Below are 57,671 nucleotides of genomic sequence, written 5' to 3'. Positions count from 1 at the left end.
TGACGCCGCGGCTTTGGAAGGCCTTGGCGGTTTTCTCGCCGATTTCGCCCGCACCGAGTAGGAGCACTCGGGTGCGATTGAGCTGCCCAAAGATGTCGCGTGCCAGCTCGACGGCGACATTGGCGACGCTCACTTGCCCTTCAGTAATCGCGGTGTGCGTGCGGACGTGTTTGGCGGCTTGAAAGGCTTTTTGAAAAACGCGGTTGAGGATGGGGCCCGTGCTGCGGCGGGCGTGAGCGGCCGCGTAGGCGTCTTTGAGTTGCCCAAAAATCTCGGTTTCGCCGACGAGTTGTGAGTCGAGTCCCGAGGCGACTTCAAAGAGGTGTTGTAGTGCGCGCGGCCCTTCTAGCTGGAGCGCGTAGCGGGTGAATTCGGTTTCGGAAAAGTTTTGCCGCTCACAAAATGCGCGTCGCAGTCGGGGCACTGTGTCGGCACTCGAGGCCACGCCGTAAAACTCGGTGCGGTTGCAGGTGCTGAGCATGGTGAACTCGTCGAGCCCCTCAATCGTACTGAGCGTTTCGTGCAGCGCGGCGAGCGCGCCGGGATCCAGCGAGAGTTTTTCTCGCACTTGGATGGGGGTGCGGTGATGCGTCGCTCCTAGGACGAAGAGCGTTTGCTGCACTGTTGCGGCCAAAGAAGGCTGCGGGGGCGTTGCCACCAGAGTCATCGCGCAGAAGCTTCGGTTGTTGGCCCCTGTGGTTTGGGTGGGAGCGCGTGCCGACTGGAGTCGACTGGGCCGAGTGAGAGTAGCGCGATAACGAATACCACAATGCACGCCCAAGCAAAGCGGCGCGAGACCAGCAACCCCTTGGCACGTAATAAAGAAGTGACGCAATAGGCGGCCCAGACACCGACGGTCATCATTAGCTTAGCGAGATTGACCGTATGGGGCGCACTCACCCAGTAAACTGCGCCGACTGCGAGCGAGGCAGTCATGAGGGCAGTGCCGACTGCGAGTAGCCGCGTGCTGATTTGGTCGAGATCGGTCAGGGGGGGCAGAAAGGAAAACCAACCGCCGAGGTGCTTGTGTTTGAGCGAGTGGTCGCGCAGCAAGAGCATGAACGCGGTCAAGGTCAGCAGGGCGAAGGCGCCGTAGCTGAAGAGCGCGAGTGCGGCGTGAAACTCAATCCACGGGTTGCCGCCAAATAGGTTTGCGCGGCGCACCGCGTCCCAAGTGGGAATCGCCAGCGAGCTCAGCGTTAACACCGCTGCGAGGCAGGCGGTGAAGTAGCCGAGGATACTTGAGCGAAAGCTCACTCCCGTAATGAGGTAGAAGGTCGTCGCTGACCACGCGGTAAACTGGAAAAGCTCGAAGGTGTTTCCCAGTGGGCAACCGCCCACCGCGACGCCGCGCAAGTAGAGCCCGACGAGTTGCAAGACATAGCCCCCCGCGATCAGGCAATGGATGAGGACGGTGGATGGGCGGCCCCCACGCCACAGCGACCAAGTGCCCAGCAGGAAGCCGACGAGGTAAAGCTCGCCTGCGATCCACAGCCACTCGCGGTCACTCATATGCGCCCACATGCGAGCGAGTCTTGCTGGGCGGGATTCTCTCTGGCAACGGTCTTTGACGCGGAGGCACCCTTTTCCTTGAGTGCTGCTTCCGATCAGTTTTCCCCACACCCACAACGGTTCCTCCCCTCCCTTATGAAAGCGTTCGTCTCCCCTCTGTTTTCGCGTGGCCTGCTGGCTGCGCTTTGGCTCGGCTTGTCGCCCGCCCTGCTCGGCCAATCCGGGTATCCGCTTCCGAAACCTAGCGCGGGCTTGCAGGCTTACGCTCGGGTGGCGGCCATCCGTGTAGAGGTCGCACCCGAGCGTGCGGGGTGGACTTACCGCGTCGGCGAGCAGGTGAAGTTTCGCGTGAATGTGACTGCGGATGCGCAGCCACTCGCTGGCGTAACGATCCGCTACCAAGTCGGCCCCGAAATGCTGCCCGCCGAGGAAAAGTCGGCGACGACTCCCACAAACGCTGAGCCGCTCCTTATCGAGGGCGGCACGCTCAACGAGCCTGGCTTCATCCGCTGCGTGGTGACGCTTGATGTCGGTGGGCGCTCCTATCGTGCGGTGGGCACGGCGGGGCTTTCTCCGGGCGAGATCCTGCCGACCCAGACTGAGCCGGAGGACTTTGATGCGTTTTGGGCTGCCGCCAAAGCAGAGCTAGCGAAAGTGCCGATGGAGGCGCGGCGCACCCTACTCCCCGAACGCTGCACATCGACGGTTGACGTGTACCAAGTCAGTTTACGCGATGCGGGCGGACGCAACTCGCGAATCTACGGCATCCTCTGTGTGCCAAAAGGGGATGGCCCTTTCCCTGCGGTCTTACAGGTTCCGGGGGCCGGTATTCGGCCCTATGGTGGTGCCATAGAACTCGCCGCGCGCGGCGTGATTACCTTGGAGATCGGGATTCACGGGATTCCAGTAAACCTGTCGAACGAAGTGTATGACCAACTCGGCGCTGGAGCACTCGACTGGGGCAGTGGCGGGTATCCGCTAATCCAGCTCGATAGTCGTGAGAACTACTACTACCGCCGCGTCTACCTCGGCTGCGTGCGTGCCAACGACTATCTCGTCTCGCTGCCAGAGTTTGACGGGAAAAACCTACTCGTCATGGGCGGTAGCCAAGGCGGTCAGCTCTCAATCGTAACTGCGGCCCTCGACCCGCGAGTCACTGCGCTCTCAGCCTACTACCCGGCCTACTGCGATGTGACAGGCTACTTGCATGGCCGCGCCGGCGGCTGGCCGCACATGATGCGGGCCAACGAAGACGGCTCGCCCTCGCTTCACGCGACCGGCCCCAAACTGCGCACGACGAGCTACTACGACGTCGTCAACTTCGCGCGCCGCCTGAAGGTTCCCGGTCACTACGCTTGGGGCTACAACGACGAAATCTGCCCACCGACTTCGATGTATGCGGCCTACAACGTGATCACCGCACCCAAGCAACTCCTGCTCGCGTTGGAAACAGGCCATGTATTGCCGATCCCCGAACAGCTCGCGGTCGAGATGGCGTGGATTGCCGCTCAACTCGGATTGGGCGATCTTTGATCGCTCTTCCTGCGGATTAAGGCGGGAGGAGCTAGGGCCTGCTCGCGTTTGAAACGGGAAAAGACCCTAGGGCGGCAGCGGATTTCCCAATAACATTCCGTTTTGGCGGAATCGTCTATTTTTGCGCTTTCTAATAAAGCGCTCTGGGGATTGTGAAATCAGGGATTCTGGCTAGGCCCTTTGCCCATGTCGCTCTTTAAAACTCGCCGGACGATTAAGCCCGCTTTCATGGATGCTTCGCGCGAGGTGCCGCTTGCGCTCCTAGACACGATTTTGGAGGACGCGCACTGGGCACCGACGCATGGGCTTACGCAGCCGTGGCGCTTTCATGTGTTTCACGGTCGGCGCAAATTGCTGGACTTGAGCGAAGGACTCCAAGCGGTCTTTTGCGCTTCCGTGCCTGCTGAACAGCAAGACGAGGGCACTTTGAATAAGTTGGCCCAGTATCCGGCGGGCTCTGCGGCGGCAGTCGCGCTGCTCGTGCATGTGCCCGCTAAGTCACGCATCCCCGAATGGGAAGAGGTCGCGGCGGTGTGTTGTGCAGCGCAGAACTTGATGCTGAGCGCGCACACGCAGGGCCTAGGTGCGTTTTGGAGCACGACGCCGACGACTACGAGGCCCGAGTTTGTCCATTGGCTCGGGGCGGAGCCGGAGCTGCATCGCTCACTCGGGATTATTTATTTGGGTTGGCCGAAAGACGGAGCCCGCGAGAAACTCAGCTCAACGCGTGTCCCGCTCGCCGAGCGCATTATCTGGCACTGAGGCGAGTAGCGGGAGTAGTAGTTGCGCTTGATATATTTAATGAGTCAGCGGCTGTTTTGTTTTTAGAAAAAACATGCTCCCTGACTCATGGCTTTCCCACTCATCTGCAGAGTAGTCGACGAAGCGTGATGCAAATTCTTTTGCCGCTAGAATTTCCCTTTTAGGGAAGGCAATCACAACTAGAGGGGAGCGCCCATTAAATGATTTTGGCAAACTCAACGCTCTTTCCTCTCCATAGTTAGTTAGGATGCGAGTTGAATGCAGCGGGTATAAAGATAAATAAGCATCTAGGGATGGATACGGAATAACCAAGACAGAATCAGTTACTTCACTTAATAGGGCATGAATATCTTCAACTACTGAGTCGGGGACGAAGCTTGCGACGCCCATCTTATGATTAATAGGAATCCATTTTCTTGCAGTACGCCCTGTTAGGACGACATTTGCTGACCCGATTAAAATACTTACTCCAAGGAGGAGTCTAGCCGTGCGCATTTTCCAGCCACTTTGATATATATAGGTGGCAGCGACTGCTAAAAATAGGAACGCTGGGAATTGATAATACCTATCCCGAAGCTCAATCACTCCTCCCGAGTGATAGATATAGAAATGGATTAGGGCTGTGAGTAAAGCAGCTACGCCCGTTAGGGAAAGTAGCGGACTTTTCCTAACTGAGAGCCAAGTGTAAAATCCGATCGCCAAGGGCGAGAGAATAGATAGAACCGGTCCTATATGTTCCCATATCCTAATCCCGTTAAGTTCAAAAAGAAGTGGGGCGAATCCGTCCGCGAGTGAAGCGATTCCCCACGGGGCCATAAGTGGGGCCCATGCAGTATACCCCAGATAGGCTGTGACGCTAAATAAGGGCTCACCTAAACGCAGCGGAGTAACTGTCGTCTCGATAAAGTAGTGCCTGAGACCGAGATAGATCAATCCTACTGCGAATAGAGGGGCTACTATTTTTAGAGTCTTTTTAAGGGTTGTTATTTTTTTATCTGAGAGGCTTAATTCTTCTCTGCTCTTTTCTAGCCAAAGAAATGTGATTATGCAGATCGAGTGAATTGCAAAGGCGTGTTTGATAAAGGATCCTAGCAAAAAAAGAGGGGGGAGGCATAGAATTAAAGAGAGAGTGCGATGCCGTAGTTTATAAGCAGCAAGAACTATCCAAGGGAGCACGGCCATTAGCCCAGTTTCCCCTCCCCAAAAGTGATGGAAGTTTATCAGTGCATAATGAGAGGAGGTAAACGCAGCGGAAACCCAAGGCAGGGTACGTATATCCCCCCCCCTCCCCCCCCGGCTAAGTTCTTTTACTAATAATGCTCCCCCTATCCCCAGTGAGAGGGTAGAAAGAAAAGTTACGGTTATCGCGGCCATGCCGACCGATAGTCCCGCAGAGTGCAAAAGTCCCAGTGGTAGGTATTGCCCAGGAGGCCACCAAGTGAGACTTTCTTCGATACTGTTTGCGATATTTTCAGGATCGGCTCTTACTACAGTGTTCCAAGTGCCGCCGTTCTTATAATTACCCCAAGCCGTTAAGCCAACATCGGTATCAAAATCTATATATGGCGGTATAATAAATAACCCGCAGCATAGCCCGAGGAGTGCAGGAAATAGCGACGCGAGAAAGATGGCTCTTAAAGGAAGTCTCCCACTAGTGTTGGCAGGTGTTTTTGTTTGCATTTATCGGGACTAGGAAGCATCGGTTACTGAGGGTGTCCCGCTCGCCGAGCGCAGTATCTGGCACTGAGGCGAGTAGCGGGAGCAGTAGTCGCGCTTGGGCTATTTAGTGAGTCAGCGGCTGTTTTGTTTTTAGAAAAAGCCAGCCTCCTGACTCATGACTTTCCCACTCATCTGCAGAGTAGTCTGCGAAGCGTGATGCCGCGGATTTTGCCCCTAGAATGTCCCTTTTAGGGGAGGCAATCACAATTAGAGGGGAGCGCCCATGAAGTGATTTCGGCATAGGTAACTCTCTGCTTTCGCCATAGGTAGCTAGGATACGAGTTGAAGACAGCGGGTATAAAGATAAATTAACATCTAGGGATGGATGCGGAATAACCAAAACAGAATCTGGTGCTTCGCTTAATAGGGTATGAATATCTTCAATGACTGAGTCGGGAACAAAGCTTGCTACGCCCATCCTATAATTAATAGGAATCCATCTTTTTGAAGCAAATCCTGATTTGACGACATTTACTGACCCGATTAAAATACATAACCCAAGGAGAAGTCTAGCCGTGCGCATTTTCCAGCCAATTTGATATATGTAGGTGGCAACGACTGCTAAAAATAGGAATGCTGGGAATTGATAATACCTATCTCGAAGCTCAATTACTCCTCCCGAGTGATAGATATAAAGATGGATTAGAGCTGTGAGTAAAGCAGCTAATCCCGTTAGCGAAATTAGCGGACTTTTTCGAAATGAGAGCCAAGTGTAAAATCCGATCGCCAAGGGCGAGAGAATAGATAGAGCCAGTCCTATATGTTCCCATATCCTAGTCCCGTTAAGTTCAAAAAGGCGTGGAGCGAATCTGTCTGCGAGTGAGCCGATTCCCCACGGGGCCATAAGTGGGGCCCATGCACTATACCCCAGATAGGTGGTGAAGCCAAATAAGGGCTCACCTAAACGCAGCGGAGTAACTGTCGTCTCGATAAAATAGTGCCTGAGACCGAGATAGAGCAATCCTACTGCGAATAGAGGGGCTACTATTTTTAGAGTCTTTTTGAGGGTTGTTATTTTTTTATCTGAGAGGCTTAATTCCTCTCTGCTCTTTTCTAGCCAAAGAAATGCGAGTATACAAAAAGAGTGAATTGCAAAGGCGTGTTTGATAAAGGATCCTAGCAGAAAAAGCGGGGGGAGGAATAGGATTAAAGCGAGAGTGCGATGCCGTAATTTATAAGCAGCAAGAACTATCCAAGGGAGCACGGCCATTAGCCCAGTTTCCCCTCCCCAAAAGTGATGGAAGTTTATCAGTGCATAATGGGAGGAGGCAAGCGCAGCGGAAACCCAAGGCAGGATACATATATCGCTCTCCTGACTAAGTTCTTTTACTAACAATGCGCCACCGGCCCCCAGTGAGAGGGTAGAAAGAAAAGCTATAGCTATCGCGGCCATGCCGACCGATAGTCCCGCAGAGTATAAAAGTCCCAATGGTAGGTATTGTCCAGGAGGCCACCAAGTGAGACTTTGTTCGATACTGTTTGCGATATTTTCAGGATCGGCTCTTACCACAGTGTTCCAAGTGCCGCCGTTCTTATAATTACCCCAAGCCGTCAAGCCAACCTCGGTATCATGATCTATATATGGCGGCATAATAAATAGCCCGCAGCATAGCCCGAGGAGTGCAGGAAATAGCGACGCGAGAAAGATGGCTCTTAAAGGGAATCTCCCACTAGTGTTGGCAGGTATTTTTGTTTGCATTTATCGGGGACTAGGAAGCATCGGGTACTGAGGGTGTGATGATCGTTGGAATAGCGATTTCAACCTTAAGCGAGGCGCGGGCCGCAACCGGAAACCGGCGTGGCCGATCTATACGGGCCGGCAACAAGCAGCCCGAAAGGAAAACGAGCTATGATGTATCGCCATGATTAGCCGAAGTGACGCAGGGCTACCGCGCAGCCCTCAAAAATAATGAGGTCTGTGCCCCTTTAGTTGAGTTTGGCGCGGTTGTAGCCGCTGAAGGGCATCGGGTATTCGCGGCCCGCCTTTTCGATTTTCAGGTTCCCGCCTTCGGAGGCCCAGATGTAGACGGGGCCGGGGGCGCTGAGCGTGCGCCGGTCGCCGCGATTGAGAGTGATGTCGTCGAGGAGGACTTCGCCCGCCGAGTCATCGGCGTTTCGGCGGGTGACTTTTACGCGAACGGTGTTGGTCGCGATGAGCGAAAAAGTCGTATCGGCTACCGCGCCCAAGGTCGGCGTTCCAGCACCGGTGCCCGTGCTTTGGCCTTCACTTTTGCCCGAGCCAAAGAGTGCGCTACCTACCCAGTAGAGGAGGAGCAGGGCGACGAGCGAGCCGAGCGCGATGCCGCCGCGAAAAATCCACTGCGGGGGGATTGCGGGAAGCTTCGGAAGGTTTGTGCCGCTGCGAGAGGCTTCGGCTCGTTTACTTGGCGGCGCATTCGTTGATGCGCCGTCTCCCGCCGCGGGGTGCGGGGGGGCGGTGGTGGCGTCTTCCCCGGTCGTAGAGGAGGAAAGGTCCATCCGCACGAAGACTTCGCGGCTGAGCGAGCGGTTGCCGCGGCCATTATTGTTACTCGTGCCTTGGGTGCGGGCGAGCGCGGTGTAATCGCTTAAAATTTTCTCGGCGGGGAGTTGCAGGTAGAGCGCGTAAGTGCGCAGGAAGCCGCGTCGGTAAATCTCGGCTAGGCCGATGTCGAACTGGTTGCTCTCGAATTTGTGGAGGTAGTCGCTGCGAATCTTGGTGGCTTCGGCAGCGTCGCGGATGGAGATGCCTTTATTTTTGCGGGCTTCTTCGAGTCGTTCACCAATGGTCTGCATGAGGAGAGTGAGCTAGGGTGTTTACTGAGAGAGGGGAAGCGCAGAAGGGGCCTCAGCCCCTATTATTTTGCGGGCTGCTCGTTTGCGGCCCGGCGGTGAAGCGTTTTCAGCCCTCATATGAATCCAAATCGACCAGGATGTCGCGCGGAGAGGAGCCGTTTTCGGGGCCGATGATGCCTTTGTCTTCCATGAGGTCCATGATGCGGGCGGCGCGGTTGTAGCCGATGCGCAGGCGCCGCTGAATCATGGAGGTGGAGGCGCGTTTGGTGGATCGCAGGACGTCGAGTGCTTGGGCAAAGAGTTCGGAGTCTTCGCCGAGGTCGCCGTAATCGCTCTCGCCGTCGTCGTCGCCATCGCTGGCGGCGCGGTCGATTTGTTGCTGCACGGAGGTCGCGTAGCGCGGTGGCCCGTTGACCTTGAGGGCGTCGACAATGGCGATCACTTCGTCGTCGGAGACGAAGGCGCCTTGGGCGCGGACGAGGCGCGAGGAGCCGGGCGGCGAGAAGAGCATGTCGCCGCGACCGATGAGGTTGTCCGCTCCCTTGGTGTCGAGGATGGTGCGTGAGTCGACTTGCGAGGCGACTTGGAAGGCGATGCGCGAGGGCAGGTTGGCTTTGATGACGCCGGTGATGACGTTTACCGAGGGCCGCTGCGTGGCGATGATGAGGTGGATGCCTGCTGCGCGCGCGAGCTGTGCGAGGCGGGCGATCGAGGTCTCAATCTCGGCAGGGGCGACCATCATGAGGTCGGCCAATTCGTCGACGATCGCGACGATGTAGGGGAGTTTTTCTGGCAACTCTTCGCGGTTTTGTTCTTCAGCGGAGGGCTCGCGGGGGACGCTTATCTCGGCAGCTTCGTCTGCTCCGTTGCCGTTTTGAATCGCTTCCATTTGTGCGCGGGCGGCGGCTTCGACGGGGTCGAGCGGGGCGTCTTTTTTGCGGTTATTAAAGCCGAGGATGTTTCGCACGTTGCACTTGGCGAAGAGTTGGTAGCGTTGCTCCATCTCGCCCAAGAGCCACTTGAGTGCGGCGGGCACTTTCTTGGGCTCGGTGACGACGGGGATGAGCATGTGTGGGAGCGTGTTGAAGATTTTGAGCTCCACGACTTTGGGGTCGACCATGAGGAGCCGCACGTCGCGCGGGCTTTTCGAGTAGAGGATGGAGGCGACGATGGCGTTGATGCACACGGATTTTCCCGAGCCGGTCGCGCCGGCGATTAGGAGGTGGGGCATCTTGGTGAGGTCGGAGATGAGTGGCTTGCCGGAGACGTCTTTGCCGAGCGCGATGGGCAGCTCGGCTTTCACGCGTGCCCAGTCTTCGCTCTCGATGATTTCGCGAATGCCGACGGGCGTGGCGTGCTTATTGGGCACTTCGACGCCGACGGCGGCTTTGCCGGGGATGGGCGCGAGGATGCGCACGGATTGGGCGCGCATGCCGAGTGCGATGTTTTTGTCGAGGCCAGCGATTTTTTCGACGCGGACGCCGGTTCCCGGCTCGACTTCGTAGCGCGTGATAACGGGGCCGACGTGGATTTCGCCGAGGCGCACGGTTACGCCAAAATCGCCCAGAATACGTAGTAGGTTTTCGGCGTTTTGTTGGTGTTCTTCGCGGCTGTTGCCGGGGGTGTCGGTGACTTGCTCGCTGAGTAGCGCGATATCGGGGAAGCGGTAGTCGGCGTCGTCACTTTGGGGGATGGAGACGGGGACTTTTTTGATCTCCTCGGCTTGGACGATTTTTAGATCGAGGTTTGTCGCTGAGCTTGCGGCTGCGCCGTTTTCAAGGGCTGATTTTTTACCACGCGCCAGCGCGGGTGGGGCGTCGTTACCTTTCGTCTCCGGAGCGGAGGAGGTCTTGGTCGCGGCGGCGACGGCGGCACTGACTTGGTCGGCGATTCTGGCTTTTTGCTCGCTGTCGGCTTCGTCCGAATCAATCGCGGACGAGGCCGCGGCTTTGGGCTTGGTGCTGCCTTTTTTTAGCGCGGCGATTTGCGCTTTGAGTTCGGCTTTGGCCTCGGCCGCAGCGGCTTTTTCCTTGGCGCGGTCTTCTTTTAGGAGGCGGCGGGCTTCGGCTCGTTCGGCGCGGCGCAGCGCGGCAGTTTCGCGCCAGATTTGGAAAGCGGCGAGGTAGCGGTTTATCTCGGCTCCGACGTCTTTGGTGAAGATGAAGAGGAGGCCGCCGAGGTAGAGCGTGCCGAGGAGCAGGGCGGCGCCGAAGGGGCCGAGCGTGCCGTGGAGCGCACGCGTGTAGAGCAGTGCGCCGACCCAGCCGCCGGGGCCTTCGGGGAAGTAGTCGCTGGGCGAGATGGACTGGAGCATGGCGGCGAGGCCCGAGAGCGAGAGCAGGCACAGGGCGATCGCAGTGAGGCGTGTGGCGGCGAGGTGGCGGGCGTTGCGCAGTGACACGTAGAGCATCCAGAGCAGGAAGAGCGGGACGAGCCAAGTGCTCGCGCCGAGCGTGTAGAGGAGCACCCAGGTGGTGTTTGCGCCCCAGCGGCCCGCGAGGTTTGCGCCGATGGGGTCGGTGGTGGCGCAGCTGCTTTGCGCGGGCGCGTAGTCGAGGAGGGCGACGAGAAGCCACAGGCCCGCGACGAAGCAGGTCGCCGCTGCGATCCAATTTGGCCGGTAACGTGGGGTTTGCGTAAAGGCGGGTGAGGCGGAGCTGGCGGCGGCGCTGCGGGCGCGGGTTGAGTTGGGAATCGGCGGCTTGGACATTTGTGCGTGGGCCCTTCGGCGAAAAGCGTCGAAACTGGAGGCCATCGTTTCGGAGGGTCAACGGTCTTCCACTCGTTAAGCGAGGCCAAGCGAGCCTGGCCTTAGGCCTGTCGGCGCACGTGGGCCGCATGCGCAGGCTTGCCTGCTGCGCCCTTTCTAGGGTAGTGCTGCGTCTTTTTTTATGAAGGACATCCTGCGTTTTCACCCCGTGTACCAACAGCGCGTCTGGGGCGGGCGGGCGATTGAGACCGCGTTTGGCCGGCAGCTCCCGGCGGGCGAGGTGATTGGCGAGAGTTGGGAGATCGTTGACCGGCCTGAGGCGCAGTCGGTCGTCGCGAGTGGGCCGCAGGCAGGGCGCACTCTGGGCGAGCTGGTAAAAACGCAGGCCGCTGAGTTGCTCGGGCCGCAGTGGCCGAGCGATCGGGCCTTCCCGATTTTGGTAAAGTGGCTGGATTGTCGCGAGCGGTTGAGCCTGCAAGTGCATCCGCCTGCGGAGCAGGCGCGCGAGTTGGGCGGCGAGCCGAAGACGGAGAATTGGTATATCGCCGACACGGCAGAGGGCGGCGCGGAGTTGACCGTGGGGCTAAAAAAAGGCGTCACGCGCGAGGGCTTTGAGCGGGCGATTATCGAGCAGCGCGTTGAGGACTGCGTGCACACGTTTCGCGTGGCGGAGGGCGACTCGATACTCGTGCACAGCGGGCAGGTGCATGCGATTGGCCCCGGGAATCTGATTTTGGAAATTCAACAAAACTCGGACTCGACGTATCGGGTCTGCGACTGGGGGCGTGTGGGGCTCGATGGGCGGCCGCGCGAACTGCACGTCCACGAGTCGCTCAAATGCATCCAATGGGACGACTACGAACCCGCGCCCGTGCGTGCCGCGCCGACTTCGGAAGTGATTGCTGACTGCGACGAGTTTCGGATTCGGCGGCTCGTGCTCGGGCCGGGTGAGCGGCTTAGCTTCGCAGCAGGTGAACAGCCGCGCATCTTGAGCGTGGTGAGCGGACGGCTGCGCGTGGACGAGGGCGGCAGTCTTGGCGGCGAGCTCGTGCGTGGCGACCACGCGCTCGTGCCTTACAGCGCGGGCTTTGAGGCGGAGGCGGGCGAGTTCGGCATCGTGCTCGTAACGGAAAACTTCGTGTGAGCTGAGCCACCGCGGGCAAAATAAAACAGCCTGCGGCCGCCTCGCGGACAGGGTGAGGCGTGCGAGGGGCTCTCTCGTCTGCGCCGCGCCCGAGCGATTTTCGCGGACTATTGTGCCTATCATGGGTCGCCCCAAGGGGCGGCGCGCCACCGCGGGCGTCGCCAAATAAAAAACCCGCTGCGAGGGCCTTGAAGAAATGCGAAAGCCGTGAATGTAATGGCCGCTTACTATGAGCAGACCGAATCCTGACGACCTTAGGCAGACTACTCACACCCCACCCAGCACAGACTCGAGCGGCAGTGCCGCCGGGGACGCGGAGGCGGCGAGCGCTGCTGCCGCTGCGCCTGTCGATGAAACCGAGCACGCGGCGGCTTCCGCTGACCCGATTGCTGCGGCCAAGGCCGAGGCGGCGGCGATTCACGACCGTTATTTGCGGGCGGTCGCCGACCACGAAAACTTTCGTAAGCGCGTCGCCCGCGAGAAGGACGAACTGCGCCAATACGCGGCCTCGCGGGTCTTGGAGGATTTGCTGCCGGTGCTCGATAATTTGGGGCTCGGGCTCGCTGCGGCCGAGCAGCCCAACGCCAGCGTCAAGTCGCTGCGCGAGGGCGTGGCGATGGTGCAGACGCAGCTTAAGACTGCACTCGAACAGCACGGGCTGAAGGAGATTAACCCGGCGGGACAGCCTTTTGACGCGCATCAGCACGAAGCCCTTTCGCAGGCTCCGAGCACCGAGGTGGCCGAGGGCGACGTGCTGCAAGTCATCCGCGTCGGCTATTCGTTAAATGGGCGGCTCTTGCGCGCGGCGTCAGTCGTCGTGTCGAGTGGCGCGCCCAGCACCACCCATTCCGAGGGGGAGAAATAACACACGCGTATGGCTGCAAAGGAAGATTACTACGCGCTGCTCGGCGTCGGCAAAACCGCGACTGCCGATGAGTTAAAGAAGGCTTACCGTAAGAAAGCCGTCCAATACCACCCGGACAAAAACCCGGGGAATAAAGAGGCGGAGGAGATGTTTAAAAAAGTCTCCGAAGCCTACGACGTGCTCAGCGATGCCGATAAGCGCGCCGCCTACGACCGTTACGGCCATGCTGCGTTTCAAGGCGGGATGGGTGGCGCAGGCGCGGGTGGCTTTGGCGGAGCCGGTGGCGGCGGCTTTCATGATCCCTTTGATATTTTTAGGGAAGTCTTTGGCCGGCAGGCTGGCGGCTTTTCGCGCGCGGGCGGAGCCGGTGGCGGGGGATTTTTTGATGAGATGTTTGGCGGCGGTGGTGGCGGGCGCGCTTCGGCGGTCCGCGACGGAGCCGACCTGCGCTATGACCTAGAGATCACGCTCGAAGAGGCCGCGCGCGGCGTGGAGAAGGAGATCTCCTACCGGCGACTCGTGAGCTGCGAGCGTTGCAGCGGCAGTGGTGCGGAGCCGGGCTCTAAAACCGTGACCTGCCCGACTTGCGGCGGCGCGGGCCAAGTCCGCCGCTCGGGCGGGATTATTACCTTTACCCAAGTGTGCCCGACCTGCGGTGGCACGGGGCAAAAAATCGAAAAGCCCTGCACCAAGTGTCACGGCGAAGGCCGCGTGCAGCAGACCACGAAGCTCAAGGTCAACATCCCGGCGGGCGTGGATACGGGCTCGCGACTGCGCTCGGCGGGTAACGGCGAGGCAGGCGTGCAGGGCGGCCAAACGGGCGACCTCTACATCGTCCTTGCGGTCAAAGAGCACGAGCTGTTCGAGCGTCACGGCGACGATCTGTTTTGCGAGATTCCGATAAAATTCACACTGGCGACGCTCGGCGGCTCGATTGAGGCACCGACGCTCTTTGGCAAGGCCACGCTGAAAATCCCCGCAGGCACGCAGAGCGGTACGACCTTTCGGCTGCGCGAAAAGGGCATGCCCTCGCTGCGCGGACGCCGCCAAGGCGACCAACTCGTGCGCGTGCATGTGGAAGTGCCGACTTCGCTTTCGAACGAGCAGCGCAAGGTCTTGGAAGAGTTTGCAACGCTTAGCGGCGACGCCCCGACCGAACCCGCCTCAAAGAGCTTTTTCGAAAAAGCCAAAAAATTCTTTTGAGGGCGGCGGTCAGTGACCGCTTCCATTTAATTTGGGATTTCGCATCGCGCTATCGTGCGAAAGCGAAATCCCAAATTTGAAAGCACTCTCCCCTGTCGCGTTGCGACAGGGCGAGTAGTAAAAGGGAGCGTAGAGTGATAACCCATTTGGGCGAGGTGGGAAAAATCACCAGTAAACTCCCGCCTCCAAGTTTGGGACGTGGATTTATTCGTGATTCTTCCCGTCTCGGGAAGCCCGAGGGCTCTCCTCATTTCCTTCCCCCTCCCTTGTCGCAACGCGACAAGGGAAGGGACTTCAAATTTGGGGATTGGTTTCGTCGCGAAGCGACGGGGCCAATCCCCAAATTGAATGGGTGCAGCGACACGCTGCCGCTCCACGCGTAGTGGCACTCAGTGAGTGCAGCCATTTTGGCGAGCCGGTGCGAGGCGCACGGCCATTCGTTGGCGGCTCGTCTTGGTCGGCAGGTAAAAGTGCGGCCTAACGGGGATTGCGGACTTGGGCTGGACGGCTTGGGCTGTGTGTGGATGCAGCCTGAAAACCCGAAACTCCTTACGCTCGAAGACGCGGTTGAGGCGCGAGCTGCCCTTCGCAGGACTGGGCGGCGGCTCGTTTTGACCAATGGTGTTTTCGATCTGCTGCACCCGGGGCACCTTTACTCGTTGGCGGCGGCGCGGGCCTTGGGCGACGCGCTCTTTGTCGCGATCAATAGCGACGCGAGCGTGCGGGCCCTTAAAGGCCCGACTCGTCCCATCTTAAGCGAAACCGAGCGCGCTTATGCGCTCGGCGCATTGGAATGCGTGAGCGGTATTGTGGTTTTCAATACCGAGCGACTGACTGCGGAGATTCGCGCCCTCGCGCCCGATGTTTACGCGAAGGCGGGGGACTACACGCTCGAAACGCTAAATCCCGAGGAGCGCGCCGCACTGGAAGCCTGTGGCGCAGACATCCAGTTTTTGCCATTTTGGGAGGGCTTTAGCACGACCGCGCTGATCCAGAAAATCCGTGAATCAGGAGGCGCGCTTTAGTAGGTCTCACTATTTAAACCCCAAAAAAAAGCGGGCGGCTCGGGAGAGCAGCCCGCTGGGAGGCCGGGAGGCGGGTATGAGGTTCGTGCGTCGTGCCGTCGTCTTGGGGTGGGCGCTGTTTAGCGATACTCCTCGCCGGTGGTGGCGTTGAGGATTTTGTAGTTTTCGACGTGGTAGTTGGGGTCGGCGCGGAAGGCGAGTTTCACGCCGTAGAGCGTCTCCATGCGGATGAGTAGGTCGGCGTCTTCGCTGCGGATGCGCTCGAGGATGCTTGGGTGCACGAGGACTCGCAGCGAGTGCTGGCTCTTGGCGTCGCGCGCGGTGAGGCGGCGGATGACTGAGGAGAGTTTGCGCTGGAGCTCGACCGACATGGTCGTGGCACTTTTCACGATGCCGCGCCCTCGGCAGTAAGGGCAGGGGCTGTAGAGGTTCGAGGAGAGCGACTCTTGCTGCCGCTGGCGGGTCATCTGGAGGATGCCGAGCGTGGAGATGGGCAGGATGTGGCTCTTCGCTTTATCGAGGGCCATGCCGCTGACCATCTTTTCGTAGATGGCGTTGCGGTGGCGGCGCTCCTTCATGTCGATGAAGTCGATGATGATGAGGCCGCCGAGGTTGCGTAGGCGGATTTGGCGGGCGGCTTCGACGGCGGCTTCGAGGTTGACGGCGTAGATGGTGTTTTTCTCGTCGCCGCCGCTGTTTTTGTGCGAGCCGGTGTTTACGTCGATTGAGATGAGGGCTTCGGTCTCATCGATGATGATTTCGCCGCCGGAGGGCAGGGGGACTTTGCGCTGAAAGGTCTGCTCGATTTGGCGCTCGATGTTGAAGCGTTCGAAGATCGGGATGGTATCGTTGTAGAGGGAGATTTTCGAGCGGGAGCGTTTCGAGATTTGCCCAACAAGGTCTTGGGTGCGCTCGAAGCCGGTGGGGTCGTCGATGAGGACGCGGTCGACTTCTTCGGTGAGGAAGTCGCGCACGGTGCGTTCGAGCAGGTCGGGCTCTTGGTAGAGGGAGGCGGGGGAGCGCTCGGTCTGGGTCTTGGCGGTAATCTTTTCCCACTGTTTGAGCAGGAGGTGCAGGTCGCGCACGAAGTAGCGCGTCTTCTTGCCCTCGCCGGCGGTGCGCACGATCACTCCCATGCCTTCGGGGATGGTGAGCTCGTTGAGCATTTGCTTGAGGCGTTTGCGCTCGGCGGGATCTTCGATTTTGCGCGAGATGCCGCAGCCGTCGCTAAAGGGCATGAGGATGAGGTAGCGGCCGGGGATGGAGAGGTTGGTCGTGGTGCGCGGGCCTTTGGTGCCGATGGGGCCTTTGGTGACTTGGATGACGATTTCCGAGCCGGGCGGGTAGAGGCGGGGGATGTCTTTGACGGTGGGTTCGGCGGCGGGGCGGGCGGGCGCGTTTTTGCGTTTGTTTACGCGGACGACTTCGACCGACGAGTCGGCGGCGGCGGGGAGCATATCCCAGTAGTGCAGGAACGCGTTTTTCGTGTAGCCGATGTCGACGAAGGCGGCCTTTAGGCCGGGATCTAGGTTTTTGATCCGGCCTTTGTAGATGCCGCCGACCATGCGGGTGTCGGAGTCGCGCTCGATTTCGAATTTTTCGAGGCGACCATCGACGAGGAGCGCGACGCGGCGCTCGAGCGGCTCGGCGTTGATGATGAGTTCGCGGTAGCTCGGCTTCTCTTTTTTAAAGGTGGAGAGCACGCGTTGGATGAAGGGGCGGTCTTTGGCGCGTTTGGCCGCTTCGGCTTTTAGCTCGTCGGAGGAGACGTGCGGCGCATCGACGATGGGCGGCGGGTTGGCCAGTTCTTCGTCGTAGTCGCGCAGGTCTTTAGCGGCGGTGGTGGGTGCCGCGTGCTTTTGTTGGCTAGGTGATTTGCCCGATGTGGGAGGATTGGAGGAGGAGGAGGGAGGAGGAGGAACGCTCATTATACCGTGTCGTTTGCGCGGAGCTCCGGGGTGCGTCGGGCGTTGCGGCGCAGGAAATTCTGGCAGGGCGGTCAATATCGGGGCAGGCGATCATTTGGGTGTTAAGCAAAGTCTTTGCGGAATCGATAGACGCTCTGGACCAGTCCTTGCAGCAGGCAGCAACTGAGCACGAAGGAGCCTCCGTAACTGATAAAGGGAAGCGGTATGCCCGTGATGGGCACCAGTCCGATGGTCATAGCGATGTTTACAAACACGTGCACCGTGAAGAGCACGGTGACGCCTACGGCGATCAGCGTGCCGAGGCGGTCGCGGGCGAGCCCGGCGATGCGGATGCCGTTAAACAAGACCAGTCCAAACAGACTCAGAACCGTAAAACTTCCCAATAAACCTTTCTCTTCGGCGATGACCGAAAAGATAAAATCGTTGTGCGCGACCGAGCGCGGCAAGTAGCCGAGCTGCGCTTGTGTGCCCTGCGTCCAGCCTTTGCCGGTGAGCCCGCCGCTGCCGACCGAGATGAGCGATTGGCGCTGGTTCCAGCCGATGCCCATCGGGTCGATTTTGTCGGGGGCGACGAAGGAGATGATCCGGTTGCGCTGATAATCGTGGAGCGGCACCCAGGTCTGCGCCTCAAACTTCCCGCGGTCGCGTAAGTAGGAGTAGCCGTGTGCCTCCATAAAGCTCGCATACCGCCATGTGTCCCAGCTCACCAGAGCCACGATGACTAAAAACGCCGCCAAAGCCCCCGCGAAAAAGCGGGCAGAGAGCTTGGAGACGAACAACATCGCAAAGACCATCGGGGGCAGCACAATAGCCGACTTTAAGTCCGGCTGGAGCAGGATAAGGATGAGCGGCAAACCCACCGCAAGAGCCAATTTTCCCAACACCCCGAGCGAGTCGCGCACCGTGCCGATCCGCTCGCGCACGAGTAAGCTCGCCGCCATGATGAGCACCGCAACCTTCGCTGTTTCAGAGGGTTGGTAGGTAAAAGGCCCTATTTCGAGCCACCGTTGCGCGCCAAACCGCTCGCTGCCTACGCCCGGTACGAGCACCAACAGCAGAGGCACCAGCGCCAGCCCATAAAACCAGTGCGCGACACTCAGCCAAAACCGGTAATCAATCAGCGATACACCCAGATAAATCGCCCCGCCCATCGCCAGCCACACCAGTTGCGTAATCCAGTTACGCCCATGTACCGGTAACTGCGCACTGTAGATAAAGAAGACGCCGATGAGCGCGAGCCCCGCGCACGCGAGCGGACTCAGCCAATCCCACCGCGACCGGGTGTGGGGGCGGAAAGGCAAGAGGCTTTCGAGTCGCTCGACGAGATTCACAGAAATAGAAGGAGGATGGGCTAGGGCGGACGGAGATGTGAAGACGGGCGGCAGGCTGCCACCGCCGCTCACGCTCGCGCGATACTTTATTCCACTGCGCGTGGTGCGGCAGCGTGTCGCTGCACCCATTTACAGAGCCGCTTGCTTGCTGTGCATTCGCACAGCAAGCAAGCGGCTCTGTAGAAAGGAACCCAAACTTGGAAGCGGGAGTTTACTGGTGATTTTCCCCACTTCGCCCAAACGGGTTATCACTCTACTTTTCCCTCCCTGTGCAACGCACAGGGGGAATGCTTTCAAATTTGGGATTTCGCTTTCGCGCTACAGCGCGCGGCGAAATCCCAAATTGAACGGGTGCAGGCACAGCCTGCCGCTCCACGCGGAGTGGAAAAGGAGTGGGCTGCGAGACCTGCGGAGTATTGGGGGGTGTTTTGAAGAGGTTCCCAATAATTGACTCGAATCGCTGTCATAACGGCCTAGATTCGCTCGCTACGCCTAATAATGCCCGCGCTTTCCATCAGCCTAACCTTAGTCTTCTTGGCCGCCGCTATGCGGCTCGACTGGAGCTTGGCGGTCTACGTCCTCGTCGGCATGGGCATCGGCTTTTGGTCGATTTGGGCGGTCACCCGCTCGATTCGCCGCGAAGCGCGCAAAAGTGCGGAGACGATTCTACAGGTTGCCAAACGCGAAGCCGCCGTCGCTGCCGAAGAAGTCCGCCAAAAGGCCGCCGAGCGCATTCGTAAAAAACGCGCTGCCCTAGTCGAGGAGTTTGCCGCCAAAGAGGTGGATGCCGAGGTGCGGCTGCGCGAGATTCGCGCCCACGAAGAATCGCTCGCGCTACTCGACCACCAACTCGAACAACGCACCGAGCGGCTCAACCGTGAGCTCGCCGCCGTTCGCCAGACCCGCGAAACCATCACTGCGCTCTCTGCCAACGTCCGCGAACGCCTCGAAGGCATCTCCAAGATGGACACCGAGGCGATGAAGCGTGCGCTGCGCGAGGAAGTCATCCTCGAATGCCAAGACGAGCTCCGCCAGCTGCGCCGCGAGATCATGGAGCGCTCCGAGCAAGAGCTCGAAATGCAGGCGCGCGACAAACTCGTGACCGTCATGCAGCGGATCGCCGTTCGCCAAAGCCACGACCTCTCCGCGACCATCGTTCAGCTTCCCAGCGAGGAGATGAAGGGCCGCATCATTGGTCGCGAAGGCCGCAATATTAAGACTTTCGAGGCCGCCACTGGCGTTACGCTGCTAATCGACGAGACCCCGCAAACCGTCCTCATCTCCTCCTTCGACCCGGTGCGCCGCGAAGTCGCCCGCCTCGCGCTCGAAGCCCTCGTCAAGGACGGTCGCATCCACCCCGCGACCATTGAGGAATTTGTAAAAACCGCCCAGAGCGAAATCGACTCCAGTGCCGACCTCGCCGGCGAGGAGGCGGTTACGCGCCTCAGCATCAACGGCTTGCACCCCGAGGTCATTAGCCTGCTCGGCAAGCTCAAGTATCGCTTCGCCTACAACCAAAACGTCCTCGACCACCTAATCGAGTGCGCCTACCTCGCCTCAATGATTGCGAGCGAGCTCGGCCTCGATGCCAATGTCGCCAAACGCGCCGCGCTCCTCCACGACATCGGTAAAGCCGCGCCCGCCGGTTACGAAGGCAGCCACGCGCGAGTCGGCGCAGCCTTTATCAAACGCTACGGCGAGACGCCCATCGTCGTGAACGCCGTCGAGGCGCACCACGAGGAGGTCAAGCCCGAGACCATTTACGCGGGCATCGTTATTCTAGCGGATACCATCTCGGCGGTGCGGCCCGGTGCGCGCGCCGAAAGTGTAACCAACTACATCCAGCGCCTAGAACGACTGGAGGCACTGGCGAACGCGATCGACGGCGTGCAGCAATCCTTTGCGATTCAAGCCGGGCGCGAAATCCGCGTTGTGGTTTCGCCCGACGCAGTGGACGACGACCGCGCGCGCGAAATCGCCCGCGAGTTGCGCCAAAAAGTGGAGACCGAGCTGGACTACCCGAGCACGATTAAAATCACAGTCATCCGCGAGAAACGCTTCACCGAAACCGCTGAGTGAGGCGGCGGTCAGTGACCGTTCTCTCTGAGCCTCCACTACGCGTGGGGCGCAGCCGCAGGCTGTTTTATTTGGCGGCGGGCTCGTTGGCCCGCCGCCCATTCAATTTGGGATTTCGCAACGCGCTATCGCGCGAAAGCGAAATCCCAAATTTGAAAGCACTCCCCCTGTCGCGTTGCGACAGGGAGAATAGTAAAAGGGAAAAGTAGAGTGATAACCCGTTTGGGCGAGGTGGGAAAAATCACCAGTAAACTCCCGCCTCCAAGTTTGGGATCCTTTCTACCGAACGCTTGGCTGCCGTGCATAAGCACGGCAGCCAAGCGTTCGGTAAACGGGTGCAGGCACAGCCTGCCGCCCCATGCGTAGTGGAAAAGTGCCGCTCACTGGTGGTCTGTAGTTAGGAAAGCGCGGTGAGCAGCGTGGCGTGGAGTTCGGCGGTGGCTGCTGCGACGGTGGTGTCTGCGCGGTGGGCGGCGCCGCCGGTCCAGTCGCTGATTACGCCGCCTGCGCCGCGAATAATCGGCACGAGTGCAGCGATATCCCAAGGGTTCATGATGGGGTCGAGCATCGCGTCGGCTTGGCCGGTGGCGACTAGGAGGTAGCCGTAGCAATCGCCCCAAGTCCGTGCGATTCGCGCACGGCCCAAAAGGGCACTGGCGCGCGCGGCTCCCATCCGTGCGTCGAGGTTTACGGTGTCGCTCGTGAGCAGCGTCGCCTCGGCTAGCGTGGTGGTCGTGCGTGTGCGGACGCGGCGGCCATTGAGCTCGGCGCTTTGGCCGTCGCCGATGAGGAGTTGGCCGAGGGTGGGTTGGTGAATGGCACCGAGGATGGGCGCGCCGTTGTGCAGGAGTGCGATGAGCGTGCCCCAGAGTGGCACGCCGCTAATGAAACTTTTCGTCCCATCGATGGGGTCGAGCACCCACACGAAGTCTGCGCCGTCGCGTTCGGTGCCGTGTTCTTCGCCGATAATGCCGTGCGCGGGGAATTGGGTTTTGATTTTTTGGCGCAGGAGCGCTTCGGCGTCGCGGTCGGCTTCCGTTACGGGGCTTTGGTCTGCTTTGTGCTCAACGGCGAGTGCGGAGAGGTCGTTGGCGAGTCCGCGCGCGAAGTAGGGTTTGAGGAACTTGCCGCTCGCGTAGGCGAGCTCAGCCAGAAAATTTCGATAAACGCTTAAATCCACAGTGCGGGACTCAAAGCGGGTTTCTGGGGCGTGGACAAACGCTATTCCTGCCCTATCTGCTCTCGCGTTTCCTTTTTTATGAGTAACTGGACTGCGCAGCCGATTCACTTTGTGGACTTCGAGGGAAGCCTCGCTTCGGGGATCGTGGAGTATGGCGTGGTCACGCTCATCGCGGGCGAAGTGCGCGAGCTGCACACGCGGCTTTGCGCGCCGCGCGGGCGGTTGCGCCAGGCAGACATTGCGGTGCACGGCTTGGGGGAGGGCGAGTTGGCGGGGGCTGCGCCGGTGGCGGAGGATTTCGCGCGTTTCGCGGCGTGGCGGCAGTCGGGCCCGCTCGCGGCGCATTTTGCCGGAACGGAAAACACTTTGCTCAAGTCGGTGTGGCCTTACTCGCGTGCTTCGCCGGATTTTACGCGCGGTGGTGTGGGCTCGGGCGGGGCGGCAGGGGCGGCCGGGGCGTGCGCGGAGTGGGGGCCGTGGGTGGATACAGGTGCGCTTTATCGGCAGCTCTATCCGCAGCTCGGGTCGTATAAGCTGGCCGAGTTGGTGAGCCGTTGCGGTCTGCAAGCGGAGCTCGACGCGCTCGCGGCGCAGCTTTGCCCGAGCGAGCGTTGTCGGTATCACGCTGCGCCCTACGACGCGCTGGCCGGGGCCTTGCTTTTGTGCGCGCTGGCGCACGAGCCCCAAGTCGCTGCGCTTTCGACGCTGCAACTCTTGGCGCTTTCGACGCTCGATGGCGCGAAGCGAGACGCGATCCAGCAGACGAGTTTTCTGTGAGACTTAACTTTGCGCGGGACTCACGGCGCGGCGTGTGGCCCAAGCGAGCCCGACCGACAGCAGCATAAAGAGGATGAGTCCTGCAAAGCCGAGGGTGGGCGAGAGTCCGCGCGAGATGAGGGCGATCGCGCCGAGCATGAGCAGCGTGCGGATGAGTCGCTCTGCTGTCGCCATGACGACGTTTACGCGCCCCATGAGCGCGTTGGGCACGGAGTGCAGCATGACGCTGCCGCGCACGACTCGCGCACCTGCGTTGCCGAGCCCGAGCATTAGCAGTGCGACGTAAAAGGCGCCCGTTCCCGGGACTAGGCTTAGGAGCCCGAGTCCGGCGAGGAAGAGGCCCATGAGTCCAATCGCTAACCCGGCTTGGCTGTGGCCTGTGATGAGTCGCGGCAGCGCGAGTCCGGCCAAGATCGCGCCGATAGCGAGCGCGACTTCGCCGCGCCCGTAGACGCTGGCGGAGGCTTCGAGCACGGTTTGCACGTAAACGGGGAACATGTAGCCGCCGACCATTACGGCGATAAACGGCGCGAGCGTGCAGATGAGAAATACGCTAAACGCAAGCCGCTCGCCCATCATCCAGCGCAGCCCGGTGATGAACGACATGACTGGGCTCTCGGGCGGGGTGGGGGCCGCCGTAGTTGGGTCTGGGTGGTCGTGATTTGCGCTATCGTCCGCCGCCAAATGCGTCGCGCGATACGGCAGCGTGCGCAGGATAAAGAAGCTCGCCGCGTAGGTCGCTGCGTTGAACAGCAGGATGAGGCCGAAGGGCAATCGGTCGATCAGCACGCTCGCCAGTCCGCCGGCGAGCATCGTGGCGATTTGCCCCTGCACTTCCATGAGGCCGAGGAGTGATTGGTAATGCCGTCGGTCGAAGACTTGTTGGATGAAGGCAAACTTCGCGGGGAAATGCAGCGAGTAGTAGAGCACGCCGCAGAAGAAGAGCAGCAGCAGTTGCCAGTTTTCTGAGACGCCGGTGGCGAGGATCCACGCAGTCATCGCTGCGGCTGTCAGCGCCCCAAAGGCTTCGCCCGCGACGAGTGCGGTTTTGCGCGAGTGTTTATCGAGCCAGCTCCCATAATAGGGCGCGAAGATCAGCAGCACGATGGTCGCGGCGATATTGTTCCAGCCGTAGAGCTCGGCCCCGCCCTCGCGCTGGACGATGAGCCAAGGGATGGTGATGAGGGTAATCCCCACGCCCATCGAGCTTAAGATGTTGGCGATAATCAGCCGTCGTATCCGAAAGTCGCGCAACAGGGTTTTCATTTAAGGGGCAGGGAGCTGTGTCAGCTCTGACGATCACGCTTGCTCGACGTTTTGCGCACGCAAGGAAATCTACGAAAGACTACGCTCGGCTCTCCGCTGGACTACTTATTTACCGCAAAAATGCGGCTCAAATGCTTGTCGCGCAGAACACCGCGCCGCATCGCCGAGCGCGCCAATGCAGTTTAATGGCGCCACGTCGCCCGAGCGTGAATGGATTGGGGCTGCTGGCCCCACCTACACCATACACGCGTGGAAGTCGGCGGTGAGGGCAGCGCGGTCGAGGTTGCGGCCAATAAAGACGAGCGTGTTTTGGCGGGCTTCGCCACTTGCCCATGCTCGATCAAACTTTGCGTCGAAGAGCATATGCACGCCTTGGAAGACGAGTCGCTTGTCTGCGCCCTTCACCGCGAGCACGCCTTTCATTCGGTAGATGTCGCCGCCCTTGATGCGGAGTAGCTCGCTGACCCATTGGTTGAGTCGCTTGCCGTCGAGATCGCCCACCGCCGTGATGCCGACGGAGCTAACTGCGTCGTTGTGCGTATGTGCGGCGTGAAAATCTTGGCTCCACACGGGTTTGACGAGCGCGCGAGGCGCGGCGTGATCAGTGCCCCCCGAGGCGTCGTTTGCGTTGGCCGTTTTGTAAATGTGTAGCGGGATTTCGCCGTGCTGCTCGACGACGAGGTAGTTCCCACTCTTAGGGATTTTCAGCGGGAAGTGGCCGTGGCCATCGTCGAGCGCGAGCCGTTGAAGGGCGGTGCCGGGGAGAATCGCTTCGCCTGCCTTTAAAACGGTTTCCCAATCCGAAAAGCTGGCGATGGCGACTTCGATTGCGGCGGCAGTCGCTGCGTGATCGGTGGCGCGTTGGTTCGGTGCGGCGACCGCTGCGAGCGGCAGCACGAGCAGGTCTAGCTCGTTTTCGTCGCCGTGGTGATGATGGTGGTGATCTCCGTGTGCGTGGTCGTGATGGGGGGCATGTGCGTCGCCATGCTCGTGTGCCTCGTGTCCCGCGTCGTGGTGGTCATGGTGTTCGCAATGGCCGACGACGAGTTCGTGCGTGCCCGCTTCAAGCGCGTAGGCTCCGGCCCACTCAAAGGGGTACTCGATTTCCAAAAACTTCGGGTCGAGCTCGGTCGCGCGCGAGAGATTGAAGCCGCCGACGTTGAGGACGTGGGCGAGCGGCAAGTCGCAGTTTTGCGTGCGGTGAAGCTTGGCCACGGCGTTGATGTTGCGCAGTCGTGTTTCGAGCGCATCCAGTTCGGCGGGGGCGACGAGGTCGGCCTTGTTGAGCAAAATCACATCGGCAAAGGCGACTTGGCTTTGCGCTTCGTCTTCGCGCCCGAGGTGCTCGAGGATGTGCTTGGCGTCCACGACAGTAACAATAGCGTCGATACGGAATTTTTCGCGCATCTCCTCGTCGGTGAAAAAGGTCTGCGCGACGGGTGCGGGGTTGGCCATGCCGGTGGTCTCGATGAGAATGGCGTCGAGCCGATCCTTGCGCTTGAGCAGCCGTCCGAGGATGCGGATCAGGTCGCCGCGCACGGTGCAGCAAATGCAGCCGTTGTTCATTTCGAAAATCTCCTCGTCGGACTGAATGACGAGCTGGTTATCGACGCCCACCTCGCCAAACTCGTTTTCGATGACGGCGATTTTCTTGCCGTGCTGTTCACTGAGGATGCGGTTGAGCAAGGTCGTTTTGCCCGCGCCGAGAAAGCCCGTGAGGACGGTGACGGGGATGCGGTTGTCGGAAACGGCGGCGGTGGGCTTAGTGGGCGAGGAGTTGGGCATGGTAAGAAATGCGAGAGGCAATGCGGCTGCGCGTGTTTTGCAATTCTGCTTCGACGCGTGCGCAGGGACCGTCCTTAAATCCGCGCAAGATGAACCCTGCCGCCGCCGCGCCCATTCCTTTTCCGGTCGATTTGCCGCTTGTGCGGGAGTATTTCCCTGAGTTGGGCGAAGGCGTTGTCGGGCAACTCGTGGAGCTTGCCCGCTGTATCCTCGATTGGAATACACGGATAAACCTCATCTCGCGGAAGGACGCTGCGCACATCGAGGAACACCACATCCTGCACGCGCTCACGCTGACCAAGGTGTTGCGACCGCCGCCCGCGGTGGCGAGCGAGGGGGGCAGTGCGCCGAGCGCGAGCTTTGCCGATCTGGGAACCGGCGGTGGCTTTCCCGGGCTCGTTTTGGCGATTTGTTACCCGCAGTGCCGGTTTACACTCGTGGACTCGGTGGGAAAAAAAATCGCCGCTGTGGGGGAAATCGCCCGCGAGCTTGGGCTAAAAAACGTGGATGCTCGTGTACAACGGGCAGAGACGATTTCCCAAAAATTTGACTACGTGACGGGCCGCGCTGTTACCGCTCTGCCGACCTTTCTCGGCTGGGCGCGTCCGCTGTTAAAAAAGGATTCGCGCGCGCGCACGGAGGCTGAGCCGAGCGCGAACGGTGGTGTGTATTACTTCAAAGGCACACTTTGGCGCGAAGAGTTGGCAGGCGGGACATGGCAACCAAGCTCATTATGGCCGCTCGACAAGTGGATCCCTAGGCCCTTCTTCGCCGAAAAATTCCTCCTGCACTTTGCGAGGTGAGCTGGCACCGCCTGGGGTCTGGGCGCTGTGTCGGAGTAAGTAATTCCTCCGATTGACGCAGCTGGCGGCCCTTCGTTCCCTCCGCGTTGCTACATGAAAGCTGTCATTCTCGCAGGTGGATTCGGAACTCGGATATCTGAGGAAAGCCATCTAAAGCCAAAACCCATGATTGAAATTGGGGGGCGGCCGATCCTCTGGCATATTATGAAAATCTACTCAGCCTACGGGGTGAACGATTTCGTAATCTGCCTCGGCTACAAGGGGTATTTAATAAAAGAATATTTCTCAAATTACTTCCTTCATATGTCTGATATTACTTTCGATATGAAAGAGAATCAGATGGAAGTACATCAAGAGCACGCAGAGCCTTGGCGCGTTACTTTAGTGGACACCGGAGAGTCAACAATGACGGGTGGCCGTCTAAAGCGCGTAGAGCCGTATTTAGATAAAACCGAGGACTTTTGTTTTACATATGGCGATGGCGTAAGTGATGTTGATATAAATAAACTTGTCGCCTTCCACAAGGCACATGGCGGCTTGGCGACCCTTACCGCGACCTATCCGCCGGCTCGCTTTGGTGCTTTGGATATTTTACCCAATCATCAAATCGGCCACTTTAAGGAGAAGCCCAAAGAGGAAGAACGAACGATTAACGGCGGTTTTTTTGTGCTATCTCCGAAAGTGCTCGAACTACTTGAGGATGATGCCTGCGTCTGGGAGCGCGGGCCCATGGAAGCACTCGCTCAACAAGGGAAACTCTTTGCGTATCCCCATCGTGGCTTCTGGCAACCGATGGATACTTTGCGTGAGAAAACGCTTCTTGAAACCCTTTGGAATGAAGGGAAAGCCCCGTGGAAGGTATGGTAATGAAGAGGCTGTACTAGACTAGCATAGCAGCTAATCTAGTATAGCCCCTAATTTATTAGGGGGCATAATCCTCTGGGTTTAGGGGGGCTGGTTTGGAAAAGGCCGCAGCGGGCGGCACTCATCGCAGGTCAGAAAGCGCGGGTGGGGGCTTTCCCCTAGCAAACAAGCGATGGGGAGAAGAAGTGAAATACATATTAGTCAAGATCGCTTTAGTAAATTACTTAGTCTTATATTATAAATGAGCTAGGGGATCATTAAGACAGTTTCGCCTCTTCAGTTTTCCCTTATTTGAGGAATGGGGAAATTAATAATGTCATAAATAAGGCGTAAGGGAACGCGCACTACATCTGCCTATCTCAGGTGGAATGACTCATTCTAAAACAGCAATGAACTATCATAACACTATGATATACAATAACTATGGCCAAAACAAGGAACTCAAAATCCTGCGTGACTGGTGCCAACTGTAAACCCTGCTTTACTACAGTCCCGTAATGAATTTAGATTTCTGGCGCGGGAAGCGCGTTTTTCTCACCGGTCATACTGGCTTCAAGGGGAGCTGGCTGTCTCTTTGGCTGCAAAGTCTTAGCGCAGAGCTTACCGGCTTTTCGCTGCCTCCGCCCTTCACGCCATCGCTTTTTGAGCAGGCACGAGTGGCCGATGGGATGAGGTCAATTATCGGCGATATCCGTGATCCGCTTGCTTTGCGCGAAGCACTAGCCTCTAGCCGTGCGGAAGTGGTTATTCATATGGCGGCCCAGCCGCTTGTCCGCGAGTCGTATAAGAATCCTTCCGAGACCTACTCGACCAATGTTATGGGAGTGGTAAATCTCTTTGAAGCAGTGCGCGCCTCCAAGGGCATTCGCACTGTTTTGAATATCACCACGGATAAATGCTATGAGAACCGTGAATGGGCTTGGGGGTACCGAGAAAACGAGGCAATGGGCGGTTACGACCCCTACAGTAGTAGCAAGGGCTGTGCCGAGTTGGTGACAGCTGCGTATCGCGCCTCTTTCTTTAATCCGAGTAACTACGCTGAGCACGGAGTCGCAGTCGCGACTGCGCGCGCGGGAAATGTTATCGGTGGCGGTGACTGGGCGATGGATCGGCTCGTCCCCGATATCATTAAGTCTTTCAGTTTGGGAGAGCCTGTTTTAATACGGAGCCCTTACTCTATACGCCCTTGGCAGCATGTTCTGGAGCCTCTTCGGGGTTACCTTCTGCTTAGCGAAAAACTATATACCGATGGCCCAAAGTATTCCGAGGCTTGGAACTTTGGCCCCAATGATGCCGATGCTAAGCCCGTCTCTTGGATTGTGACTCACCTCGTTGATCTCTGGGGCGAGGGAGGGACTTGGACGATCGATAATGGGCCACACGCTCACGAAGCCCACTTTTTAAAGTTAGATATTTCGAAAGCCCGAAGCTACCTGTCTTGGGAGCCAAAACTAAGCCTGGCGCAGGCTCTTGATTATATTGTGGAGTGGAATAAGGAATTCGAAAAAGGCGGATGCGCATGCGATTTGACCTTGAGGCAAATCCAACGCTACATGGAGCTTTGATTATCATGCCTTATCTATAAATTATTTTTTAATTATTAATATATAATAAAGAAGAGTGATGACTGCCTTCTTGGAAATTAAATTAGAAATCACCTTGGCCCGTCGCGAGCTAGACCTTTCAATTACAGTCCCATTAAAAGAAGCTATTGAGCGTACCCTCAATTGGCGCCGGAGATAATTAAATGCCTGTTCTATCTAATATACTATCTTATGCAAATGACATTCGCTTGCTCGCACTGGAGCTGTGTTATAGAAAGCGAAGTTCCCATATTGGAGGAGCTTTATCGATCGCGGATGTCCTCGCTGTTCTTTACGGAAAAACTCTCAATATTGCGCCTGAGACAATAAGCGACTCAGGGCGTGATCGGCTTTATTATAGCAAGGGGCATGCGTGTGTGGCGTTGTATGCTGCCCTAGCATTGAGAGCATTTTTTGATAGAGAAGAACTCCTTGATAAATTTACGAGGGATGGAGCCTACTTTACCTCGCATGTGAATCACCATTTGCCGGGAATCGAGCTTTCTACAGGGAGTCTCGGCCATGCGCTGGGAGTTTCCTGCGGCAGTGCGATAGCGTCTAAACGCTTAGCGCGATCCAATATCATCGTCACAATAGTGAGTGATGGTGAACTCGACGAAGGCTCTAACTGGGAAGCGATTTTATTCGCCGCCCACCACCAGTTGGATAATTTAATATGTATTGTGGATTATAACAAAATTCAGAGTTTTGGAAACGTCTCGGACGTGATGACTCTTGAGCCGTTGGTGGATAAGTTTCGAGCCTTTAACTGGAGTGTGGATGTGATCGATGGTCATTCTGTTTTTTCGATTCACGAAACATTGGAGCGTCTGAAAGTGGAGCGTTCCGGCCGACCAAAATGTGTAATTGCGAATACCGTGAAGGGTAAAGGCGTAAGCTTTATGGAAAATAAGATAGAGTGGCATTATCGCCCTCCGTCAGAAAACGAGTTCTTGAAGGCGTGCTCTGAGCTGAAAGGGACACTATGAGAAATACCTTTATTAACACTTTGTGCGATTTGGCCGAGGAAAATCAGGATGTTTTCCTTCTCTGTGGGGATCTCGGGTACTCGGTTTTGGAGCCTTTTGCTGAAAAATTCCCCGAGCGTTTTTTAAATGTCGGTGTTGCAGAGCAAAACATGATTGCGGTAGCCTCTGGGCTATCTGCTGAGGGCTACAATGTTTTTTGTTATTCGATAGGAAATTTCCCAACGCTGCGTTGCATAGAGCAGATTCGTTATGATGTGTGCTATCACAAGGCGAATGTTAAGGTTGTTGCTGTGGGAGCGGGTTATGCTTATGGAGCACTTGGGGTCTCGCACCACACGACTGAGGATATTGCTATGCTGCGTGCACTTCCCGGAATGCTCCTTTGCTCACCTGCGGATGCGATAGAAGCTCGCTTGGCCGCCGATTTTATGGTTCGGAGAAACGGGCCTGGGTATGTCCGCATTAATAAGTCAGGAGAGCCTAACGTGCACAGTTGTGTTCCTCATGAGTTTCTGCCCGGAAAGGTGCTATGGGTCAAGGAGGGGCAGGAGGTGCTTGTTTTAACCACTGGGGCGATTACTCATTCTATTTGCCTAGAGTTGACTCGAAGCCATCCTGACTGGGCCTTGGCAAGTGTTCCTTTCATCGGAAATTACGATAGTGCTCTGTTAGTGGATTTAGCTAAACGGTTTAATCAGATTGTGACTGTTGAGGAGCATCAACTAAATGGAGGGTTTGGGAGCTCCCTCTTAGAGGCGTTAGGGGACTTATATTCGAGTGGACAACTGCCTCATATGCCTAAGCTGCGGCGTTTGGCTATTCCCAATAGCTTTATCGCTAAGGCTGGAACTCAAGAGTATCTGCGTAATCTGGCCGGCCTTACACTGGATCGTATTTAGGAGCGTTTTATGAAAAAGAAAATCACTGTCGTTACTCCCATGTTTAATGAGGAGGACAATGTAACCGAGCTTTGTGATCGGGTTGCGGCAGTTATGAAAAATCTGCCCTATGACTACGAGCATATTTGTATAGACAATTGCTCAACCGACAAAACCGTTTCTGTTTTGAGAAAGCGAGCAGCGGGGGATAAGAGTTTAAAAATCATAGTGAACGTGCGGAATTTTGGGCACATTCGCTCGCCTTATCATGCTATGCTCCAAGCCACTGGAGATGCGGTTGTTTTAATTGCGGCCGACCTCCAAGATCCACCTGAGATGATTGAGGATTTTGTGAAAAAGTGGGAGGAGGGTTTTAAGACGGTTATGGCGACTAAACCTGAAAGCGAAGAGTCGCCGGTGATGTATTTTATCCGCTGCGTTTATTATAAAATAATCGGCAAAATTTCGGAAGTGCCCTTGATTCCTAATGCGACAGGCTGTGGTCTCTTCGATAAAGAGGTGATCGCCATATTGAAAGGATTGAGTGACCCCTATCCTTACTTCAGAGGGCTCGTTTGCGAGGTTAGCCACCCGATCGCAACTGTTCCCTTTAAGCAGCCTCGTCGCACCAGGGGAGTGACGAGTCATAACTTCTATACTTTGTATGACTTCGCGATGTTAGGGATAACGAAGCATTCTAAGATCCCCTTGCGATTGATGATATTTTTCGGATTTGCGCTGGCTTGTCTCAGTTTTCTCGCGGCACTGGGTTACCTTCTGGCTAAACTCTTTTTTTGGCATGCATTTGCACTTGGGGTTGCACCGATTGTTATCGGTTTCTTTTTCTTTACCTCCGTTCAGATGGTTTTTTTAGGAATTCTTGGCGAGTATATTGGATCAATTCAAACCCATGTGAGAAACTTGCCGCACGTAGTTGAGGCCGAACGCATCAATTTTTAAATGTGCCCTTCCAAATAGCTAAATGGATTTTTCCTAAAATCATGTAACTCGATGGGAAACTCATCCAGTGGGGCTTTAGCATCGACTTGGAGCGAGTTAGCGCAGTCTGGCTGTGGCCTCGGATGAGAACTGGTCGTTATGAGCTGCACTGCGAGCACTCAGTGAGGATTGATTTCCTCGATTAGGAAGATGGCGACTGGTGGGGATCGCCGATTAATTTGCGATGGATTGTGCCCTTATTTCGGGCGCACTAACGGACGGCGAACGGAAAAGACTGAGAGACCAAAATTAGGTGTAGGAGTCTCCCTGGGTTTTGCCATTGTGCGATTCCAGCCTAATGACACACAGCTAGGATTTTCCGCCTCCCCTAGGCTAACTTAGACTCCGCGATTTCTCGTTCGCCGCCTTTTGTCGGTGAAGTGCTCCACCTCCACCCCCCTAAAATACTGTAGCTATGCCCTCCAAAACCGGGAAAACGTTAGATTTTGCTGCCCTGCCTGATAAGCGATGGCCGGGGCGCTTGATCGTCGGCGGTAAGACGCTTGATGACTTTGTTGCCATCGCAGAAGAGCCGTCCTCGGATGCCTCGTGGACGGTGCGGGTGTTCCAGTCCGTTTTAGTGCAACGCTGCAAATCCGCGCCCAGTGGCGAACGATTGGTGCGGTTACGGAGTGGATCCCCACGCTCATCAATAACAGCGCAAAATCCTCGGAGCGGGTAACCGAAGTGCGCTCGCTCGCGACAGCATGGCCGACACGAGGTCCAGTGGATTTTTACGGAAACAACGGCTCGCATGAAAGTATTCATGACTTTGAAGACCGTATCGAACTCGATATTGATGAAATTGAGCTGATACCGCACGGAGGACGCTCGTCAGATGGAATTTTTCCCTTCTTCGCCCTGACCGACCAGCATGACGCCTTTGCCATCGGTATTGGCTGGAGCGGGCGCTGGTGTGCCAAGCTGCGGCATGCAGCCGGGGCTTTGCAGGTTGAAGTCGGGTTGCCACAGGTCGGATTCGTACTTCGTCCGCAGGAATCGGTGAGGTTGCCTTCGGTTCTGCTGGCGCGGGCACCTGGTGCGAGCGCCGACCAGGCCCGCCGCGTGGTGCGCTCGCATCTGACTCACCATGTCAGGCCGAAGGCGCCCGACGGGAAAAGCCCTCTTTTTACCTCACATGGAACGATGTATCGGTTTCACGTCACCCGCATTGCCAATGAACAAGGCGAGATTGAGGCACTGGAGCGCGCGGCGGCAATGGGCATTGAAGCCTACTGGGTTGATGCCTGCTGGTATGGGAACTTGCCTGATTGGGCCAAGGAGGTTGGCAACTGGTACGCACGGCGCAGCGATTTCCCGCGTGGGCTGCGCCCGATCAGTGATCGTGCACATGAACTGGGCATGAAGTTCATCTTCTGGATGGAGCCGGAACGGGTGCGACCGGACACCGAATGGGCGCGCACCTATCCGGACCTCCTCCTTCACTATCCTAATGATGATAAACGGCACCCTTGGTACAGGGGGGACATGCTTCTGAACCTTGGCGACCCGCGTGCGGTGGATCTGGCTTTCGAGACGGTTTCCTCTCTAATCACCGAATTCAATACGGATATCTATCGCCAGGACTTCAGCGGGTATCCGCTCGATGCCTGGTACGCAGCGGATGCCCCTGACCGGGTGGGGATCACGGAAATCCGGCATATCGAAGGGCTTTACGCGCTGTGGGATCGAATACGTGCCGCTCATCCTGGCATTCTGATCGACAATTGCGCAGGCGGCGGGCGCAGGATTGATCTGGAAACTTTGCGCCGTGCGACGGTGCTTACGCGCAGTGATATCGTGGACGTGGACGACGAGGGCGGCAAAGCGGGCGATAAAGTGAATATAGTCAACCAGATCCAATGCTGGGGGCTTGGGCAATGGCTCGCAGACCATGCCGGGCTGAACAATGCCTTTGATGCCTACGCCACCCGCAGTGCACTGTGCACGGGGTTCATGGCCTACCGCGATCTGCCGGAAAACGAGCAAGATCCCGAATATGCCGATCTTATTGCGACGTTGGCCGAGCTCAAGCGTCTGCGGCCTTTCATGGATGAGGAACGCATTGGCCTGATCGCGCCGGATTTGGACAAAGAAGCCTTGGCGGCGTTCCAGCACCATCGTCATTCCGACGCAAGCGGGATTATCGTGGCCTTGCGCGGGCCGGAGGCGAATGCAGATTCCGTCACCCTGCACCCGGAGTATATTGATGTCGGGGGCACGTATCAGGTGACAAAATGGAATGACTACCGTCAGTTGCCCGCAACCCGGATCTCCGGCGCGGCACTTAAAGAACTGGCTATGACCATCGCCCAGAGACGCAGCAGCGTGCTGGTTGAATATCATCGGGTTTCCGGATAGTAGGTAGAGTGTCGCAAGTCGCCCCCTGCAGTATATACTGTAGGCGGAGACAGAAAGCGTTCTGCTTGGAAGAAATATTTTAGGGAGATTGTGAAAAAGCTGGCGGGGGCCTGCCGCTCCGCGAGCGCGCTTACCTTTACGTTTTTCTCCAAAAATCGCTTTCATCCCATTTAATACAATCTTCAAACATTTCGCTGCTCTCCTGTTGCAAATGATAGGTAATTACCTGTCGGGCTTTTTTATAGAACAGCGCCGCCGTATTGTGCTGAATATCCAGCATATTGGTTGCCGAACGGAAAAGGCTAAGAGACCAAGATTAGGTGTTGGCGGCCCCCTGGATTTTACTCTTGTGGGACTCCAATCTAATGACACACAGCTAGGCTTTTCCAGCTCCCCTAGGCTAACTTAGACTCCGCGATTTTTCATTCGCCGCCTTTTGGCGGTGAAGTGCTTCACCTCCAACCCCTAAAATACTGTAGCTATGTCCTCCAAAACCGAGAAAACGTTAGATTTCGCTGCCCTGCCTGATAAGCGATGGCCGGGGCGCTTGATCGTCGGCGGTAAGACGCTTGATGACTTTGTTGCCATCGCAGAAGAGCCGTCCCAGGAGGCAGGGTGGACGGTGCGGGTGTTCCAGTCCACTACAGCCCCGGAACTGCAAATCCGTGCGCAGTGGCGAACGATTGGTGCGGTTACGGAGTGGATCCCCACGCTCATCAATAACAGCGCAAAACCCTCGGAGCGGGTGACCGGGGTGCGCTCGCTCGCGGCATCATGGCCGACGCGTGGCCCGGTGGATTTTTACGGAAACAAAGGCTCGGAAGCACGTCTTGATGACTTTCTCGACCGTACAGAGCTCGATATTGACACCATTACACTGATGCCGAATGGCGGGCGCTCATCAGACGGGATTTTCCCCTTCTTCGCGCTGACAGACAGGCATGACTCCTTGGCTATCGGTATTGGCTGGAGCGGGCGCTGGGATGCCACGCTGCGTCATGCTTCCGGAACCCTTGAGATTGAAATCGGGTTGCCGCAGGTCGGGTTCGTGCTGCGACCCGGGGAGTCGGTGAGGCTGCCTTCGATCCTGTTGGCGCAGGCACCCGAGGCGACCGCCGACCAAGCTCGTCGTCTAGTACGTGCGCACTTGATGAAGCACGTCGTGCCAAGGGGGCCGGATGGGAATATCTTCAATTTAATCTCACACGGAACGATGCATCAGTACCATGTGACCCGGGTTGTCAGCGAACAGATTGAGATCGAAGCGATGGAGCGTGCTGCCGCACTGGGTTTTGAAGCGCATTGGGTGGATGCCTGTTGGTATGGGAACACGACCGACTGGGATAATGAGGTGGGCAATTGGAATATCCGGCGCAGCGATTTCCCGCGTGGGCTGCGCCCGATCAGTGACCGTGCGCATGAGCTCGGGATGAAGTTCATCATCTGGATGGATCCGGAGCGGGCTAGACCGAACACCGAATGGCCGCGTACCCACCCTGAGTTGTTCCTCAGCTATCCCGACCCAAACAGCCCTGATCCGTATACGCGAAGAGGCATCCTTCTGAACCTCGGCGATCCGCGCGCGGTCGATCTGGCCTTTGAGAAGATCTCCTCTCTAATCACCGAGTTTAACGCGGACATTTATCGCCAGGACTTCAACATGGCTCCGCTTGAAGCTTGGTACGCTGCTGATGCTCCTGATCGGGTAGGGATAACGGAGATTCGACATGTCGAAGGGCTTTACGCACTATGGGACCGGATACGGGCTGCGCACCCCGGCATAATGATCGACAATTGCGCCTCGGGTGGACGCAGGATTGACTTGGAAACCCTGCGCCGCGCGGTGATGCTCACGCGTAGTGATGCAGTTGACGTGGGCGAAGAAGGGGCCTCCGAGATGGATATCGTCAACCAGATCCAATGCTGGGGGCTTGGACACTGGCTTGTGGTCCATTCGGGACTGAACGCCACCTTTGATGCCTATGCCATCCGCGGCGCTCTCTGTGCGGGATTCATGGCCTACCGCGTGCTGCCAGAAAACGATCAAGATCCCGAGTATGCCGATGCTATCGCGGCAGTTTCCGAAATGAAGCGCCTTCGGTCTTTCGTGGCCGAAGAGCGGATCGGCCTGATCGCGCCGGACTTGGAGAAGGAGGCTTGGACGGCCTACCAGCATCATCGCCATTCTGATTCGAGCGGAATCATCGTCGCGTTGCGGGGACCGGGGGCGGACACGGATTCCGTCACCCTGCACCCGGAGCATATTGATGCCAACGCCACCTATCAGGTGATTCGGTGGGACGACTACCGTCAGTCGCCCGCAACCCAGCTCTCCGGAGCGGCACTCAAGGAGATGGTCGTGACCATTGCCCAAACACGCAGCAGCGTGCTGGTCGAGTACCAGCGCGTTGACGGATAGCAGGTAGAATGTCGCAAGTCGCCCCCTGCTAATGAGGCCAGGAAAACCTCTTTTAGAGGAAAACGGTCAACTTGGAGGGGGCGTCTTTTGCGGCCACAGGTAGAGCTGTATGTCAGAGCGCTATGGCTTTGTTCTCACACGGCTATTCTTGCGGGTTGGCCCAGAGGTAGCTTTCGCGGTGCAGGAGTTCTCGAGCTTGCGAATCAAGGAGTCGGAGTCGCCACGACACGGGGTGGGTGTCTTCGGCAGCTTTGCCGTCGAAGCCTAGCCAATCGCTGCCGGTGAGTCCGAGCAGGTAGACGTGGCTGCCGGTGGGGATGGTCGCGGGAAACGTGTAGGTCACGGCGTGCGGCGAGTCGGGCCGGATGACTTGGAGCTCAAAGTGGGCGTCGGTCAGGGGGGAGGCCGAGTTTTTGATGCGAGTCAGGAAATAGAAGCCGGCGCGCTCGCTCGTTTGGCTGCGGAGGATTGTCTGAGCGCTGCGGGCTTCGCTGCCGCCGAAATATTCGCTGATGCGCAAAAAGGAATCGGCACTGCGCCAGCTCGGCCAAATCCGGACTAGGCTTACCGTGCTTTCCGTCGCTGGCGCGGAGAGAGCGAGGAGGAGCGAGGCGAGGAGCGTGGTGATGCGGCGCATGGTGGTGTGCAGGGCGGACGGGCGAGGCTTTGGCTAGTCCGAGCTAGTCGGCAAACTGGAGTAATTGGAAGCGGCGAAAGCCGAGTGGCGCGGGTGTCCAGTTTCTAATGCTGGGGTGGACGAGGCGGGTTTCTGCGCCGAAGTAGAGCGGAGCGATGGGGGCTTCCTCGAGGAGGAGGGTTTCGGCTTCGCGAAGGAGCGTGAAGCGTGCGGTGGGGTTGCTCGTGTGTGCAGCGCGGGTGAGGAGCGTGTCGTAGTCGCGGCTGGCCCAGCCGGTCCAGTTGTAGGGACTGTCGCTAAGGAACAGCTCGAGAAAGCTGAGCGGGTCGGGGTAGTCGGCGGTCCACGCAGAGAGGCAGAGTTGGTAGTCGCCTGTCTGTTGGCGTTGAACCCAGGTTTTTTGTTCGAGCTGGGTAATGGAAACCTCGATACCGAGTTGGGTTTTCCACATGGCTTGCAGGGCTTCGGCAACACGCGGCATGAGTGCATCGTTGCGGACGATGAGTTCGAGCTTGGGAGGTAGGCTACCACTCCTATTTTCATGAGCCGCTACTTCGGACTGGATAGTGGCGGGGCGGTAATCGTCGATTGGCGGGACGAGCGAGGTGGCGGGGGAGCGACTGGCTTGGAGGACGCTGCGTGCGAGAAGGTCGCGGTCGATTGAGCGCGAGAGCGCGCGGCGTGTGGAGGCATCAGCAAGCGCGGGGTGGGCTGCAGCGTTGATGCGCAGGAAGTAGCTTTGCAGGATTGGGTCGATGTGGAGTTCGGAGGAGGCGTTTTTTTGCCAAGTGGCGACTTTCGTGACGGGGAGAGTAAAGGTCGCGTGGAGTTGGCCGGCGCGGTAGGCGCGCTCTTCGTCGTCAGCGTTTTCGATTGGTAGGAAGACGATGCGCTCGATTTGTGTTTGGGAGGCGTCGCGGTGTTGCGGGTTTTTTTCTAAAACGATGCGGGCGTTGGGCTCCCAAGCGGCGAGGGTGTAGGGGCCGTTGCTGACGAGTTCGCCGGGCCGCGTCCACGGGCGGCCTCGCTGCGTGAGTGCGCCAAACTTTTCTAAATTACCCGAGTGGAGCGGAAACCAAGCGGGGAGCGAGAGGAGTGCGGGGAGGTAGGGGGCGGGGTGTTCGAGCGTGAGGATCAGGGTGAGCGCATCGGGGGCACTCGCGCCGATTTCGTCGGGGTTATCGAGTTCGCCTGCGTTATAGGCGGCTGCATTTTTGAGGACGAAGAGATACCACGCGTTATAGGCGGCGAGGGCCGGAGTGAGGGCGCGTTGCCACGAGCGGACGAAGTCGGCGGCAGTGAGTGAGTCGCCGTTTGACCAGTGCAGGCCGGGCCGGAGCTGAAAAGTCCAAGTGAGCCCATCGGGAGAGACTTCCCACGACTCGGCCGCAGCGGGCAGGGGGCTCATGCTCGCCTCGTCGAGCACGGTGAGTCCCTCAAAAAGGCTGTTGATGATTACTTGCCCTGTGAGTGTTGAGGCGAGGTGCGGGTCAAGGTCGCTGGGCTCGGCAGCATTGCCGAGCAGGAGCGTGCCGGAGCGAGTGGCGATCTCGACTGCGGTCTCGCGTGGTTTACAGCCGACGAGGCCCAATAGGGCGAGCAGTGAGGCCCACGCACGGAACCGCTTAGCGCTTCGAGCGCAGTCCGACATGGGTTGCGGGCGGGGTGGGGTATTGGGGATGAGCGGTACGCACAGCGACTCGCGCCACTCTTAAGCGGCCGAATTGCTGTCGTCTTTGGGTGTGGCGGTTGGTTTTTGCTCGGACTTCGGGGCTGGAGGCGTCTCGTCGTCTTGGGTGGCTTTTTTGAATTCTTTGATGGATTGGCCTAAGCCCTTCGCGAGCGAGGGGAGTTTCGTCGCGCCAAAGAGGAGGATGAGTACGCCGAAGATGAGGAGGAGTTCGGGGACGCCGATTCCGAAGACTGCGAGGGGCGCGAAGGGCGGCGTTGTGGCGGCAGTGACGAGGGTTTCCATGAGGGGAGGGAGTCTGTGGCTTGGGCGTTTTTAGTAAAGAAAGCTTAAGGCCTGTGCGTTTTTTAGGCGTCAGTGCGCGGCTGTGCGTTCGACTCGATGAGTGCGCCGTGCGCTGTGTGAACGCGGTGAATTTTTCGGCGCGCCCAAGCGGGTTACTGCAATCAGCGGCGTGAGAAGGGCGAGATGGTCTTGAGGCCGGTTCCAAGGCTGACGCCGGAGGATTTGGCTTCGGCGGCGGCTTTCATGAGGTTTTGGGCGTTGTCGACTTGCTCGGCGTTGAAGAAGCCGTGGAGCTGGCGAATGCGGGTGGGGTGGCGCATTTTGCGCAGTGCCTTGGCTTCGATTTGGCGGATGCGTTCGCGGGTGACTTTGAATTGTTTGCCGACTTCTTCGAGGGTGCGGCTGTAGCCATCGGCGAGGCCGAAGCGTAGGGAGAGGACGCGGCGTTCGCGTTCGGTGAGCGAGTCGAGGACGTCGACGATCTTTTCGCGCAGGAGCGAGAAGGCGGTCATGTCGTAGGGGTTTTCGGCGGACTTGTCTTCGATGAAGTCGCCGAAGCTGGTGTCGTCGCCATCGCCTACGGGGGATTGGAGCGAGATGGGTTGGCGCGCCATCTTCATGATTTGCTGCACGCGGTCGACGGGCAGGTTCATCTCGTCGGCGACTTCCTCGGGGGTGGGCTCTTGGCCGAATTCTTGGAGGAGTTGTTTTTGCACCTGCATGACCTTGTTAAGGGTCTCGATCATGTGGACCGGGATGCGGATGGTGCGGGCTTGGTCGGCGATGGAGCGGGTGATGGCTTGGCGAATCCACCAAGTGGCGTAGGTGGAGAATTTGTAGCCGCGTCGGTATTCGAATTTCTCCACCGCTTTCATGAGGCCCATGTTGCCTTCTTGGATGAGGTCGAGGAAGGAGAGGCCGCGGTTGGTGTATTTTTTGGCAATGGAGATGACGAGGCGCAGGTTGGCCTCGACCATTTCTGTCTTGGCTTGGTGGGCTTCGCGGACGTGGACGCGGGTTTGCGCGATGACTTTGAGGAGTTCTTCGGGCTCGATGCGCTGGGCGGCGGCGATTTCTTTTAGCTGGGCTTTAATGGCCTTGGTGTCGATCGCGGCGTCTTTCTTGGTCTTGGGTTTTTTGGCGCGTTCGAGTTGGGCGAGGAGCAGCTCAATGGTTTCGAGAGTGGGGCTGAGTTGCTCTAAATACTCTTCGTAGACTTTGAGCTTGAAGAAGAATTTGCCGAAACAGGGGCGGAGCAGGGCTTCGCGTTTGTGGAGTTTGGTGAGGATGCGTTTGCGGTCGGCATCAGTGCGCGCTTTTAGGTACTCGTCCCACGCGGCAGCGACGCCCTTTTCGGCTTTCTCGGTGGCCTCGACGAGTTTGGGGAGGTTTTTGAAGTAGGCTTCGCGGCTTTCGATTTTTTTATCGATGACGATGCGATCGAAGCGTTCTTCGCGGTTGATGAGGCGTTGGCCGAGGTTGGCGATGTGTGCGCCGATGACGGTGGCTTGGAAGAGGGCTTCTTGGGCTTTGAGTTCGGCGGTCTCGATGCGTTTGGAGATTTCGACTTCTTGTTCGCGGGTGAGCAGGGGGACTTGGCCCATCTGCTTCAGGTACATGCGCACGGGGTCGTCGAGGATGTCGTTTTGGGAGGAGCGGCTTTCCTCCTCCTCGGCCTCTTCCATGCGTTGTTTGTATTCCTCGACTTGGTCGGGCTCGAGGATCTCGATTTCGAGGTTCTGGAGAATCGAGAGGATGTTATCGATCTCTTCCTGATTTTCGACCGACTCGGGGAGTGCCTCGTTGATGTCGTCGAAGGTGAGATAGCCTTGCTCTTTGGAGAGGCGGATGAGCTGGCGGATTTTCTCGTTGATGCCGGTGGCGGCGAGGTCGGCGGAGTTGGCTACTGCGCCGGTGCTGGCGGCGGCTTCGGCGGTCTCGATAGCGGACTCGACGGCGTCGGCGTGGGTGTTCGCAGCAGCGGCTTTGGCAGACTTGGAGGACTTGGTCTTACGAGGCATGTGTGTTTGGGAAAAAGGGAAGTCAGGCGGCAGCGGTTGAGAGGAGGAGCGGCCTTAGGAGCTGGCGTTTGATTTCTAACTGTTCTTGCAAGAGAGCCCCTAGATTTGGGGGGGCGGGACTGTCCGCATCGTGTCGAGCTAAATCAAGAGCGATTTGGTGGAGGCGTGGCTCTAGGGCGCGAGCGCGGAGGAGGCGCAGGGCTTCGCTGGCGATTTTGTGCGGGTCTTCAAAGGCGGGCGGGTCGAAGAGGAGCGTAGTGACGAGTGCTCGCTCGGCGTCGGTTTCGAGGAGCGGGTCTAGGTGGTCGCGACCGGGCCAGTTGGCTTGCTCAAACTCGGCAAGGAAGCGGTTAAGGAGTGCCCCGGCGGTGTGGCGGGTGTCGATCCAGTCGTGGGGGAGAGTTTGAGCGAGGGCGGGGCCGATTTGCTCAAAGTGCAGGCAGACGAGTAGCAAGTGTTCTTCGGGCGGAGTCTTCGGCTCTTTTTCTTGGCGGCGAGTCGTGGGCTCGCCGTCGAGTGCTGGTCGCGTGTCGGCGGACAAGGGGTTGGGGGCGCGCTCACCTAGTGCAGCTCGCGCCGCTGTGCCGCGTCCGCGCCGGAGTTTAAGCCGGTGAAAGTCGCGCTGCATGGCGTGCGGTGCGATGCGGAGGTGGGCGGCGGCTTCGGCTACGAATTCACTTTGGGCGACTTGGGACTCTGCGTTGGCGATTATCTCCATGAGCGCGTGCGCCGCGCGGGATTTTTCTTCGGCGGTCGCGTGGGTCGGCACTGGGAGGAGGGCGCGTGCGGCGTAGTGCATGGCCGAGAGCGAGCCTTGGTGGAGTGCGTCGTAAGCGGCGAGTCCTTGGGCGAGGAAGAGCGAGTCGGGGTCGTCGAGTGGGGGAGGCGTGTTGGCGGTCGCGGCGCTGTTGTCGCCGATGTTGCCAGAATCGGGGGCGACGAGGAAGCGGGCTTCGAGTCCGGCGCGGAGCGCGAGTGGCAGGAAGCGAAGCGCGGCCTTTTGCCCGGCACTGTCGCCGTCGAAGAAGCACTCGATTTGCGCGTGGTAGCGACGCAGGAGTCGGAGTTGCGTGTCGGTGATGGCGGTGCCTTGCGGGGCGACGGCGGTTTTTAGCCCGATGCTCCAGCAGCGAATAGCGTCGAGTTGTCCTTCGACGAGGACGAAGGGGCGGCCTTCGCCGACAGCGCTGCGGGCGCGGTCGAGATTAAAGAGGAGGTTGCCCTTGGTGAAGATGGGGGTTTCGGGGGAGTTGGTGTATTTGGCGTCGCGCGCGGGGTCGTCGCTCGGGGTGAGCGCGGTCTGGCGCGCGGTGAAGGCGACGACGCGGCCTTGGTGGTCGCGGATGGGAATCATGAGTCGTCCGCGAAACCGTGGGCGCAGCGTGGCGGGCGAAATCGGTGTGCCGTCTCTTATAAAGAAAAGGCCGCAGTGGCGGAGGGCGTCTTCGCTGAAGCGTTTTTTGAGGAGGAGTGCGGCGAGTGTGTCGGCCCCGTCTGCGCCTGCCGCGCCGATTCTAAACTCTTCGGCAATCGCGAGGTCGAAGTGTCGTGAGTCGCTCCAGTAGTGGCGCATGAAGTCGCCGAGCGGGCTACTCACACGAAAGGCTTGGTGGTAGTGATCGGCGGCGAGTTCGTGGAGCTCAAAGAGTTCGCTGCGCAGCGAGCGTTCTTCGCGGCTGGGGCCGCCGCTGCCTTCTTCGTATTCGATTTCGATGCCGAAACGTTGGCCAATCGTCTCGACCGCTTCGCTAAAGCCGAGCTGCTCGGTCTCGCGGACAAAGCTGATGATGTCGCCCGCTTGGCCGCAGCCGAAGCACTTATAAAAGCCCTTATCCGTATCGACGTGGAAGGAGGGCGTCTTCTCATTGTGGAAGGGGCATAGGCCCTTCATCCGGCGGCCGCCTGTGCCGCGCAGTGTCACCACGCGGGAGACGACGTCGGCGATTGGGACGCGCAACTTGAGGTCGCGCACGCAGCTTGGCTTGATGACGGGCATTGAGCGGGAGAGTGGGCGGCTGCGGCGAATCGGAAAGGCAGGAGAGCGGAGCTGAGTTCGGCGCGGTCTTAGGAGAATGCACTTTCAAGGGCGACTTTGGGCTGTCAAGGGTTGCGCCCTTCCGCTCAAACGAGGAAACATCTCGCCCGCTTTGCCGCTCTTCTTCTTGCCCATGCGTTTACTGCTTTTTGCCACGTTTTTACTTAGTTCCGCTTGTGGGCTCTGTGGGCTTTGGGCGCAAGAAGTTCCCGATACTCGCACAGCCGAGCAGGCCGCGGATGCAAGCGCAGCGCAAACACAGGCTGTGCCTGCCGCCGGGCCCGCGCCGATTTGGGAGGTCGCGCTTGGCGACTTTAGTCAAGCGAGCTATGACCGCGCAGTGGAGCGGGTGATTCACGACTTCGAGGGACAGAGCGGCTGGGCACTCGTCCCGGGCGAGAAGAAGAAAGTGGGCCTAAAAATCTACGCCGACTCGGGCCCGGGCATGGCGACGCCTGTCCCGCTCGTGCGCGCAGTAATCGCTGCGCTTGAGCGGCGCGGTTTTGCAAAGGAGGATATTTTTTTAGTAGGGCTAAACCAACTACGGCTGCGGATGACGGGCTACTTGCCCTCGCTGGCGACCGGTCAGTCGGCCTTTCCCGGGCACAAGGTTTACGTGCTGGAGTCGGGCCGTTTCTACGATCCGGTGTGGTTTTACGATAGCCCGCTGCCGCAGCGTTTTGACCCGATTTTCGCCGAATCGCAGACGCGGGGAGTGAGTGCCGACACCTCGCCTGACGAAGACCGCAAGAGCTTTCTCGCTACGCCGCTGTTTCTCGATGCGGATTTTTGGATAAACCTGCCTGTCTACACTGACCACGCGACGCTCGGCGTAAACGGCGCACTGGTAAATGCGACGCTCTGGAATGCCTCGAACACGGCGCGCTTCTTTCGGAGCCCGGCCAATGCGCCCGCGGCCGTTGCCGAGATGAGTGCCATACCCGAGTTGCGCGAGACTTGGGCATTCACGCTTGTAAGCCTCCAGCACTACCAATTCATCGGTGGGCCTTTCTTTAACTCGCTTTACAGCGTATCGGAGCCGCGCTTGTGGCTCTCGCGCGATCCCGTGATGCTCGACTCGCTGATGCTGGAGCGGATTAATCAGTGGCGGAAGCTCTCGGGCTTTGCGCCGGTTTCGGAGGAGATTCGCACACTCGAGTTTGCCGAAATGCTCGGCGTGGGCTCGACCGAAACGGCGTCGGCGACTATCATTAAGCTCTCAGAATAAACCGCTTGTCAGTGGCGGTTGCGCGGGCGATTTTGTCGGCACGATGACCCCGTATCTGCCGTTTTTCATCCAAGCCGCCTTGGCAGCGGCAATCGCTGCGCTGCTCATCGCGGCGACTCACCTGCTCGGTCAGCGCGCTGCGAAGAACAAGATTAAGGACTCGGCCTACGAATGCGGTGTCCCCTCCGAGGGCGCGCCGCACTCGCGCTTTTCGGTAAAATTTTACGTCACCGTGATGCTCTTTATCCTCTTCGATATCGAGGTCGTGTTTCTCATCCCGCTGTGCTTCGTCTACCGCGAGTTTTTGGCGAACCACATCACGATTTTCGCACCCATGATGTTTTTCATCGGCGTGCTCGTCCTCGGGCTCTTTTACGAGCTAAAGAAGGGCGCGCTAGAGTGGGAGAAGTGAGCGCGTCGTTAGCTGTGCGCACCAGAGCCAGAACGGGCTAAACGGATTCCCCTGTACGAGGATAACGAACTATTATGCGGCTGGAAAAAATCATCGCGCGCAGCCGCATCATCGACCTGCACAGCTCGACCTTGCGCGGCGCGCTTGAGGAGCTGTTGAGCGTTTGCGCAGAGAAGTTTGACGATCTAAAGCCCGAGTCGCTCTTGCGCGGCCTACTCGCGCGCGAGAGCACGATGACCACCTATCTCGGCCACGGTGTGTCGCTGCCTCACGTCCGCGTAAAAATGAAGCGCCGCTACATCCTCGCAATCGGCCGCAGCCGCACCGGTATCCGCCACGAGGGGACAAACGACGAGGAGCGTGTGAACCTCATCTTCATGCTGCTGGCGGGCGACCGCGCGCCCAACTACCTGCAAGTTCTCGCCTCGATCGCGCGCCAAGTGCGTGAGCCCGAACTCGTGCAAAACCTCGCGAACGCACCCGACCTCGACACGCTCTACGAGCGGCTTGTGGGTGGGTTCGATGGCATTCGCCCGGTCCAAGCACAGCAAAACCGGACCAACCGGCTCCTTTTTCGCGAGGCGCAGCGTGTCGCCAGCGGCGCGGCATGCAGCGCAATTATGGTTTTTGGCGATACCTTTATTGGCGGGATTCCGGCGGGCATCTTGCGCTCGAAAATCAAGACGATCCTCGTGTCGCGAAACGCGGTGGAGCAGCCCGCGAGCGAGGATAAAGAAGACTTTAATGTCACCCTCCAGGTTCGCGCCTTCTCCAACCAGCGCATGTCGCAGCTGCGCAGCGCGATCCTGATGGCCCTGACTCACGGTGCGCTCAACTTCACTGACCGCATCTGCTGCATAGGCGGCGTGGCGGGGAGCAACCAGTTTGACACGCTGAGCGTGGTCGAAATCGAGCGCGAGTTTCAGACGCTGCTCACGGGGCGCAACGACCTGCTGCCGGTCGATGTAAAACCCGAGGTATTGGAGCGTGTAATCGCCGTCGCGACCGAACTCGCGATTGAAGGCCGCGAGGGCAAGCCGGTTGGCTCGCTCTTCGTCGTGGGCGATATCAATAAAGTCGAAAAACTCTCCAAACCCCTCGTCCTCAATCCCTTCTACGGCTATAAGGAAGAAGATCGCAACATCCTGAACCCCTTTATGGATGAGACGGTGAAGGAGTTTTCCTCAATTGACGGAGCCTTCTTGATTGGTGGCGATGGCGTGCTCGAGTCCGCAGGCAGCCTCATTCAAGCGGTCGATCCCGAGCACTCATTGCCGGGTGGCTTGGGGAGTCGGCACGCGGCGGCGGCGGCGATTAGCCTAAAAGCGCAGTGCATCGCCATCGTCGTTTCTAGCTCCGGTCAAGTGACGCTCTTCCGGCGTGGCGTGATGCTCCCGCTTATGGATCGGCGGAGTCAGTGACGGCCTTCGACCGACTTATATGGGCTCGCAAAGCTACCGGAAACTTTACGGTTGCCGTGCCCGAGCCGTGGGCTTTGCTGTCCCGTCTCCCAAACCCTTTCAAATACATGCAAGACCAGATCATCCTCGAATGCACGGAAGCCCGCAAAGAAGGTAAACCCGTGTCCCGCTACCTCTCTACGCGCAACAAAAAGACCGTGACCGAGCGCATCGAGAAAAAGAAATACAACCCGCACCTCAAGCGGCACACTCTCCACAAAGAGATTAAGTAAGCGGGCGCGCGGCTAATTCCTACTCCCTCCCAGCCAGACCTGTTAACGGTCTGGCTTTTTTGCGCCCTAAACCGGCAATGTCCTTGATGGATAGGCAGGCAAAGGCTCTACCCACAGCCGTAATTCTCCCTAGGTGCTCCTTTTGTGGGCTAGGTAAATGATTTTCCTAGAACTGAAAGGATACTCTATTGGGCGGGAGGTCAATTAGCACGCTTTGTTGGGATTTTCCCAGCGAGTAATATAATGACTATCTTGGCGCATGTTTTAGCTGCGATGTCTTTTTATTCCGCTGCTTGCTATATCAGAGCAAAACTATCGCAGTTTTTTAGCAAGTCGGGTTGGTATTTATCAGCGGAGGTTTCATGCTCACGCCGTATGCAGTGACTATGCAAAAGTAGTCATTAAACGCACTTAATGCGACCGTCTGCGCGGCTTCTTTACTTCTGACTGTGCAGCGACTTGTGCGCGAGCCGAGTCACGCTAGAAGCACTCTGCTTCCACGCGACGTCATCCTTTTCGGCGGGTGGCGCGCCAGCTTTCGCGGTGTTTGCGAATCCAGTCGAGCAGCGCGTGCTCGAAGCCGATGTCGTAGCCGAGGCGTTCAGATTCGAGCCATTTGTGTTTTAAGATTTCTTCGCGCTCGGCGAGAAACTCTTGGTAGAGGCTGGATTTTTTAACAAAATCGCGAGAGGGGGCATCGGTCGTTTTGCTGGGTGTCGTGGTGGAGGTGGTGCGTGTCATTCCAAACAGGTCAGGTCGGGTCGCGATTCCGAGTGGCGGACTGGGGGCTGTCAACGCTCCGAAATGTCCTGCGTGCGTCACAACAAAGCCGCTAATAAGATCGCTGCTCCTGTTTTGGGCGCGGATTTATGCTCGAAGAGGGTGGGGCCCTGCGGATAGTTTTTGCAGGAATTACCTCCGGAAGCTGTAGGCTGGGTGAACCGCCATACGGGCGAAATCACAGCCGTGTGCTGGCTCCCGCGACGTGTTATAAACGGTCCCCTTTTATGACCGTTTTTTTAGCCCTTTGAGGAGGCCCTCGGCCATGTCGCGGAAGAGTTGTGCAGTTTCGCTCTGCGGTTCGCGAACGACGATGGGTTGGCCGAGGTCGCCGCCTTCACGGATTGCGGAGAGCAGCGGGACTTTTCCCAAGAGCACGGTGCCGAGTTGCTCGGCGGTCGCGGCTCCACCGCCGCTACCAAAGAGCGCGTGATGTTGGCCGGAGGAGTCGACGAAGTCGCTCATGTTTTCGGCGACACCGAGGAGCGGTACGTTGACCTTTTGAAACATGAGTCCGCCTTTGCGCGCAACTTGGGTGGCGGCGGCTTGGGGCGTGGTGACGAGGATCGCGCCGTCGAGTGGGATGGTTTGCACGAGTGAGAGTTGCGCGTCGCCGGTGCCGGGGGGCAGGTCGATGAGGAGGAGATCGAGCTCGCCCCACTTTACGTTTTGGATGAACTGCTGGACGGTCTTCATGATCATCGGCCCGCGCCAGATGACGGGCGTATTATCGTCTACTAGGAAGCCCATGCTCATGACCTTCACGCCGTGGTGTACCATCGGGATAATCATCGCGCCTGCGCCGTCGCCCTCGATTTCGGGGCGCCCGCTGAGGCCCATCATCAGCGGGACGCTGGGCCCGTAAATATCGCAATCCATCAAGCCAACTCGTGGGCTGCGTTGGCGGCCCCACAGGCGGCCTTGGCTCGCGGCGATGACTTGGGCGGCGGCACAGGCTAGGTTCACCGCGAAGGTGCTTTTGCCCACTCCGCCTTTGCCCGAGGCGATTGCGACCGCGTGCGCCATGCCTTCGGGGAGCGCGGCGCCGCCCGCGAGGTTGCCGCCGACTCCTGCGGTGCCGCTTGCGCCGCCCGTTACGGGGGGCTTTACCGAAGTGACGGCGAGGTCGACGATGACTTCGCGCACGCCGGGCAGGCCGCGAAGCTGCGCCTCGACCGCGGTCTTGATTTGCAAGGGCATTTGCGGGTCGCTGGTCGTGAGCGCGAGCGAGACTTTAGCCGTGCCGCTTTCCTCCAAAAAGGCTGCCGAGCGCACGAGTCCGAAGGAGACGATGTCGCGGCTAAAGCCGGGGTATTTTACTTGGGCGAGCTGGGCTTTGATGTCGTCAGAGGTCACGGCGGTAAAAATGCGTCGGGAATTAAGTTGTTATGGTTCTGTGCGCTGCAAATAGAAATGGGCTTCGCGTGCCTTTCTGGTTTGCCGTTGGGCAAAACCAAAGCGGCCGCCCTTCTTCTTCGTTTTTCTAAGTTTTTCGCCTCATGATTCTTTCACTCTCTCGCTTCCTCTTTTCGCTCGTTACGCTACTTGGCGTGCTGCCCTTGGTCGTGCAGGCGCAGCGTAACGTGGGCGATGTCGTCATCGCTTCGGACGTGCAGGTGGTGCCGGTGCGGGTGTCGTCGACGACTTCGGAACTGGGCGCGCTCGCGCAGCAGGCCTTTGGCGTGCATGGCCGCTATCGGGTGGTGGGCAGCGGCCATCGTTACGACATTCGTTTTGCGCAGGCGGGGGCCGCCCAGGTGCGCGTTGAGATCGCCAATGCTTCGGGCGGGCTCGTCCACTCGCAGACGCTCTCGGGTGACACGCTCCGGCACGCGCTCTTGCGCGCCGCCGATGTCGCCGTTGAGCGAACGAACGAAGTGGGGCTGCGCGGGTTCTTCGCTTCGAAGCTCACCTTTGTCGCCGAGCGCACGGGGCGTAAGGAGGTTTACATCTCCGACCTGTTTTTCGGCGAGCTGCGCCAGCTTACGCGTGACAACTCCCAGTCGCTCACCCCGCGCTGGTCGCCCGATGGCTCGCGCATCATTTACACGAGCTACTTTCGCTCCGGCTTTCCCGACATTTTCCAAATCGACCTGCGCAGCACGCAGCGCACGAGTTTCGTGAGCTTTAAAGGCACCAACAGCGGGGCGCGCTTCAGCCCCGATGGGCGGCAAGTCGCGATGGTCTTGAGCGGCGAGGGCAACGCCGAGATTTACGTGGGCAACGCCCAAGGCCGCCAAATTCGCCGTCTCACACGGACGGATGCCGTCGAGGCCTCGCCCTGCTTTTCGCCCGATGGCTCTCGGATCATCTACACCTCCGACTCGGCGGGCGGCCCGCAGCTTTACGTGATGTCGGTTGCCGGTGGTGCAGCGCGGCGCGTACCGACCAACATTAGCCGTTATTGCTCGGAGCCGGACTGGAGCCGAGCCGATGCCAATAAAATCGCCTTCACGATGCGGATTGGCAGTGGCTTCCAAATCGCCACCTACGATTTCTCAAAAAGCGGCGAGCCCGCCCGCCAAGTATCGAATGCGCCCTTCGATGCGATCGAGCCCTGCTGGCTGGCCGACGGGCGGCACCTGATTTACACGGCGCGCGACCGGCAAACCAGCCGTCTATGCATTCTCGACACCGAGACAGGCCGCTCAACGACCATCAGCCCTGCTGCGCTCGGTGCCGCGCTCCAAGCAAATGCCCTGCTGCGCTGAGGCTTAACAACTCGTCACTGCGCGAGTTTTGAGGGGGGCTCGGTGGCGCGGCGCGAGGTGGTGTCGCGGATGAGGCGGCGTAGGCTCGCTTCGGCGTCGGTGGCGCGTCGCGCAGAAGCACCGTGCGAAGCGGGGAGAGTGCCCCAGGTGGGGACCGCATCGCCCGAGGAGCTGGCTTGGGCGTTTTGCAGTTGGCCGAGGTCGCGGGCGGTGTCGTTTAGGTCGCGGATGTTGCGGAGGCGTTCGTCTTCTTCGTAGCGGGCGAGCGCGTAGGCTTGGGCCGCGCTGCCGATGAGGGGGAGGCGAAAGCGGTTGAGGGCTTGGCCAGTCTCGGAGAGGTAGCGGTTCGCGGCGAGAGCGGCTAGGCCGCTGGGGCTGTGAATGTCGCGCTCGCGGAGGATGGGGGATTTCTTTTCGCGAACGACGTAGTCGGGGAGTCGGAGGATTTGGTTCTTCGGCCTATCGGTATCGCGCATGTCAGCGAGTTCCCCATCTGGAGCGTCTTGATCGTCGGGCTTCGGCTTTGGCTCGGGGGGCGGGGTGTACTGGGGCATGCGGGCGGCGAGTTGCGCGGCGACGTTTTCGGAGACGGCCCGAGGTGGGATGGGGCGCTTGGCCGCGGCGGCGGGAAACGCGTCGAAGGAGTCGAGGGCTCCATTATTTTGCGCGGAGCCTGTTGGCTCCGAGTGAAGAACTCCGCCCCTGAGGTCGGAGCTTCTCCTCCACAAGCTAGGGGAGCCTTCGGCTCCATATGACGATGACCCCGCTTGACCTCGCCGTTCACGGCGAGGTGCGCGCTTTGGTGCGTGGTCAGACTGGGGCTCTGAGTCGGGCTGTGTCGCGTTTTCCGATGCTTCGGAGCGATTTGCCCGCACGAGCTCTTCGCCCTTTTTATTCTGCGCGGGGTTCGCCGACTGCGCGTCGGCCTGTGTGGTGAGCCCGAAAGCGAGGAGCGCGAGGAGGAGAAGCAGGGAGAGGCGTTTGGGGGTGTTCATGGCTCGCATTTTTTTTGGGGGTGACACGGGGGTCGGTGCGCTCGGGTGTTTTGCTCGCTTGCGCTCGTTAGCGGTTAGTCACGGATTTGTCCGGTGCCGGTGCCGATCCATTTGTAGGTGCACAGTTCGCGCAGGCCCATCGGGCCGCGGGCGTGAAGGCGGTCGGTGGAGATGCCGATTTCGGCTCCTAGGCCAAACTCGTAGCCGTCGCTAAAGCGGGTGCTGGCGTTCCAGAGGACGGCGGCACTATCGACGGCGGCGAGGAATTTTTCTGCGGCGGCTTTGTCAGCAGTGACGATTGTCTCGGTGTGGCCGGAGCTGTCGCGGTTGATGGTGGCAATGGCGTCTTCGAGCGAATCGACGATGCGGATGGCGAGGGTTTGCGCGAGGAATTCGGTGCGGTAGTCGGCTTCGGTCGCGGCGGTGTGGGGGATGTTGGCTGAGGCAAGGATGGCCGCACTCGCCGGATCGCATCGCAGCTCTACGTTGGCTGCTTTGATGAGGGCTTGCGCCGCGCGGGGGAGGAAGGTTTCGGCGATTGCGCGGTGGACGAGGAGTTGCTCGGCGGCGTTGCAAACGCCGGGGCGCGAGGTCTTGGCGTTGACGATTATCTGCTCGGCCATGTCCAGGTTTGCGGCTTGGTCGATGGTGACGAAGCAGATGCCGTTGTAGTGTTTGATGACGGGGATGGTGCTGTTTTCGCTGACGAAGCGGATGAGGCTTTCGCCGCCGCGTGGGATGATGCAGTGGACGAGGGCGTCGAGTCGGAGGAGGTGGGTGAGCGCGCTGCGGTCGGTGGTGGGGATGAGTTGGGCGGCGGCGGGCGGGAGTCCACTCGTGGCGAGTGCGCGGGTGATGAGCGCGGCGAATGCGGTGTTGGTATGAAAACACTCTTTGCCGCCGCGGAGGATGGCGGCGTTTCCACTTTTAAGACAGAGGATGGCGCAGTCGATTGTGACGTTGGGTCGGGCTTCGTAGACGATTGCTATGACGCCGATGGGCACGCGGACACGGCGCAGGTGCAGGCCGTTGGGGCGGGTAGTTTCGTCTAAAAGCTCACCAACGGGGTCGGGTAGCGCGGCGACTTCGCGGACGCTTTGCGCGAGTTTAGCGAGGCGGTCGGTGGTGAGGGTGAGGCGGTCGATTTGCGCGTGAGTGAGGCCGTTTTCGGTGGCCGCTGCGAGGTCGCGAGCGTTAGCCGCGAGGAGCGCGTCGCTGTGTGTTTCGAGCAGGCGGGCGAGTTCGTGGAGCGCGGCGTTTTTCGCGTCGGTGGGCACCGTCGCGAGCGCGAGCGAGGCGGCGCGGGCGTTTTGCGCTATTTCGAGGATTTGGGCTTCGAGGGGAGCGGGCATGGGCAGGACTATTACGCGCTGTGTTGTGTGAGCAACTCGGTAGCCTTGGCCCGAATTTCGGGCCAGCGGTCGGCGGGGATAGCGGCTCCGAGGCATTGCACGGTTTCGGCTCCGAGCAGCGAGCCGAGCGCGCCGGCGCTTGGGAGCGGTGCACCGCGCAGGTGGGCGTAGAGGAAGCCGCCTGCCCAAGCGTCGCCCGCTCCTGTGGTGTCGATGACTTGGGAGACGGGCGCGGGGGCGATCCGGTGGAGGCTGTCGCCTTGGGCAAGCCACGCGCCTTCGGCTCCGATTTTTACGGCGGCGATACCGCCGAAGCGGGCAAGGGCTTCGGCCTGTTTATCGGGCGTGCTCTCGCTGGCGGCGAGTGCAGAGCCTTCGTCGGGACTGCCCTTTTGGGTTTGCTCGGGATTGTCGGCAAAGAGCGCGCGGGCTTCGTCTTCGTTGGCAAAGACGATGTCGATGCCTGCTTCGAGTTGGCGGAAAATCCATTTGCGGGCGACGCTCACCACTTCAAAGGAGCCGAGGTCGAGGCTGAGGGTGCAGCCTGCGGCGCGGGCGGCGCTGAGGATGGCGTCGGCGAGCGCGGGGTTGAAGAGGAGGTACCCTTCGATGTGGGCGTGGCGCACTCCGGCGAAGTCGCTTGGGCTGATTTCCTCGGGGGCGAGCGTCATGGCGGCGCCGAGGTGGGTGCGCATGGTGCGCTGGCCGTCGGAGGTGACGAGCGAGAGGCAGCGGGCGTTGGGGAGCGCGGGGTGCTGCTTAAAGCGGGCGGTGTCGGCGCCGTGTTCGCGGAAGTTGGCGAGGTATTGGGCGGCGGTGTCGTCGGAGCCGACTTTGCCAAGGAAGGCGGTCGAGAGGCCGAGCCGCGCGGCGGCGAGTGTGGTGTTGGCCGCGGCTCCGCCGGGCACCGTGGCAAGCGATGGGAGTTTGGCGACGAGTTCGGCGATATCGGCGTCCTCGACGAGGACCATGCCGCCTTTTTCCCCAGAAACGTGCTCGCGGAGGAAGCTGTCGTCCACATGCGCGAGTAAATCCATGATGGGGCTGCCCACGCCAATGAGGTCGAGGCCCTCGACTTGTTTATCGGGCGCGTGCGCGTTGGCACGCGTCGGGTTGGGCGAGGAGGCTGCGGTGGTTGTGGCGTTTTGAGCGGTGGCGGTCGGCATGGGTTGAAAACTTAAAGGTGGGAGATAAAAAGGAGGAGAAATGGAGAGCGTGTGCGCGGGGCGCGGTCGCCGTTTAGTCTAGGACGTGGATACTGGTGGCGAGGATGGGCTCTTCATCTACCTCGATGAGGATCGAGTATTCGCCAGGCTCGGGGAAGGAGAGGTTGCGGATTTCGTTGATGAGGTTGATCCGCTGCAGAGGCGAGGGCGACTCGAAGCCGCGCTGGATGAGCGGCCGCATCGCGGTGGGGTCTTGGCCGAGCGAGATCTGGACTTGATGCTCGCCGACCGCGCAGTCGGTCAGCGTCATAAACCAGACCATGTGCGGGTGCGTGGCGGGGAAGTGCTTGGCCTGGATGTTGGAGAAGGCCCCGAGGATGGTGTGCTTGCCGGTGGAGGGGTCGATGTGGACGCCGTCGCAGGTGATCCAAGCGAGCAGTTGAGGTTTCGATTGCATAAAGGTGAAAGAGGGATGAAGCGGGGCCGGTAGCGAGCAAGAGCCAAAGGAGCCACCGCCCCACGCGTCGAGTGTGCACCCTGGGAGTGGGGCCATTCCATTTCCGCTCGACTTAAGCGGGCTCTCTCCAGCAGATGCGCTTATGAGTAAACAAGCGCAGCCACTGGAGGAGAAACTGGAGACTGTGAGGGGGCAAGTCGAGGCACTCGGCGAGCAGCTCGGCGCGATTTTTCAAAAACCGCAGCCCGCGCCAGAACCGGTGGGCTTGAGCCCCGCGATTTTTACCCAAGACGGCTGGAGCGAATGGGCGGGGCAAGCGGGCCATCCTGAGTGGCTACAAGTGCTGGCGACTTATCCGCATTGGCTCGTGCTCGGCTGTGCGGGTGTGCTCGGGATTGGGCTACTGTGGCTCGGCTTTCGGATGCTGAAATGGACGCTCACGCTCCTTATCCCCTTGGTCATCGTCGCCGTCGTGGTCTGGTGCATCTGGTTCTTCTGGCTGTCCGAGCGAGCTGCCTCCTAATCCAGCACTCGACTCGACAAGGCTCGCTCCGGCTCTCGGCCGGCAATTGCATGGGGTCTTAGGAAGCAAACAGGTTTGCTTCCTTCCACTGCGCGTGGGGCGGCGGTCAGTGACCGCTTCCATTTAATTTGGGATTTCTCATCGCGCTATCGCGCGAAAGCGAAATCCCAAATTTGAAAACACTCTCCCTGTCGCGTTGCGACAGGGAGTAGAGTGATAACCCGTTTGGGCGAGGTGGGGAAAATCATCAGTAAACTCCCGGCTCCAAGTTTGGGTTCCTTTTCACAGGGCCGCTTGGCTGCTGTGCGAATGCACGGCAACCAAGCGGCTCTGTGAATGGGTGCAGCGATGGACGGCGGGCCGCCAAGGCTAGCGCACTTGTCGCCAACGAGCCCGCCGCCAAATAAAGCAGCCTGCGGCGGCGAGCGTGCGCAGCACACGTGAGTGGCAAGCCGCGAGCCAGATGCCTCACGTTTGAAACGCGAACAGACCCTAAGCCCCTTAAATAAAATCCGGGCTAGTTCCTCTGCTCCACTACTGGCTACGCGACTGACCAAACCAAGCTTGGATCGCACCCAGTTCCAGTCTTGGTACGGGTGGCCGTATGTTTCGTACTCTACAGCGGAATAGACAAGTTGCGTTGCCTACGAGGCTGCCTCCGCCTTCTTTCAGATAAAGCCGACCCTCACTTACGGTGGAGCGCACCGTAAGTGAGGGCGCTTAACTCCCTTACTCAGAAATCATAGCGTAGAGTGAGCTTTGGGTTAAAGGGCGTGCTTGGATAGATAGTGCGATTAGTAGCCACCTTGATGTAGTCTTTATCTAGGAGGTTTTTGATGACGAGTTGTGCCTTCCAGTGCTTGTTGAAGCGGTAAGTCGCAGTGGCCTCGACCTCGATATAAGAGGGGATCCAAAATAGAGGCTGGTAGCGAGCGGGTTGGAAGCCTTGAGGCGGGGTTGTATACTGGCCTAAAGTATCGCTGGGGCGGTCACCGACGTAGTTGGCACCGAGCCCGAAGGATAGGCCGCGCAGTGAACCTGTTTCGGAGAAGCTGTAGCTGCCCCAGATTCCGGCCATTCTCTCGGCGATATGCGAGTAGCGCCTATTACCCTGGTCGCGACTTTTGAAGTCGGTGAAGCTGCCGATTAACGAGAAGTTTTTGGTGGGCGACCAAGCGAATTCAAACTCGAAGCCCTTAGAGGTGCGATTGCTAGTTATCGCAGGCTCTTTAGGCGCAGTCGGATCAATCCAGTTCGCAAGGCTCCCTTCCCAGAGTCCGTCTTGTTGGATATCGAAGTAGGCAAAGGTCGTGTAGAGCCGGCCATCGAAGAGCCGGAGACGGAGGCCGCCCTCGTGTTGACGACTGGGGCTCGTGTGGGTAGGAATAAGGTCCTTCGGATGGGCTATGCCCAAGATCTCTTGTTTGGAATAGCCGTAGTAGAGAGAGACCTCCGGGGTAAGTTTGTAAACGAAACCGCCAGAGGGCAGCGTTGCTTCGGCCCTATCATCGGTGCTGGTACCACTTAAATTGTCAGTCCCGCCGCTGAAGTAACGATTCTGAGACAAGCTACCACTGAGTACCAGCCGGTCATCAAAGAGGTTGAATACTTGGTAGAGGTAGACTTGGTTGCTGCGATTGCGCAACGAACTGTGGAATGCCCAATCGGGCTCGACTATGAAGGACACAGGGGTGTAGCTGCTGTCAGTCAAGTCGAAGAGGTTCGAGCCATTAACGGGTGTCGCGAACGCAATTTTATAGCCCCCGCCCGTGCTTCTATAATTAATCGCGAAGCCGGCGACAGTTTGCGACTTCCAGCCTTGGCCTAAGTGCTCGAATACGAAGTCACTTTGTAGGTTTGCGTGGTCGAGGTCAGTCATGTCTTTAACCCCGGCAAGGGTGAAGCGTACCTCGTCACTGCGGATGATCCCATCCCACTCCCACGCTCCAGTGATGGGGTTGACCTGGACTGGCTGGGGGTCGAGTAGGTCACCATTTACATCGCGGGGGCTGCTGGGATGTATTTCACTTGCGCGAGAAGACTGCTGAGCCCACTTACCGGCCAGTCGCATAGAGAGTTTGTCAGTAATTTGAGAAGTGAGAAGAAACTGTGCCCTTTGGCCACTCTCGTGGCGGTTATCGTCACGGTTTGACAGTGCGAAATCGCGCGGGAGCCCCTCCAGAATGTGGACGTTTCTACGGCCCACTGCATAGATGGACAGGGGGATGTTCGTCAGCGTTGCCGTCCCATTGTAAACTATAACTTGGGCAGTAAGCTCGGTGGTCGGGCTGATCCGATAGGTGAGCATCGGCATTACCGTAAGATTCTGGGAATACTTTTCCTTCAAATACTTATCGGCATCGGTGAAGGCCCCGACCACACGCAAGGCGAGCTTGTCGTCCTTTACTACATAGTTCGCATCGATTTCGGCGCGATTGGAGTCATAGCGGCCGACTTGATAGGAAACGGAACCACTATTTTTAAAGAGCGGGCGTTTAGTCACGTTGTTGACCAAGCCCCCCGGCAGTCCTTGAGGGGCAATAATAGCATTAGGGCCCTTTACGATCTCAATGCGCTCAATAATGATTGGATCTAGGTTGATGTAACTGGTTTGGCCAAAGCCATCGACGGTTACCATTTCCCAGTTTAGGAAGCCACGGATGTTCATGATGTCCATGGTGTCGGTGCTGCTAGCGTTCCCGATTCCCGCGACATATTTGACTGCATCCAGCAATTGGGCGGTGCCGATGTCACTGAGGAATTCGTTAGTGAGGACGGAGATGCTTTGTGTGGAGTCCATCAAGTCCATCCGAACCCGGCTGCCCGAAGTCGATTCGATCGCTTGGTAACGGCCCATGTCAGCACTCTCTTGGATTGCGAAGGGCGAGAGTCGGACGATATCGTCGTCGCTTTGGTCTGGGGATTGTTGGGCGTGGAGCGAGCCCAACAAGAAAGTAAACAGGCTCAATGCGAGAGGGAGTAATTTTGGGGGCTTCATTGGAGTATAGGTCTTGGGGTGCTTCTTGGGTGTACAGATATTGGGGTTGTTCATAGTACGGGGCTTGGGGTTGTTTATTGGAGCACCCGAAAGTGTAGGCGCAAAAAAGCCAGTCACGGATACAGGCCGTAACTGGCTGGAAAAAGTGATTCCCTAATAACGTAAGCTACTTTAAATAAATAGCTTGACGCAAATCTGGCA

Annotated in this window: 45 protein-coding genes (1 of these 45 running past the window's edge); 22 read left to right on the top strand and 23 right to left on the bottom strand. The window is 58.7% G+C overall.

Going from position 1 to position 57,671, the window contains the following annotated elements:
- A protein-coding gene (gene hemA, locus AXK12_RS04850) for a glutamyl-tRNA reductase (protein ID WP_068712013.1) crosses the window boundary here: on the bottom strand, positions 1-667 show its 5' portion. Its footprint begins 422 nt before the window's first position; only the first 667 of its 1,089 coding nucleotides appear in the window; the start codon lies at positions 665-667; the stop codon falls past the left edge of the window.
- The gene (locus AXK12_RS04845) at positions 664-1,512 is read right to left on the bottom strand and encodes a cytochrome C assembly family protein (protein ID WP_231863545.1); all 849 of its coding nucleotides are present in this window, start codon (positions 1,510-1,512) and stop codon (positions 664-666) included. Before AXK12_RS04845 ends, hemA begins: the two co-directional genes overlap by 4 nt.
- Before the next feature lie 135 nt (positions 1,513-1,647).
- Here AXK12_RS04845 and AXK12_RS04840 point away from each other — a divergent pair, with 135 nt between their 5' ends.
- Entirely contained in the window at positions 1,648-3,045 is a 1,398-nt protein-coding gene (locus AXK12_RS04840) for an acetylxylan esterase (RefSeq protein ID WP_082782658.1), read from the top strand.
- Between the two features lie 186 nt (positions 3,046-3,231).
- Positions 3,232-3,807 (top strand): nitroreductase family protein, encoded by a 576-nt coding sequence (locus AXK12_RS04835; protein ID WP_068712009.1) that lies wholly within the window; start codon positions 3,232-3,234, stop codon positions 3,805-3,807.
- A gap of 36 nt (positions 3,808-3,843) precedes the next feature.
- Here the strand turns inward: AXK12_RS04835 and AXK12_RS09030 are convergent, their stop codons facing one another.
- The 4 genes from AXK12_RS09030 to AXK12_RS04825 form a co-directional block, all read right to left on the bottom strand.
- Complete coding sequence (locus AXK12_RS09030; RefSeq protein ID WP_156468879.1) at positions 3,844-5,487, bottom strand: hypothetical protein; 1,644 nt, start codon at positions 5,485-5,487, stop codon at positions 3,844-3,846.
- Between the two features lie 103 nt (positions 5,488-5,590).
- Positions 5,591-7,117, bottom strand: a complete 1,527-nt coding sequence (locus AXK12_RS09025; RefSeq protein WP_156468878.1) for a hypothetical protein — start codon at positions 7,115-7,117, stop codon at positions 5,591-5,593.
- Positions 7,118-7,452: 335 nt separating this feature from the next.
- Entirely contained in the window at positions 7,453-8,301 is an 849-nt protein-coding gene (locus AXK12_RS04830; protein WP_068712007.1) for a helix-turn-helix domain-containing protein, read from the bottom strand.
- A 106-nt stretch (positions 8,302-8,407) separates the two neighbouring features.
- Complete coding sequence (locus AXK12_RS04825) at positions 8,408-11,011, bottom strand: DNA translocase FtsK (RefSeq protein WP_068712005.1); 2,604 nt, start codon at positions 11,009-11,011, stop codon at positions 8,408-8,410.
- Between the two features lie 181 nt (positions 11,012-11,192).
- Here AXK12_RS04825 and AXK12_RS04820 point away from each other — a divergent pair, with 181 nt between their 5' ends.
- From AXK12_RS04820 to AXK12_RS04805, 4 genes are all read left to right on the top strand, one after another.
- The gene (locus tag AXK12_RS04820) at positions 11,193-12,155 is read left to right on the top strand and encodes a type I phosphomannose isomerase catalytic subunit (RefSeq protein WP_068712003.1); all 963 of its coding nucleotides are present in this window, start codon (positions 11,193-11,195) and stop codon (positions 12,153-12,155) included.
- A 229-nt stretch (positions 12,156-12,384) separates the two neighbouring features.
- Positions 12,385-13,020 (top strand): nucleotide exchange factor GrpE, encoded by a 636-nt coding sequence (locus AXK12_RS04815; protein WP_068712002.1) that lies wholly within the window; start codon positions 12,385-12,387, stop codon positions 13,018-13,020.
- 9 nt (positions 13,021-13,029) lie between these two features.
- Complete coding sequence (gene dnaJ, locus AXK12_RS04810; protein ID WP_068711997.1) at positions 13,030-14,223, top strand: molecular chaperone DnaJ; 1,194 nt, start codon at positions 13,030-13,032, stop codon at positions 14,221-14,223.
- A 524-nt stretch (positions 14,224-14,747) separates the two neighbouring features.
- Positions 14,748-15,248 carry an adenylyltransferase/cytidyltransferase family protein gene (locus AXK12_RS04805; protein WP_068711995.1) on the top strand — a complete coding sequence of 167 codons (501 nt, stop codon included), beginning with the start codon at positions 14,748-14,750 and terminating at the stop codon, positions 15,246-15,248.
- 119 nt (positions 15,249-15,367) lie between these two features.
- On the opposite strand, the gene AXK12_RS04800 is transcribed toward AXK12_RS04805, so the two are convergent.
- Both AXK12_RS04800 and rodA read right to left on the bottom strand, forming a co-directional pair.
- The gene (locus AXK12_RS04800) at positions 15,368-17,176 is read right to left on the bottom strand and encodes an Rne/Rng family ribonuclease (RefSeq protein WP_068711993.1); all 1,809 of its coding nucleotides are present in this window, start codon (positions 17,174-17,176) and stop codon (positions 15,368-15,370) included.
- Between the two features lie 101 nt (positions 17,177-17,277).
- Complete coding sequence (rodA, locus tag AXK12_RS04795; RefSeq protein ID WP_231863544.1) at positions 17,278-18,507, bottom strand: rod shape-determining protein RodA; 1,230 nt, start codon at positions 18,505-18,507, stop codon at positions 17,278-17,280.
- A gap of 498 nt (positions 18,508-19,005) precedes the next feature.
- On the opposite strand from rodA, the gene rny reads away from it, so the two are divergent.
- Complete coding sequence (rny, locus tag AXK12_RS04790) at positions 19,006-20,586, top strand: ribonuclease Y (RefSeq protein WP_082782656.1); 1,581 nt, start codon at positions 19,006-19,008, stop codon at positions 20,584-20,586.
- Positions 20,587-20,980: 394 nt separating this feature from the next.
- Here rny and hisN read toward each other — a convergent pair whose 3' ends face one another.
- Positions 20,981-21,763 (bottom strand): histidinol-phosphatase, encoded by a 783-nt coding sequence (gene hisN, locus AXK12_RS04785; protein WP_068711988.1) that lies wholly within the window; start codon positions 21,761-21,763, stop codon positions 20,981-20,983.
- Between the two features lie 78 nt (positions 21,764-21,841).
- Between hisN and AXK12_RS04780 the strand changes: the two genes are divergently transcribed.
- Positions 21,842-22,540, top strand: coding sequence for a 3'-5' exonuclease (locus tag AXK12_RS04780; RefSeq protein ID WP_068712024.1), 699 nt, complete (start codon positions 21,842-21,844; stop codon positions 22,538-22,540).
- Positions 22,541-22,543: 3 nt separating this feature from the next.
- On the opposite strand, the gene AXK12_RS04775 is transcribed toward AXK12_RS04780, so the two are convergent.
- The gene (locus AXK12_RS04775) at positions 22,544-23,806 is read right to left on the bottom strand and encodes an MFS transporter (protein ID WP_068711987.1); all 1,263 of its coding nucleotides are present in this window, start codon (positions 23,804-23,806) and stop codon (positions 22,544-22,546) included.
- A gap of 234 nt (positions 23,807-24,040) precedes the next feature.
- Positions 24,041-25,591 carry a CobW family GTP-binding protein gene (locus tag AXK12_RS04770; protein ID WP_068711986.1) on the bottom strand — a complete coding sequence of 517 codons (1,551 nt, stop codon included), beginning with the start codon at positions 25,589-25,591 and terminating at the stop codon, positions 24,041-24,043.
- 89 nt (positions 25,592-25,680) lie between these two features.
- Here AXK12_RS04770 and rsmG point away from each other — a divergent pair, with 89 nt between their 5' ends.
- From rsmG to AXK12_RS04730, 8 genes are all read left to right on the top strand, one after another.
- Positions 25,681-26,394: a 16S rRNA (guanine(527)-N(7))-methyltransferase RsmG gene (gene rsmG / locus AXK12_RS04765; protein WP_068711985.1), complete on the top strand. Its 714-nt coding sequence runs from the start codon at positions 25,681-25,683 to the stop codon at positions 26,392-26,394.
- A 93-nt stretch (positions 26,395-26,487) separates the two neighbouring features.
- Positions 26,488-27,261 (top strand): glucose-1-phosphate cytidylyltransferase, encoded by a 774-nt coding sequence (rfbF, locus tag AXK12_RS04760; protein WP_068711982.1) that lies wholly within the window; start codon positions 26,488-26,490, stop codon positions 27,259-27,261.
- A 494-nt stretch (positions 27,262-27,755) separates the two neighbouring features.
- Positions 27,756-28,823 (top strand): CDP-glucose 4,6-dehydratase, encoded by a 1,068-nt coding sequence (rfbG, locus tag AXK12_RS04755; RefSeq protein ID WP_068711980.1) that lies wholly within the window; start codon positions 27,756-27,758, stop codon positions 28,821-28,823.
- 182 nt (positions 28,824-29,005) lie between these two features.
- Positions 29,006-29,830 carry a transketolase gene (locus AXK12_RS04750; protein ID WP_068711978.1) on the top strand — a complete coding sequence of 275 codons (825 nt, stop codon included), beginning with the start codon at positions 29,006-29,008 and terminating at the stop codon, positions 29,828-29,830.
- Positions 29,827-30,729 carry a transketolase family protein gene (locus tag AXK12_RS04745; protein ID WP_068711976.1) on the top strand — a complete coding sequence of 301 codons (903 nt, stop codon included), beginning with the start codon at positions 29,827-29,829 and terminating at the stop codon, positions 30,727-30,729. The genes AXK12_RS04750 and AXK12_RS04745 overlap by 4 nt, the downstream gene beginning before the upstream one ends.
- 9 nt (positions 30,730-30,738) lie before the next feature.
- Positions 30,739-31,668, top strand: a complete 930-nt coding sequence (locus tag AXK12_RS04740; protein ID WP_068711974.1) for a glycosyltransferase family 2 protein — start codon at positions 30,739-30,741, stop codon at positions 31,666-31,668.
- A 588-nt stretch (positions 31,669-32,256) separates the two neighbouring features.
- On the top strand, positions 32,257-34,068 hold the full coding sequence (locus AXK12_RS04735; protein WP_156468875.1) for a glycoside hydrolase family 36 protein: 1,812 nt from the start codon (positions 32,257-32,259) through the stop codon (positions 34,066-34,068).
- A gap of 481 nt (positions 34,069-34,549) precedes the next feature.
- Complete coding sequence (locus AXK12_RS04730) at positions 34,550-36,487, top strand: glycoside hydrolase family 36 protein (RefSeq protein WP_068711970.1); 1,938 nt, start codon at positions 34,550-34,552, stop codon at positions 36,485-36,487.
- A gap of 142 nt (positions 36,488-36,629) precedes the next feature.
- Here the strand turns inward: AXK12_RS04730 and AXK12_RS04725 are convergent, their stop codons facing one another.
- The 5 genes from AXK12_RS04725 to dnaG form a co-directional block, all read right to left on the bottom strand.
- Positions 36,630-37,124, bottom strand: coding sequence for a hypothetical protein (locus AXK12_RS04725; protein WP_068711968.1), 495 nt, complete (start codon positions 37,122-37,124; stop codon positions 36,630-36,632).
- Between the two features lie 43 nt (positions 37,125-37,167).
- Positions 37,168-38,775, bottom strand: a complete 1,608-nt coding sequence (locus AXK12_RS04720) for a peptide ABC transporter substrate-binding protein (RefSeq protein ID WP_068711966.1) — start codon at positions 38,773-38,775, stop codon at positions 37,168-37,170.
- A gap of 60 nt (positions 38,776-38,835) precedes the next feature.
- On the bottom strand, positions 38,836-39,099 hold the full coding sequence (locus AXK12_RS04715; protein ID WP_068711964.1) for a Sec-independent protein translocase subunit TatA/TatB: 264 nt from the start codon (positions 39,097-39,099) through the stop codon (positions 38,836-38,838).
- Positions 39,100-39,260: 161 nt separating this feature from the next.
- Positions 39,261-41,120 carry an RNA polymerase sigma factor RpoD gene (rpoD, locus tag AXK12_RS09520; RefSeq protein ID WP_082782654.1) on the bottom strand — a complete coding sequence of 620 codons (1,860 nt, stop codon included), beginning with the start codon at positions 41,118-41,120 and terminating at the stop codon, positions 39,261-39,263.
- 22 nt (positions 41,121-41,142) lie between these two features.
- Positions 41,143-43,116: a DNA primase gene (gene dnaG, locus AXK12_RS04705; protein ID WP_068711963.1), complete on the bottom strand. Its 1,974-nt coding sequence runs from the start codon at positions 43,114-43,116 to the stop codon at positions 41,143-41,145.
- A 172-nt stretch (positions 43,117-43,288) separates the two neighbouring features.
- On the opposite strand from dnaG, the gene AXK12_RS04700 reads away from it, so the two are divergent.
- The 4 genes from AXK12_RS04700 (at position 43,289) to rpmG (ending at position 46,488) form a co-directional block, all read left to right on the top strand.
- Positions 43,289-44,383 carry a DUF362 domain-containing protein gene (locus AXK12_RS04700; protein WP_156468874.1) on the top strand — a complete coding sequence of 365 codons (1,095 nt, stop codon included), beginning with the start codon at positions 43,289-43,291 and terminating at the stop codon, positions 44,381-44,383.
- Positions 44,384-44,426: 43 nt separating this feature from the next.
- Positions 44,427-44,795, top strand: coding sequence for an NADH-quinone oxidoreductase subunit A (locus AXK12_RS04695; RefSeq protein ID WP_068711962.1), 369 nt, complete (start codon positions 44,427-44,429; stop codon positions 44,793-44,795).
- 74 nt (positions 44,796-44,869) lie between these two features.
- Entirely contained in the window at positions 44,870-46,216 is a 1,347-nt protein-coding gene (locus AXK12_RS04690) for a PTS sugar transporter subunit IIA (protein ID WP_068711961.1), read from the top strand.
- Between the two features lie 107 nt (positions 46,217-46,323).
- On the top strand, positions 46,324-46,488 hold the full coding sequence (gene rpmG / locus AXK12_RS04685; RefSeq protein ID WP_068628719.1) for a 50S ribosomal protein L33: 165 nt from the start codon (positions 46,324-46,326) through the stop codon (positions 46,486-46,488).
- Between the two features lie 507 nt (positions 46,489-46,995).
- On the opposite strand, the gene AXK12_RS04680 is transcribed toward rpmG, so the two are convergent.
- Both AXK12_RS04680 and AXK12_RS04675 read right to left on the bottom strand, forming a co-directional pair.
- Positions 46,996-47,229, bottom strand: a complete 234-nt coding sequence (locus AXK12_RS04680; RefSeq protein WP_068711959.1) for a hypothetical protein — start codon at positions 47,227-47,229, stop codon at positions 46,996-46,998.
- Positions 47,230-47,493: 264 nt separating this feature from the next.
- Positions 47,494-48,624: an Mrp/NBP35 family ATP-binding protein gene (locus tag AXK12_RS04675; RefSeq protein WP_068711957.1), complete on the bottom strand. Its 1,131-nt coding sequence runs from the start codon at positions 48,622-48,624 to the stop codon at positions 47,494-47,496.
- Positions 48,625-48,767: 143 nt separating this feature from the next.
- On the opposite strand from AXK12_RS04675, the gene AXK12_RS04670 reads away from it, so the two are divergent.
- On the top strand, positions 48,768-49,979 hold the full coding sequence (locus tag AXK12_RS04670) for a PD40 domain-containing protein (protein WP_068711954.1): 1,212 nt from the start codon (positions 48,768-48,770) through the stop codon (positions 49,977-49,979).
- A gap of 14 nt (positions 49,980-49,993) precedes the next feature.
- Here AXK12_RS04670 and AXK12_RS04665 read toward each other — a convergent pair whose 3' ends face one another.
- The 4 genes from AXK12_RS04665 to AXK12_RS04650 form a co-directional block, all read right to left on the bottom strand.
- On the bottom strand, positions 49,994-50,974 hold the full coding sequence (locus AXK12_RS04665) for a hypothetical protein (RefSeq protein ID WP_068711952.1): 981 nt from the start codon (positions 50,972-50,974) through the stop codon (positions 49,994-49,996).
- A gap of 74 nt (positions 50,975-51,048) precedes the next feature.
- A complete protein-coding gene (locus AXK12_RS04660) occupies positions 51,049-52,326 on the bottom strand; it encodes a glutamate-5-semialdehyde dehydrogenase (protein WP_068711950.1) in 1,278 nt (425 codons plus the stop codon).
- 11 nt (positions 52,327-52,337) lie between these two features.
- Positions 52,338-53,492 carry an adenosine kinase gene (locus tag AXK12_RS04655; protein WP_082782652.1) on the bottom strand — a complete coding sequence of 385 codons (1,155 nt, stop codon included), beginning with the start codon at positions 53,490-53,492 and terminating at the stop codon, positions 52,338-52,340.
- Positions 53,493-53,565: 73 nt separating this feature from the next.
- Entirely contained in the window at positions 53,566-53,949 is a 384-nt protein-coding gene (locus tag AXK12_RS04650; protein WP_068711949.1) for a DUF6941 family protein, read from the bottom strand.
- A gap of 142 nt (positions 53,950-54,091) precedes the next feature.
- Here AXK12_RS04650 and AXK12_RS09385 point away from each other — a divergent pair, with 142 nt between their 5' ends.
- Complete coding sequence (locus AXK12_RS09385; RefSeq protein WP_068711948.1) at positions 54,092-54,472, top strand: hypothetical protein; 381 nt, start codon at positions 54,092-54,094, stop codon at positions 54,470-54,472.
- Positions 54,473-55,205: 733 nt separating this feature from the next.
- Here AXK12_RS09385 and AXK12_RS04640 read toward each other — a convergent pair.
- Positions 55,206-57,470, bottom strand: a complete 2,265-nt coding sequence (locus AXK12_RS04640; RefSeq protein ID WP_068711945.1) for a TonB-dependent siderophore receptor — start codon at positions 57,468-57,470, stop codon at positions 55,206-55,208.
- Positions 57,471-57,671: the final 201 nt, after the last annotated feature.

Origin of the sequence: Cephaloticoccus capnophilus, assembly GCF_001580045.1 — a bacterium.
Classification (GTDB): Bacteria; Verrucomicrobiota; Verrucomicrobiia; order Opitutales; family Opitutaceae; genus Cephaloticoccus; species Cephaloticoccus capnophilus.
The sequence above is the reverse complement of the archived record's forward strand: the minus strand, read 5'-3'. Positions and strand labels throughout refer to the sequence as shown.

What these genes read in the sequence shown, in the direction of transcription:
- AXK12_RS04670 (WP_068711954.1), top strand. Translation starts at nt 48,768, where the DNA reads ATGATTCTTTCACTCTCTCGCTTCCTCTTTTCGCTCGTTACGCTACTT.
- rfbG (WP_068711980.1), top strand. Translation starts at nt 27,756, where the DNA reads ATGAATTTAGATTTCTGGCGCGGGAAGCGCGTTTTTCTCACCGGTCAT.
- AXK12_RS04660 (WP_068711950.1), bottom strand. Translation starts at nt 52,326, where the DNA reads ATGCCCGCTCCCCTCGAAGCCCAAATCCTCGAAATAGCGCAAAACGCC.
- rpoD (WP_082782654.1), bottom strand. Translation starts at nt 41,120, where the DNA reads ATGCCTCGTAAGACCAAGTCCTCCAAGTCTGCCAAAGCCGCTGCTGCG.
- AXK12_RS04845 (WP_231863545.1), bottom strand. Translation starts at nt 1,512, where the DNA reads ATGAGTGACCGCGAGTGGCTGTGGATCGCAGGCGAGCTTTACCTCGTC.
- AXK12_RS04655 (WP_082782652.1), bottom strand. Translation starts at nt 53,492, where the DNA reads ATGCCGACCGCCACCGCTCAAAACGCCACAACCACCGCAGCCTCCTCG.
- AXK12_RS04805 (WP_068711995.1), top strand. Translation starts at nt 14,748, where the DNA reads ATGCAGCCTGAAAACCCGAAACTCCTTACGCTCGAAGACGCGGTTGAG.
- AXK12_RS09030 (WP_156468879.1), bottom strand. Translation starts at nt 5,487, where the DNA reads ATGCAAACAAAAACACCTGCCAACACTAGTGGGAGACTTCCTTTAAGA.
- AXK12_RS04820 (WP_068712003.1), top strand. Translation starts at nt 11,193, where the DNA reads ATGAAGGACATCCTGCGTTTTCACCCCGTGTACCAACAGCGCGTCTGG.
- AXK12_RS04695 (WP_068711962.1), top strand. Translation starts at nt 44,427, where the DNA reads ATGACCCCGTATCTGCCGTTTTTCATCCAAGCCGCCTTGGCAGCGGCA.
- dnaJ (WP_068711997.1), top strand. Translation starts at nt 13,030, where the DNA reads ATGGCTGCAAAGGAAGATTACTACGCGCTGCTCGGCGTCGGCAAAACC.
- AXK12_RS04800 (WP_068711993.1), bottom strand. Translation starts at nt 17,176, where the DNA reads ATGAGCGTTCCTCCTCCTCCCTCCTCCTCCTCCAATCCTCCCACATCG.
- AXK12_RS04640 (WP_068711945.1), bottom strand. Translation starts at nt 57,470, where the DNA reads ATGAAGCCCCCAAAATTACTCCCTCTCGCATTGAGCCTGTTTACTTTC.
- rfbF (WP_068711982.1), top strand. Translation starts at nt 26,488, where the DNA reads ATGAAAGCTGTCATTCTCGCAGGTGGATTCGGAACTCGGATATCTGAG.
- AXK12_RS04700 (WP_156468874.1), top strand. Translation starts at nt 43,289, where the DNA reads ATGCGTTTACTGCTTTTTGCCACGTTTTTACTTAGTTCCGCTTGTGGG.
- rsmG (WP_068711985.1), top strand. Translation starts at nt 25,681, where the DNA reads ATGAACCCTGCCGCCGCCGCGCCCATTCCTTTTCCGGTCGATTTGCCG.
- AXK12_RS04830 (WP_068712007.1), bottom strand. Translation starts at nt 8,301, where the DNA reads ATGCAGACCATTGGTGAACGACTCGAAGAAGCCCGCAAAAATAAAGGC.
- AXK12_RS04720 (WP_068711966.1), bottom strand. Translation starts at nt 38,775, where the DNA reads ATGTCGGACTGCGCTCGAAGCGCTAAGCGGTTCCGTGCGTGGGCCTCA.
- AXK12_RS04680 (WP_068711959.1), bottom strand. Translation starts at nt 47,229, where the DNA reads ATGACACGCACCACCTCCACCACGACACCCAGCAAAACGACCGATGCC.
- AXK12_RS04775 (WP_068711987.1), bottom strand. Translation starts at nt 23,806, where the DNA reads ATGAAAACCCTGTTGCGCGACTTTCGGATACGACGGCTGATTATCGCC.
- AXK12_RS09385 (WP_068711948.1), top strand. Translation starts at nt 54,092, where the DNA reads ATGAGTAAACAAGCGCAGCCACTGGAGGAGAAACTGGAGACTGTGAGG.
- rny (WP_082782656.1), top strand. Translation starts at nt 19,006, where the DNA reads ATGCCCGCGCTTTCCATCAGCCTAACCTTAGTCTTCTTGGCCGCCGCT.
- rpmG (WP_068628719.1), top strand. Translation starts at nt 46,324, where the DNA reads ATGCAAGACCAGATCATCCTCGAATGCACGGAAGCCCGCAAAGAAGGT.
- AXK12_RS04730 (WP_068711970.1), top strand. Translation starts at nt 34,550, where the DNA reads ATGTCCTCCAAAACCGAGAAAACGTTAGATTTCGCTGCCCTGCCTGAT.
- AXK12_RS04750 (WP_068711978.1), top strand. Translation starts at nt 29,006, where the DNA reads ATGCCTGTTCTATCTAATATACTATCTTATGCAAATGACATTCGCTTG.
- AXK12_RS04715 (WP_068711964.1), bottom strand. Translation starts at nt 39,099, where the DNA reads ATGGAAACCCTCGTCACTGCCGCCACAACGCCGCCCTTCGCGCCCCTC.
- AXK12_RS04740 (WP_068711974.1), top strand. Translation starts at nt 30,739, where the DNA reads ATGAAAAAGAAAATCACTGTCGTTACTCCCATGTTTAATGAGGAGGAC.
- AXK12_RS04690 (WP_068711961.1), top strand. Translation starts at nt 44,870, where the DNA reads ATGCGGCTGGAAAAAATCATCGCGCGCAGCCGCATCATCGACCTGCAC.
- AXK12_RS04725 (WP_068711968.1), bottom strand. Translation starts at nt 37,124, where the DNA reads ATGCGCCGCATCACCACGCTCCTCGCCTCGCTCCTCCTCGCTCTCTCC.
- AXK12_RS04665 (WP_068711952.1), bottom strand. Translation starts at nt 50,974, where the DNA reads ATGAACACCCCCAAACGCCTCTCCCTGCTTCTCCTCCTCGCGCTCCTC.
- AXK12_RS04780 (WP_068712024.1), top strand. Translation starts at nt 21,842, where the DNA reads ATGAGTAACTGGACTGCGCAGCCGATTCACTTTGTGGACTTCGAGGGA.
- AXK12_RS04650 (WP_068711949.1), bottom strand. Translation starts at nt 53,949, where the DNA reads ATGCAATCGAAACCTCAACTGCTCGCTTGGATCACCTGCGACGGCGTC.
- AXK12_RS04745 (WP_068711976.1), top strand. Translation starts at nt 29,827, where the DNA reads ATGAGAAATACCTTTATTAACACTTTGTGCGATTTGGCCGAGGAAAAT.
- AXK12_RS04770 (WP_068711986.1), bottom strand. Translation starts at nt 25,591, where the DNA reads ATGCCCAACTCCTCGCCCACTAAGCCCACCGCCGCCGTTTCCGACAAC.
- AXK12_RS04825 (WP_068712005.1), bottom strand. Translation starts at nt 11,011, where the DNA reads ATGTCCAAGCCGCCGATTCCCAACTCAACCCGCGCCCGCAGCGCCGCC.
- dnaG (WP_068711963.1), bottom strand. Translation starts at nt 43,116, where the DNA reads ATGCCCGTCATCAAGCCAAGCTGCGTGCGCGACCTCAAGTTGCGCGTC.
- AXK12_RS09025 (WP_156468878.1), bottom strand. Translation starts at nt 7,117, where the DNA reads ATGCCGCCATATATAGATCATGATACCGAGGTTGGCTTGACGGCTTGG.
- AXK12_RS04815 (WP_068712002.1), top strand. Translation starts at nt 12,385, where the DNA reads ATGAGCAGACCGAATCCTGACGACCTTAGGCAGACTACTCACACCCCA.
- AXK12_RS04835 (WP_068712009.1), top strand. Translation starts at nt 3,232, where the DNA reads ATGTCGCTCTTTAAAACTCGCCGGACGATTAAGCCCGCTTTCATGGAT.
- AXK12_RS04840 (WP_082782658.1), top strand. Translation starts at nt 1,648, where the DNA reads ATGAAAGCGTTCGTCTCCCCTCTGTTTTCGCGTGGCCTGCTGGCTGCG.